General features: G+C 52.6%; 53 protein-coding genes (1 of these 53 cut by a window edge). 22 read left to right on the forward strand and 31 right to left on the reverse strand.

Features of this window, described 5'->3' with window-relative positions; genetic code table 11:
* Positions 1 to 76 precede the first annotated feature (76 nt).
* The 3 genes from JTI98_RS16975 to ycgZ form a co-directional block, all read right to left on the reverse strand.
* On the reverse strand, positions 77 to 343 hold the full coding sequence (locus tag JTI98_RS16975; protein ID WP_043001947.1) for a biofilm development regulator YmgB/AriR family protein: 267 nt from the start codon (positions 341 to 343) through the stop codon (positions 77 to 79).
* A gap of 41 nt (positions 344 to 384) precedes the next feature.
* On the reverse strand, positions 385 to 690 hold the full coding sequence (locus JTI98_RS16980; RefSeq protein WP_051642342.1) for a hypothetical protein: 306 nt from the start codon (positions 688 to 690) through the stop codon (positions 385 to 387).
* A 70-nt stretch (positions 691 to 760) separates the two neighbouring features.
* Positions 761 to 1,000, reverse strand: coding sequence for a regulatory protein YcgZ (gene ycgZ, locus JTI98_RS16985; protein WP_043000940.1), 240 nt, complete (start codon positions 998 to 1,000; stop codon positions 761 to 763).
* 324 nt (positions 1,001 to 1,324) lie between these two features.
* Here ycgZ and JTI98_RS16990 point away from each other — a divergent pair, with 324 nt between their 5' ends.
* Positions 1,325 to 2,545, forward strand: a complete 1,221-nt coding sequence (locus tag JTI98_RS16990; RefSeq protein WP_043000941.1) for a diguanylate phosphodiesterase — start codon at positions 1,325 to 1,327, stop codon at positions 2,543 to 2,545.
* 221 nt (positions 2,546 to 2,766) lie between these two features.
* The gene (locus JTI98_RS16995; RefSeq protein ID WP_044327680.1) at positions 2,767 to 3,498 is read left to right on the forward strand and encodes a MerR family transcriptional regulator; all 732 of its coding nucleotides are present in this window, start codon (positions 2,767 to 2,769) and stop codon (positions 3,496 to 3,498) included.
* Positions 3,499 to 3,870: 372 nt separating this feature from the next.
* Here JTI98_RS16995 and icd read toward each other — a convergent pair whose 3' ends face one another.
* Positions 3,871 to 5,121, reverse strand: a complete 1,251-nt coding sequence (gene icd / locus JTI98_RS17000) for an NADP-dependent isocitrate dehydrogenase (protein WP_043000943.1) — start codon at positions 5,119 to 5,121, stop codon at positions 3,871 to 3,873.
* A gap of 171 nt (positions 5,122 to 5,292) precedes the next feature.
* On the opposite strand from icd, the gene rluE reads away from it, so the two are divergent.
* The 5 genes from rluE to purB are packed head-to-tail and all read left to right on the forward strand — an operon-like array spanning position 5,293 to position 9,636.
* Positions 5,293 to 5,958, forward strand: a complete 666-nt coding sequence (rluE, locus tag JTI98_RS17005; RefSeq protein ID WP_216081572.1) for a 23S rRNA pseudouridine(2457) synthase RluE — start codon at positions 5,293 to 5,295, stop codon at positions 5,956 to 5,958.
* 3 nt (positions 5,959 to 5,961) lie between these two features.
* Entirely contained in the window at positions 5,962 to 6,423 is a 462-nt protein-coding gene (locus JTI98_RS17010) for an NUDIX hydrolase (RefSeq protein WP_216081573.1), read from the forward strand.
* A gap of 54 nt (positions 6,424 to 6,477) precedes the next feature.
* Positions 6,478 to 7,584, forward strand: coding sequence for a tRNA 2-thiouridine(34) synthase MnmA (gene mnmA, locus JTI98_RS17015; protein WP_044254911.1), 1,107 nt, complete (start codon positions 6,478 to 6,480; stop codon positions 7,582 to 7,584).
* 36 nt (positions 7,585 to 7,620) lie between these two features.
* A complete protein-coding gene (gene hflD / locus JTI98_RS17020) occupies positions 7,621 to 8,262 on the forward strand; it encodes a high frequency lysogenization protein HflD (RefSeq protein WP_042320078.1) in 642 nt (213 codons plus the stop codon).
* A gap of 3 nt (positions 8,263 to 8,265) precedes the next feature.
* On the forward strand, positions 8,266 to 9,636 hold the full coding sequence (purB, locus tag JTI98_RS17025) for an adenylosuccinate lyase (RefSeq protein ID WP_044327682.1): 1,371 nt from the start codon (positions 8,266 to 8,268) through the stop codon (positions 9,634 to 9,636).
* A 295-nt stretch (positions 9,637 to 9,931) separates the two neighbouring features.
* Here purB and JTI98_RS17030 read toward each other — a convergent pair whose 3' ends face one another.
* Positions 9,932 to 11,242 (reverse strand): AppA family phytase/histidine-type acid phosphatase, encoded by a 1,311-nt coding sequence (locus JTI98_RS17030; RefSeq protein ID WP_216081574.1) that lies wholly within the window; start codon positions 11,240 to 11,242, stop codon positions 9,932 to 9,934.
* A gap of 609 nt (positions 11,243 to 11,851) precedes the next feature.
* Here JTI98_RS17030 and iraM point away from each other — a divergent pair.
* The 5 genes from iraM (at position 11,852) to roxA (ending at position 18,134) form a co-directional block, all read left to right on the forward strand.
* The gene (gene iraM / locus JTI98_RS17035) at positions 11,852 to 12,181 is read left to right on the forward strand and encodes an anti-adapter protein IraM (protein ID WP_216081575.1); all 330 of its coding nucleotides are present in this window, start codon (positions 11,852 to 11,854) and stop codon (positions 12,179 to 12,181) included.
* Between the two features lie 580 nt (positions 12,182 to 12,761).
* Positions 12,762 to 13,721 carry a lipid A deacylase LpxR family protein gene (locus JTI98_RS17040; RefSeq protein ID WP_044328724.1) on the forward strand — a complete coding sequence of 320 codons (960 nt, stop codon included), beginning with the start codon at positions 12,762 to 12,764 and terminating at the stop codon, positions 13,719 to 13,721.
* Positions 13,722 to 14,781: 1,060 nt separating this feature from the next.
* A complete protein-coding gene (gene phoP / locus JTI98_RS17045; protein ID WP_043000951.1) occupies positions 14,782 to 15,453 on the forward strand; it encodes a two-component system response regulator PhoP in 672 nt (223 codons plus the stop codon).
* Positions 15,453 to 16,916 carry a two-component system sensor histidine kinase PhoQ gene (gene phoQ / locus JTI98_RS17050; protein WP_044328723.1) on the forward strand — a complete coding sequence of 488 codons (1,464 nt, stop codon included), beginning with the start codon at positions 15,453 to 15,455 and terminating at the stop codon, positions 16,914 to 16,916. The genes phoP and phoQ overlap by 1 nt, the downstream gene beginning before the upstream one ends.
* A 96-nt stretch (positions 16,917 to 17,012) precedes the next feature.
* Entirely contained in the window at positions 17,013 to 18,134 is a 1,122-nt protein-coding gene (gene roxA, locus JTI98_RS17055) for a [50S ribosomal protein L16]-arginine 3-hydroxylase (RefSeq protein WP_058587938.1), read from the forward strand.
* A 103-nt stretch (positions 18,135 to 18,237) separates the two neighbouring features.
* Here roxA and pepT read toward each other — a convergent pair whose 3' ends face one another.
* Positions 18,238 to 19,464, reverse strand: coding sequence for a peptidase T (gene pepT / locus JTI98_RS17060; RefSeq protein WP_043000954.1), 1,227 nt, complete (start codon positions 19,462 to 19,464; stop codon positions 18,238 to 18,240).
* A 372-nt stretch (positions 19,465 to 19,836) separates the two neighbouring features.
* Here pepT and potA point away from each other — a divergent pair, with 372 nt between their 5' ends.
* The 4 genes from potA to potD are packed head-to-tail and all read left to right on the forward strand — an operon-like array spanning position 19,837 to position 23,645.
* Positions 19,837 to 20,973, forward strand: coding sequence for a spermidine/putrescine ABC transporter ATP-binding protein PotA (potA, locus tag JTI98_RS17065; protein ID WP_043000955.1), 1,137 nt, complete (start codon positions 19,837 to 19,839; stop codon positions 20,971 to 20,973).
* The gene (gene potB / locus JTI98_RS17070; RefSeq protein WP_043000956.1) at positions 20,957 to 21,814 is read left to right on the forward strand and encodes a spermidine/putrescine ABC transporter permease PotB; all 858 of its coding nucleotides are present in this window, start codon (positions 20,957 to 20,959) and stop codon (positions 21,812 to 21,814) included. The genes potA and potB overlap by 17 nt, the downstream gene beginning before the upstream one ends.
* Positions 21,811 to 22,602, forward strand: coding sequence for a spermidine/putrescine ABC transporter permease PotC (potC, locus tag JTI98_RS17075; RefSeq protein ID WP_054176609.1), 792 nt, complete (start codon positions 21,811 to 21,813; stop codon positions 22,600 to 22,602). Before potB ends, potC begins: the two co-directional genes overlap by 4 nt.
* Positions 22,599 to 23,645 (forward strand): spermidine/putrescine ABC transporter substrate-binding protein PotD, encoded by a 1,047-nt coding sequence (gene potD / locus JTI98_RS17080; protein WP_044254924.1) that lies wholly within the window; start codon positions 22,599 to 22,601, stop codon positions 23,643 to 23,645. The genes potC and potD overlap by 4 nt, the downstream gene beginning before the upstream one ends.
* A 36-nt stretch (positions 23,646 to 23,681) precedes the next feature.
* Here potD and cobB read toward each other — a convergent pair whose 3' ends face one another.
* The 5 genes from cobB to lolC all read right to left on the reverse strand — a co-directional run bounded on the left by cobB (position 23,682) and on the right by lolC (position 28,657).
* Positions 23,682 to 24,503 carry a Sir2 family NAD+-dependent deacetylase gene (gene cobB, locus JTI98_RS17085; protein WP_043000959.1) on the reverse strand — a complete coding sequence of 274 codons (822 nt, stop codon included), beginning with the start codon at positions 24,501 to 24,503 and terminating at the stop codon, positions 23,682 to 23,684.
* A 15-nt stretch (positions 24,504 to 24,518) separates the two neighbouring features.
* Positions 24,519 to 25,430: an N-acetylglucosamine kinase gene (nagK, locus tag JTI98_RS17090; RefSeq protein ID WP_044266473.1), complete on the reverse strand. Its 912-nt coding sequence runs from the start codon at positions 25,428 to 25,430 to the stop codon at positions 24,519 to 24,521.
* Between the two features lie 89 nt (positions 25,431 to 25,519).
* Entirely contained in the window at positions 25,520 to 26,764 is a 1,245-nt protein-coding gene (lolE, locus tag JTI98_RS17095; protein WP_043000961.1) for a lipoprotein-releasing ABC transporter permease subunit LolE, read from the reverse strand.
* A complete protein-coding gene (gene lolD / locus JTI98_RS17100) occupies positions 26,764 to 27,465 on the reverse strand; it encodes a lipoprotein-releasing ABC transporter ATP-binding protein LolD (RefSeq protein WP_216081576.1) in 702 nt (233 codons plus the stop codon). Before lolD ends, lolE begins: the two co-directional genes overlap by 1 nt.
* Positions 27,458 to 28,657 (reverse strand): lipoprotein-releasing ABC transporter permease subunit LolC, encoded by a 1,200-nt coding sequence (gene lolC / locus JTI98_RS17105; RefSeq protein WP_216081577.1) that lies wholly within the window; start codon positions 28,655 to 28,657, stop codon positions 27,458 to 27,460. The genes lolD and lolC overlap by 8 nt, the downstream gene beginning before the upstream one ends.
* 252 nt (positions 28,658 to 28,909) lie before the next feature.
* Between lolC and JTI98_RS17110 the strand changes: the two genes are divergently transcribed.
* The 3 genes from JTI98_RS17110 (at position 28,910) to JTI98_RS17120 (ending at position 34,704) form a co-directional block, all read left to right on the forward strand.
* On the forward strand, positions 28,910 to 29,983 hold the full coding sequence (locus JTI98_RS17110) for an acyltransferase family protein (RefSeq protein WP_043000964.1): 1,074 nt from the start codon (positions 28,910 to 28,912) through the stop codon (positions 29,981 to 29,983).
* Positions 29,984 to 30,092: 109 nt separating this feature from the next.
* A complete protein-coding gene (gene mfd / locus JTI98_RS17115; RefSeq protein WP_044327004.1) occupies positions 30,093 to 33,539 on the forward strand; it encodes a transcription-repair coupling factor in 3,447 nt (1,148 codons plus the stop codon).
* A gap of 199 nt (positions 33,540 to 33,738) precedes the next feature.
* The gene (locus JTI98_RS17120; protein WP_044327009.1) at positions 33,739 to 34,704 is read left to right on the forward strand and encodes a L,D-transpeptidase family protein; all 966 of its coding nucleotides are present in this window, start codon (positions 33,739 to 33,741) and stop codon (positions 34,702 to 34,704) included.
* Positions 34,705 to 34,799: 95 nt separating this feature from the next.
* Here the strand turns inward: JTI98_RS17120 and bhsA are convergent, their stop codons facing one another.
* Positions 34,800 to 35,057 (reverse strand): multiple stress resistance protein BhsA, encoded by a 258-nt coding sequence (gene bhsA / locus JTI98_RS17125; RefSeq protein WP_043001950.1) that lies wholly within the window; start codon positions 35,055 to 35,057, stop codon positions 34,800 to 34,802.
* A 243-nt stretch (positions 35,058 to 35,300) separates the two neighbouring features.
* Here bhsA and comR point away from each other — a divergent pair, with 243 nt between their 5' ends.
* Both comR and JTI98_RS17135 read left to right on the forward strand, forming a co-directional pair.
* Complete coding sequence (gene comR, locus JTI98_RS17130; protein ID WP_044257979.1) at positions 35,301 to 35,936, forward strand: TetR family copper-responsive transcriptional repressor ComR; 636 nt, start codon at positions 35,301 to 35,303, stop codon at positions 35,934 to 35,936.
* 230 nt (positions 35,937 to 36,166) lie between these two features.
* Positions 36,167 to 38,353: a TonB-dependent siderophore receptor gene (locus tag JTI98_RS17135; protein WP_216081578.1), complete on the forward strand. Its 2,187-nt coding sequence runs from the start codon at positions 36,167 to 36,169 to the stop codon at positions 38,351 to 38,353.
* 57 nt (positions 38,354 to 38,410) lie between these two features.
* Here JTI98_RS17135 and JTI98_RS17140 read toward each other — a convergent pair whose 3' ends face one another.
* The 8 genes from JTI98_RS17140 to hinT form a co-directional block, all read right to left on the reverse strand.
* Positions 38,411 to 38,950, reverse strand: coding sequence for a glycine zipper 2TM domain-containing protein (locus tag JTI98_RS17140; RefSeq protein ID WP_043000968.1), 540 nt, complete (start codon positions 38,948 to 38,950; stop codon positions 38,411 to 38,413).
* 185 nt (positions 38,951 to 39,135) lie between these two features.
* Entirely contained in the window at positions 39,136 to 40,440 is a 1,305-nt protein-coding gene (ndh, locus tag JTI98_RS17145; RefSeq protein WP_044267520.1) for an NADH-quinone dehydrogenase, read from the reverse strand.
* A gap of 245 nt (positions 40,441 to 40,685) precedes the next feature.
* Positions 40,686 to 41,228 carry an alpha/beta hydrolase YcfP gene (gene ycfP, locus JTI98_RS17150; protein ID WP_043000970.1) on the reverse strand — a complete coding sequence of 181 codons (543 nt, stop codon included), beginning with the start codon at positions 41,226 to 41,228 and terminating at the stop codon, positions 40,686 to 40,688.
* Positions 41,229 to 41,249: 21 nt separating this feature from the next.
* Positions 41,250 to 42,275 (reverse strand): beta-N-acetylhexosaminidase, encoded by a 1,026-nt coding sequence (nagZ, locus tag JTI98_RS17155; protein ID WP_043000971.1) that lies wholly within the window; start codon positions 42,273 to 42,275, stop codon positions 41,250 to 41,252.
* Positions 42,276 to 42,285: 10 nt separating this feature from the next.
* Positions 42,286 to 43,110, reverse strand: coding sequence for a thiamine kinase (thiK, locus tag JTI98_RS17160; RefSeq protein WP_216081579.1), 825 nt, complete (start codon positions 43,108 to 43,110; stop codon positions 42,286 to 42,288).
* Positions 43,091 to 43,723 (reverse strand): penicillin-binding protein activator LpoB, encoded by a 633-nt coding sequence (lpoB, locus tag JTI98_RS17165; RefSeq protein ID WP_044327000.1) that lies wholly within the window; start codon positions 43,721 to 43,723, stop codon positions 43,091 to 43,093. The genes thiK and lpoB overlap by 20 nt, the downstream gene beginning before the upstream one ends.
* A gap of 22 nt (positions 43,724 to 43,745) precedes the next feature.
* Complete coding sequence (locus JTI98_RS17170) at positions 43,746 to 44,120, reverse strand: YcfL family protein (protein ID WP_043000974.1); 375 nt, start codon at positions 44,118 to 44,120, stop codon at positions 43,746 to 43,748.
* Positions 44,120 to 44,482, reverse strand: coding sequence for a purine nucleoside phosphoramidase (hinT, locus tag JTI98_RS17175; protein ID WP_043000975.1), 363 nt, complete (start codon positions 44,480 to 44,482; stop codon positions 44,120 to 44,122). Before hinT ends, JTI98_RS17170 begins: the two co-directional genes overlap by 1 nt.
* Positions 44,483 to 44,833: 351 nt before the next feature.
* Between hinT and fhuE the strand changes: the two genes are divergently transcribed.
* Complete coding sequence (fhuE, locus tag JTI98_RS17180) at positions 44,834 to 47,029, forward strand: ferric-rhodotorulic acid/ferric-coprogen receptor FhuE (protein WP_216081580.1); 2,196 nt, start codon at positions 44,834 to 44,836, stop codon at positions 47,027 to 47,029.
* A 60-nt stretch (positions 47,030 to 47,089) separates the two neighbouring features.
* Here the strand turns inward: fhuE and ptsG are convergent, their stop codons facing one another.
* From ptsG to fabH, 11 genes are all read right to left on the reverse strand, one after another.
* The gene (ptsG, locus tag JTI98_RS17185) at positions 47,090 to 48,523 is read right to left on the reverse strand and encodes a PTS glucose transporter subunit IIBC (protein WP_043000977.1); all 1,434 of its coding nucleotides are present in this window, start codon (positions 48,521 to 48,523) and stop codon (positions 47,090 to 47,092) included.
* Between the two features lie 265 nt (positions 48,524 to 48,788).
* On the reverse strand, positions 48,789 to 49,613 hold the full coding sequence (locus JTI98_RS17190) for a metal-dependent hydrolase (protein WP_043000978.1): 825 nt from the start codon (positions 49,611 to 49,613) through the stop codon (positions 48,789 to 48,791).
* A 10-nt stretch (positions 49,614 to 49,623) separates the two neighbouring features.
* Positions 49,624 to 50,628 (reverse strand): DNA polymerase III subunit delta', encoded by a 1,005-nt coding sequence (gene holB / locus JTI98_RS17195; RefSeq protein WP_216081581.1) that lies wholly within the window; start codon positions 50,626 to 50,628, stop codon positions 49,624 to 49,626.
* Positions 50,625 to 51,266 (reverse strand): dTMP kinase, encoded by a 642-nt coding sequence (tmk, locus tag JTI98_RS17200; RefSeq protein ID WP_043000980.1) that lies wholly within the window; start codon positions 51,264 to 51,266, stop codon positions 50,625 to 50,627. Before tmk ends, holB begins: the two co-directional genes overlap by 4 nt.
* Positions 51,256 to 52,278, reverse strand: coding sequence for a cell division protein YceG (gene yceG / locus JTI98_RS17205; RefSeq protein ID WP_044257997.1), 1,023 nt, complete (start codon positions 52,276 to 52,278; stop codon positions 51,256 to 51,258). Before yceG ends, tmk begins: the two co-directional genes overlap by 11 nt.
* 2 nt (positions 52,279 to 52,280) lie before the next feature.
* Entirely contained in the window at positions 52,281 to 53,090 is an 810-nt protein-coding gene (gene pabC, locus JTI98_RS17210; protein WP_216081582.1) for an aminodeoxychorismate lyase, read from the reverse strand.
* A 119-nt stretch (positions 53,091 to 53,209) separates the two neighbouring features.
* Entirely contained in the window at positions 53,210 to 54,451 is a 1,242-nt protein-coding gene (gene fabF / locus JTI98_RS17215; RefSeq protein ID WP_043000983.1) for a beta-ketoacyl-ACP synthase II, read from the reverse strand.
* A gap of 86 nt (positions 54,452 to 54,537) precedes the next feature.
* Positions 54,538 to 54,774, reverse strand: a complete 237-nt coding sequence (gene acpP, locus JTI98_RS17220; protein ID WP_000103754.1) for an acyl carrier protein — start codon at positions 54,772 to 54,774, stop codon at positions 54,538 to 54,540.
* Between the two features lie 277 nt (positions 54,775 to 55,051).
* Complete coding sequence (gene fabG, locus JTI98_RS17225; protein WP_042319622.1) at positions 55,052 to 55,786, reverse strand: 3-oxoacyl-ACP reductase FabG; 735 nt, start codon at positions 55,784 to 55,786, stop codon at positions 55,052 to 55,054.
* A gap of 12 nt (positions 55,787 to 55,798) precedes the next feature.
* On the reverse strand, positions 55,799 to 56,728 hold the full coding sequence (gene fabD / locus JTI98_RS17230; RefSeq protein ID WP_043000984.1) for an ACP S-malonyltransferase: 930 nt from the start codon (positions 56,726 to 56,728) through the stop codon (positions 55,799 to 55,801).
* Between the two features lie 15 nt (positions 56,729 to 56,743).
* Positions 56,744 to 57,671, reverse strand: partial view of a beta-ketoacyl-ACP synthase III gene (gene fabH / locus JTI98_RS17235; RefSeq protein WP_043000985.1) — the 3' portion only. 26 nt of this gene lie beyond the right edge of the window; 928 of the gene's 954 nt are visible here — the last part of the coding sequence; its start codon lies beyond the right edge, outside the window; it ends in the stop codon at positions 56,744 to 56,746.

The raw sequence follows: 57,671 nt of genomic DNA on the forward strand, positions 1-57,671 counted from the left end.
AAGGTCGGCAATAATCGACTGACCCAACGCTGAGCATTTAAATAGAGCAGAAAATTGACTCCCCCCGTTAAATACATCAAATATCGTCTATAGTATGTCCGACAACTATTTCCAGGGTTTTTCTTATCACATCTGCATGTACGATGTCATCCGTGACTTCCAGCGTTTGTATCAGAGATAAAATGATATTTTTGTTATTAATATGCTCACCCTTTATAAGAATATGGCGTATAGCTGCGCCCAAAACCATTGCTTCTTCAGCAAGGGCGTCGCCGGCATGACGAAAATAATCTGAAAGGACGTGATCAGGCAAAGCACTATAAATATCAGGTTGTTGTGTGATTGCTGTGTTCATCATTTCCACCATCATTAAAAGTTAAGCGTTTAGTGAATTTTTCCTTTTCCTGGCTTCAGGGTTGTCCCTGAAAGTGAGCGGACGGTGTCCATTTGACCGCTATGTCTGGATGTCGGTGTTGACGTTGCTTTATCAGCTATCACCGCTTCAATGTAAGAAATAATTAGCGGAAATACCTCTCGACGACGGGCGTCCATTTCAGTTTCCTGCATAACGCGGAGTTGAGTGACCAGGGCCATTGAATTCACCGCCGCTTTACGTTTCAGCAGCGTCAACACTGCCTGGCCGATAAGTTCGTCTGTGAGTTGTTCAATGTCACTTCTGTTCATCATCATTCTCTCTTCTGCCGTGTTGCCAAGGACAGGAACACAGCATCATGTTGATTCACGATTTTAATACAAGGGCTCAGCGCTCAAAAAGCAAACCAATCAGCGCGTTATAATGACCCTCCTCTTCTACACAGGTCGCTTTTTCCAGACGACCAAGTAATTTTGTACACAGTGTCTTGCGATTCAGATTGCGCCCGTCCATTAGAATTTCCACCACAATCTGCCCCAATGTTTCCTGCTGAGTCGGCAAATTGGCCTTACTGAAATACTGCGCAATGGCGTTAGCTGTATCTGAAATGTAACCATTTTGCTGCATGAGTCTCTCCTGTGCGAATCAGTAAAAGGTTAATGCTGCGTTATTCAAAGTTAGAAAAATTGTACACAAAACCTGTACAAATGCATGATTTCATTTTTGACAAAAAGTGCTAATGATTTATTTTCAATTAGTTATAACTTATATATAGGTATTGTTCTGATAGTTATCTGTACACTACTTTGAGGCTCATTTTTTGGTGATGCCATCGTTATCCTCCACTTCCAACCCCACCCGCCACTCTTAAGTAAAACTTTCGTTAATTTAATGTGTTATATCTCCTCCGTTCTGTTAGGGTTAAACATCATTCCTCAATGCCGGAAAATCATGCTCACTACCATTATCTACCGCAGTCATCTCTGTGATGACGTCCCGGTGAAGGCGCTCGAAAGTATGGTCGCCGCCGCTAACCTTACAAATGGGCGTGCTGACGTGACAGGCATTTTGCTGTTTAACGGCACACATTTTTTTCAGCTGCTTGAAGGCCCTGATGAAAACGTAAGGGCTATTTATCAGGCGATTTGTGAAGACAAGCGCCACTATAATGTTGTCGAACTGCTGTGCGATCACGGTCCCTCCCGCCGCTTTGGGAAAGTGGGAATGGAGCTATTTGATTTACGGGAACATGATCGGGAGGAGGTATTACAGACCATTCTCGATAAGGGCACATCCCGATACCAACTTACCTACAACGACCGTGCGCTGCAGTTTTTCCGCACCTTCGTGGAAGCCACTGAAAAAGAGAACTATTTTGAGATCCCTCCCTCTGACACGTGGGATTTTATTGCGACCGAATCCGCTCGCACGATTCCCCTGACGTCAGTCAGTGAGGAGGCCAATTGCAGCTTTGCTTTTCAGCCCATCATCGATCCTTTTGCTCAGGAAATTGTCTCCCTGGAAGCGCTGCTGCGAACCCGTTCGGGTGATTCGCCACAGCGCTATTTTGACAATATTAAGGGCGACGATATTTATCTGGCCGACCTGGAAAGTAAGAAAGTCGCTTTTACACTGGCGACCTCACTGGGTCTGCGCGATCAGGTTTTGTCCGTGAATCTGTTGCCCATGACGTTGGTGAAGGTGCCGGATGCAGCCAGCTATTTGCTCAATGCCATTGCTGACAGTGGTCTTGTTCCGGAACAGATCATCGTTGAGTTCACTGAACGCGAGGTTATCTCCGAGTTTGAAGCCTTTACGGAGACGGTGAGAACCCTGAAATCCTCTGGGATCAGTATCGCCCTCGATCACTTTGGTGCCGGTTTTGGCGGTCTGCGGCTGCTGGCGCAGTTCCAACCCGATCGCATCAAAATTAATCGCGACCTCATTTGCGATGTTCATAAAAGCGGCCCACGACAGGCCATCATCCAGGCCATGATTAAGTGCTGTGCGTCTCTGGAAATTGCGATATCAGCCGTCGGGGTTGAAAAGCCCGAAGAGTGGATGTGGCTGGAATCGGCGGGTATTTCTCAGTTCCAGGGGCATCTTTTTGCCGCGCCTTGCTTCTGTGGAATTCCACCGGTTGCATGGCCTGAGAAAAAAACACCGCTGTAATCCTCTTATTTCGCCTGCTGTATTCATGGCGGCAGGTGAACCTCGCTACACCATCAGGGGATGCTGTACACGTTTCCTGTCTCATCAGTCTTGTTTACCTGACGTTCATTATTTTTAGCTAGGCTTAGTACGAGGCTGTTGTACAATAAATAATAAATTGTACAAACACGGCTGATTCGTTAGTTTGTAAGGAACGATTCGGTCCACGTATGAGGGACACTATGGGATTTTACAGCATAGGCGATGTCGCTGAACGATGCGGTATCAACCCCGTTACCCTGCGCGCCTGGCAACGGCGCTATGGATTGTTAAAGCCCCGGCGCAGCGAAGGCGGCCATCGTCAGTTTGATGAAGAAGATATCCAGCGCATTGAAGAGATCAAGCGATGGATTAAAAGCGGTGTGCCGGTAAGCAAGGTCAAAGTGTTGCTGGAACAAAGCATTGTGGCAACCCATAATGACTGGACCACTTTGCAGGAAGAAATGATGGGCGTGCTGCGTTTTGCTCATCCGGACAGGTTACGGGCCAAAATCGGTGCTCTTGCCCGTGAGCATACTTCAGACGATCTTATCGATCACATTTTCGTTCCCGTACGCCAACGCCTTAGCCTCGACCATAATACGGCCCGCATCATGTGCAGCTTGCTTGATGGCGTGCTGATTGAATTTGTGACCGCCTGTATGTCCGAAGCCCGCAAAAAAGCAGGCAAAGATGCGTTGTTGATTGGCTGGGATACCGAAGACCGCGCACGTCTGTGGCTGGAAGCCTGGCGTTTGTCTCAGCAAGGCTGGCACATCGCCGTACTGGCTGAACCGCTGGATTCTCCACGTCCGGAACTCTTTCCTGGACAACAGTTGTTTGTCTGGACCGGCATCGAACCGACCCGCCGCCAGCAGGAATTGCTTCAGCATTGGCACGAGCAGGGTTATTCGCTGGTCTTTCACCATCCCTGATGCCATCACCGTTCGTCCATGATCTCACCCTGAGTGGCGGTGTTCATACTCTAATCTCTTTAATGTGGGAGAGATGAGCAGGATTGTTCCTTATGAGCGAAAAACGGCCTAAAGATGTTGTTTCAAACATGCGAATAAGACGCCCGCTCCTGGCACAGAACGGACCAAACTATTAACGAGCATCCACCACCAAAACTGAGAAATGCCTAATGGGAACCGGGCAGTGGAGCTGTCATCTGATCGACCAGCCTCCCCCAGACTACCAGGGGGTTTTGATAACTTGTTTTGATAAAATTTTGATAACCGTTAGCAGCCTAACAAAAAACAACGGGAGCGTTACGCTCCCGTTAATAGATTTAACAATTATCGCTATTACATATTCGCGATGATTGCGTCACCAAACTCTGAACATTTCAGCAGCTTAGCGCCTTCCATCAGACGTTCGAAGTCATAGGTCACGGTCTTCGCGGCAATCGCGCCTTCCATCCCTTTAACAATCAGGTCTGCGGCTTCGAACCACTGCATGTGGCGCAGCATCATCTCAGCGGACAGGATGATAGAGCCCGGGTTCACTTTGTCCTGGCCGGCATATTTCGGCGCCGTACCGTGCGTTGCTTCAAACAGCGCACACTCGTCACCGATGTTAGCGCCAGGGGCGATACCAATACCGCCTACCTGTGCTGCCAGGGCGTCAGAAATGTAGTCACCGTTCAGGTTCATACAGGCAATCACATCGTATTCCGCCGGGCGCAGCAGGATCTGTTGCAGGAACGCATCAGCGATCACATCTTTGACCACAATCTCTTTGCCAGTATTTGGATTCTTGATTTTCATCCACGGGCCGCCATCGATCAGTTCAGCGCCGAATTCGTCACGCGCTAACTGGTAACCCCAGTCTTTGAACGCGCCTTCGGTGAACTTCATGATGTTGCCTTTATGCACCAGGGTCAGAGAGTCACGGTCGTTAGTGATTGCATATTCGATCGCCGCGCGAACCAGACGCTTGGTCCCTTCTTCGGAGCATGGTTTGATACCGATACCGCAGTGTTCAGGGAAGCGAATTTTCTTCACGCCCATCTCTTCACGCAGAAATTTGATCACTTTTTCCGCATCTGCAGAATCCGCTTTCCACTCAATACCGGCGTAAATGTCTTCTGAGTTTTCACGGAAGATAACCATATCGGTCAGTTCCGGATGTTTAACCGGGCTTGGAGTGCCCTGATAGTAACGAACAGGACGCAGGCAGACGTACAGGTCAAGTTCCTGACGCAGCGCAACGTTCAGAGAGCGAATACCGCCACCGACTGGGGTAGTCAGCGGGCCTTTAATCGCCACGCGGTAGTCACGAATCAGATCCAGAGTTTCAGCTGGCAGCCAGACGTCCTGGCCGTATACCTGGGTAGATTTCTCACCGGTGTAAATTTCCATCCAGGAGATTTTACGCTCGCCTTTATAGGCTTTCTCGACAGCGGCATCGACCACTTTCAGCATGGCAGGGGTTACGTCAACACCGATACCGTCGCCTTCGATAAACGGGATAATCGGATTCTCAGGAACGTTGAGTTTGCCGTTTTGCAGGGTGATCTTCTTACCTTCCGCCGGAACAACTACTTTGCTTTCCATTCACCTCTCCTTCGAGCGCTTCTGGTTTGCTCGTCTGTCATCGCGCTGCATGTGCCTTTGCGTCCTGCTGCACGACTGCGTTAGAGCAATTTTTTGTTAATGTTTTGTAATGAGCATGTCAATACTACCCTAATGTTCGCTGCCATGAAAGACACTCGTTATTAGGCTATAATGCGGCAATTGATAAGATCTGAAAATACCATGCAAAAAACTTCTTTTAGAAATCACCGGGTTGAGCGATTCAGCCAACTACAAGTCACTAAGCCCCGGAAAGAAAACCAGCCAAAACGCGTGGTTTTGTTCAATAAACCTTACGATGTTTTGCCACAATTTACCGACGAGGCCGGACGCCGCACGTTAAAAGATTTTATCCCTGTGCAGGGCGTGTATGCCGCAGGTCGTCTCGACAGAGACAGCGAAGGGTTGCTGGTGCTCACCAATGATGGCGCATTGCAGGCGCGTCTGACACAACCCGGCAAGCGCACCGGGAAAATTTACTACGTACAAGTGGAAGGCGAACCGACAGCGGAAGCGCTGGAAGCGTTACGCAATGGCGTGACGCTGAACGATGGTCCTACCCTGCCCGCAGGAGTTGAGATCGTCGAGGAACCTGAATGGCTGTGGCCGCGCAATCCGCCGATTCGCGAACGTAAAAGCATCCCCACCGCCTGGCTGAAAGTGACCTTATATGAAGGACGTAACCGCCAGGTGCGGAGAATGACCGCGCATGTTGGCTTCCCCACGCTGCGCCTGATCCGCTATGCGATGGGTGATTACACCCTGGGAAACCTGAGCAACGGTGAATGGCGGGATGTCACTGATCAAAAGAAAGGATAAATCATGTTCAAACCGCACGTCACGGTCGCCTGCATCGTCCATGCAGAGGATAAGTTTTTAATCGTTGAAGAGACCATCAACGGTAAAGCGCTGTGGAACCAGCCCGCCGGACATCTGGAAGCCGACGAAACGTTAGTCCAGGCCGCCACGCGTGAACTGTGGGAAGAGACCGGCATCCAGGCGCAGCCTCAGCACTTCATTCGCATGCATCAGTGGATTGCGCCGGACAATACGCCGTTTTTGCGTTTCCTGTTTTCGATTGAACTTGCCAATATGTGCGACACCGAACCCCATGACAGCGATATCGACTGCTGCCGGTGGGTGAGCGCCGACACCATCCTTACCGCCCCAAACCTGCGTTCTCCGCTGGTTGCCGAAAGTGTTCGTTGCTATCAAAAAGGCGTGCGTTACCCACTGGAGACGATCGGCGCATTTAACTGGCCGTTTACAGAGGGTGTCAACTAAAAGGGGTGCGTGATAGAATACGCCGCCTTGAAGTTCAATGTCGTGAGTATTCCAATGTCAGAAAGCCCAAAAAAAGTGATCGTCGGCATGTCCGGCGGTGTCGATTCCTCCGTTTCCGCCTGGCTGTTGCAACAACAGGGTTATCAGGTAGAAGGCCTGTTCATGAAGAACTGGGAAGAGGACGACGGTGAGGAATATTGCACTGCGGCCGCCGATCTGGCTGACGCTCAGGCCGTTTGCGACAAGCTCGGCATTGAACTGCATACCGTAAACTTTGCCGCAGAATACTGGGATAACGTCTTTGAGCTCTTTCTTGAAGAGTACAAAGCTGGCCGTACGCCGAATCCGGATATTCTGTGCAATAAAGAGATCAAATTTAAAGCCTTCCTGGAGTTCGCCGCAGAAGATCTGGGCGCTGATTATATCGCTACCGGGCATTATGTCCGCCGGGCGGATGTCGACGGCAAAAGTCGCCTGCTTCGCGGCTTAGATAGCAATAAAGATCAGAGCTACTTCCTCTACACGCTGGGCCATGAGCAGATCGCACAAAGTCTGTTCCCGGTCGGCGAACTGGAAAAACCGCAGGTGCGCAAAATTGCCGAAGACCTGGGACTGGTTACCGCAAAGAAAAAAGATTCTACCGGCATTTGTTTCATCGGCGAACGCAAGTTCCGCGAATTTCTGGGCCGTTATCTGCCAGCGCAGCCGGGTAAAATCATTACCGTGGACGGCGAAGAGATTGGTCAGCATCAGGGGCTGATGTACCACACGTTGGGTCAGCGTAAAGGTCTGGGCATCGGTGGCACCAAAGAAGGCACGGAAGATCCGTGGTACGTGGTGGATAAAGACGTTGAGAACAACATTCTGGTGGTCGCTCAGGGTCATGAGCATCCGCGTCTGATGTCCGTCGGCCTGATTGCGCAGCAACTACACTGGGTTGATCGCCTGCCGTTCACCGGCACAATGCGTTGCACAGTGAAAACCCGCTACCGCCAGACTGATATTCCGTGCACCGTCAAAGCGCTGGACGCCGAACGCGTAGAAGTGATGTTTGACGAGCCGGTTGCCGCCGTCACGCCGGGCCAGTCAGCGGTCTTCTATAACGGCGAAGTGTGCCTCGGCGGCGGTATTATCGAGCAGCGACTGCCCCTGCCGGTATAATTATTCTTAACAGACTGATACAAGGAAGCAGTGACCGTGGCAAAGAATTATTATGACATCACCCTCGCACTGGCTGGGATCTGCCAGTCTGCACGCCTGGTGCAACAACTGGCGCACCAGGGACATTGTGATGCCGATGCGCTCCACGTCTCACTGAACAGCGTTATCGATATGAACCCCAGCTCAACGCTGGGCGTGTTCGGCGGCAGCGAGGCGAATCTGCGTCTCGGCCTGGAAACCCTGCTCGGCGTACTGAATGCCAGCAGCCGTCAGGGGCTGAACGCGGAATTGACCCGCTACACGCTAAGTCTGATGGTACTCGAGCGTAAACTCACCGCCGCCAAAGGTGCTCTGGATACACTGGGCGAGCGGATCAACGGCCTGCAACGCCAGCTCGATCACTTTGATCTGCAATCCGAAACGCTGATGAGCGCGATGGCCGGAATTTATGTCGATGTCATCAGCCCGCTCGGTCCGCGCATTCAGGTGACCGGTTCCCCTGCTGTATTGCAGAGCCCGCAGGTACAGGCCAAGGTTCGCGCCTCACTTCTGGCGGGCATTCGCGCTGCCGTGCTCTGGCACCAGGTTGGCGGTGGACGTCTGCAGCTCATGTTTTCTCGTAATCGCCTGACCACTCAGGCAAAACAAATTCTTGCTCATTTAACCCCGGAGTTGTGATCTATGGAATTATCCTCACTGACCGCCGTTTCCCCTGTCGATGGACGCTACGGCGATAAAGTCAGCGCGCTGCGCGGGATTTTCAGCGAATACGGTTTGCTGAAATACCGCGTACAGGTAGAAGTACGCTGGCTGCAAAAACTGGCCGCGCACGCAGCGATCAAGGAAGTTCCTGCTTTTGCTGCCGACGCAATCGGTTTCCTCGACGCTATCGTCGCGAACTTCAATGAAGAAGATGCCGCGCGTATTAAAACTATCGAGCGCACCACCAACCACGACGTCAAGGCGGTTGAGTATTTTCTGAAAGAAAAAGTGGCGAATGTGCCGGAACTGCATGCAGTATCCGAATTCATTCACTTTGCGTGCACCTCGGAAGACATCAATAACCTGTCTCACGCGCTGATGCTGAAAACCGCCCGCGATGAAGTGGTGCTGCCTTACTGGCGTCAACTGATCGACGCGGTCAAAGATCTGTCCGTACAGTATCGCGACATTCCCCTGCTCTCCCGTACCCACGGCCAACCGGCTACGCCGTCAACGCTGGGCAAAGAGATGGCTAACGTCGCTTATCGTATGGAGCGTCAGTTCCGCCAGCTTAATCAGGTGGAAATTCTCGGTAAAATCAACGGTGCCGTCGGCAACTATAATGCCCACATCGCCGCTTACCCGGAAGTAGACTGGCATCAATTCAGTGAAGAGTTCGTCACCTCGCTGGGTATTCAGTGGAACCCGTACACCACGCAGATCGAGCCGCACGACTACATTGCCGAACTGTTTGACTGCATCGCCCGCTTTAACACCATTTTGATCGATTTCGATCGTGACGTCTGGGGCTACATCGCGCTGAACCACTTCAAACAGAAAACCATTGCCGGTGAGATTGGTTCTTCCACCATGCCGCACAAAGTGAACCCAATCGACTTCGAAAACTCCGAGGGCAACCTGGGTCTGTCTAATGCGGTATTGCAACATCTGGCGAGCAAACTGCCGGTTTCCCGCTGGCAGCGCGATCTGACGGACTCCACCGTTCTGCGTAACCTGGGTGTGGGTATCGGCTATGCACTGATCGCCTACCAGTCCACGTTGAAAGGGGTGAGCAAGCTGGAAGTGAACCGCGACCATCTGCTGGACGAACTGGATCATAACTGGGAAGTACTGGCAGAACCGATCCAGACCGTGATGCGTCGTTACGGTATTGAAAAACCGTACGAAAAGCTGAAAGAGTTAACCCGTGGTAAACGTGTCGACGCGGAAGGCATGAAGCAATTCATCGACAGCCTGCCGCTGCCGGATGACGAGAAAACCCGCCTGAAAGCCATGACTCCGGCCAATTATATTGGTCGAGCCATCGCCATGGTGGATGAGCTGAAATAATCACTTGCCCGGTGACACGACGTCACCGGGCCGACTTTCGCGCATGGCTCGCGCCGCCCCCGGCACGTCCCTTCCCCGGTTTACGAAATATTGATCCCCACAACACCATCATCAGCATAAACTACGCAGACAAAAAACAGCATCAAAACATTATAATAATATCGAAATATTAAAGAGGGATTTGCTTCCAAATCCTGCCCCAAAATGCGCACCTGAAATTCCCAAAACTTCGCTTTTAAACGTTCACCTGTTTGTCACTACCGTTCTTAATCTCCCTATTCTCTACGAATTATATTTAACGGTTTACATCAGCCATCACTGCACATTGTGTAATACGTGCTGTCTGCACAATGTCAATAAAATGCTTTAATGGACACATACCCTCAGGATTTTTATCCTGACAAGAGGGCAACGTAAGCACAATCTTGTTTGGGAGAGACGAAGATGAAAAAGGTTTAAACTCACGCATTTGTTGGAGAGTCTGATAAACAAACGAAATTTGAATCCAGTCAGTGTTATCACTCACTCGCGTCCATCTTTCGAAAACCAGCTCCCCGCCAGGAGGTGTATTATCTGGCTGCCCAGGTAGAGACCAGTTAAGATCAAATACCCCACTGAGATTTGCAAGATTGGTATCATGACCAGCAATAAACAATAATGAGACGGGTAATTTAATTCCGTAATGATTTTCTGTTGACCCATTACTCACTAATGCTTCGCTGATCAAATCGAGTAATGGTGTTGCTCTGCTGCGGGCAACTTCGGGAGTTCTTTGCAAAAGATCAAACTGAGCATTATGCAGACTTAATAACGCTGTCCATTCTTTCTCCCCATGAATTCGCCCCCACGCAACCTCTGGCATTCCCTGCGCCTCTTGCAATAGAAATATTTCCGTCAGCATGGAAGAAAGACTCCACGCGCCAGATAAGGAAACGGTATCCGCAGAAACCCTGAGTTCTGAAGGTAAGGTTCCTGGTAGCGTACAACCAGACTGGCTGGTTGATCGGCATGCTGCTGACCGGGAGAAATTGAGAACCTGTTCCAGAGTACGGAATGCAGAGTCATAACGCTGAGTGTACCGTTCAATGTTTCCTTCGGCACGTGTCAGAATCGCTTCCTGAGTTTTTAGTACATTAAAAGCACACACCCCCATTTTTACTGGATTAAAAAGAGGATCTTTTTTATCGTGCTCTTTTTGATAATGAACCTTATTTTTACATCCCGGCGCAAATCCAGCCAGAAATGCCTCACCGGTTTTACGAGTGCGCTGATCGGTATCAGCAATAACTGCCACCTGTTCTTGTGACGGACATACGTTACTTTCCAGAACGCCGTTATCGATTAATACTTTTTGTTGATATCGTCCCATTTCGGTGACAAGCTCACCACCCCGAGCCGTCAACCAGCCCAGCGGAACATCCCATTGCGGCCAATGGTAAGGTGTGATTTCCTGCATCAATGGGGTGAACTTTGTTGGTGCTCTTACACCGTGGCGACTTACTATCACAACTCGTTCAAGCTTCATGTCATCTGGCACTTCCGCCTGTAATGGGAAAGAACCAAACATGAATATAAACATTATTAATCGAAAAAGTAGCGTATTCATTGCCAGCCAACCTTATAGTTAATGAACCATAAATAGTTAACATAGGGATTACTGTATAATCATCTTATCACATAAACATTCATCCCACGCCACTATTCCAATGAACCTCATCGCATAAGAAAGAGAGACCACTACCAGGCCGACGCCGTTATTTTTCACTACGCGAAAGCCTTCTTCCATTAGCGCCCACAAGAGACATAACCACGACTTAACGTGATAACTGGCCTCCCAGGTGCAACATAATTTGTACTAGTCATAAGAATCGACCTTCAACATACAGACTGTATCACCATCGCTAAAGAAAAGGATAAGGCATGTCACTATGCACAATGACAAATAGGGGTATCACAGATTAAATAATTCCCTCTCACCCTGAAAAAATCCATGTTTATAATTTGACCACTAATTTTATAAAGACTTATAAAAAAGAAATACAAATATTAAAAAAGTGAAACAAAAAGATTCAACAAAAGATCGTTATAATAATAAAATCAATCACTCACGAACAAAAACACAATCAAAAAAATGATCTTTTTCAATGAGTTATCAAAAAACAACTACACTTTTCATCTATGAAAAATTGTCATTAGTAATGTTAAGGTCTCTAATATGGAATGGTTAGTTGTTGACACTATTGTCTGTTCTTCGAGTGGAATTTCATTTTCAATCCTCTGGTGTAAAATAAAGCTTATTATTTGGTATGAATCTGATGTTTTCCTTCCTCCAGGTTCCAGTGTCTCGCAGACTGACTCAGGGATTTACATTGACGGGAAATTTTTTCCATTGACAATTTATAACGTCACTCCCTTTAACAAGACCTTCTGGAAAATAATCGAGTGCAGCAATGAATGTCCTGGAAGGCAAAGCATTAAAGGAGCCCATTGTACAAGTGCTCTACACTGCAGAATAGCCATTTGTCCGTACGGATTGATAAAATAGTGTGTTCTCATAGCCATGTTACACTCTATCATCACGCAAAAAAGAAACAAAATGATAATAATATGCAAAGTTCAGCATAATTAGCCTATGACACATTGAATAAACCTTCGCTATTTATTACAGTGTTCTTGCGAAATTCAGATGTGTTTAATATTCTTCCCAATGGTTTACCGCATAGCAATATGCGGTTTTTTTTGCATAAAAAAGCATAACCAAATTGAACATATTCATTGCAGTAGAGTCGATGACATGCATTATATCCTGTTCTTCAGGACAGGAATAACACTTATTTATCTTTTTGTTTTACAGAAAAAAAACAATATCCCCCCGTAAAAACGCACAACTCCATCAAGAATATCCCCTATATGCAATAAATACTGAAGAGTTTTTCAAAAGTGCATGACTGTTCATACCCATCCCTCCTGAAAAAACTTTTACCACACATCAGCCATATAAAGCGATAAAAAAATAACACATTAAGAACATTTTATTGCAGAAAGCAGGATGTTTATTTTATGTTAATTTATGAACAAAGTAATACCTGGCCGATTAAAAAAGGGAAATTCTCAGGAGGCTGCTTATGAATAAGTCATTAACCCGCATTGCGTTATTCACACTGTTTTTCATGACACCTGTTGTTCAGGCTGATAGCATCGCATTATCATTGTCAAATGATGACGCAGGTATCTTTCAGCCTGCGCTTAACAAAATTTATAGTCATAAAGATGAAGCTCGCGATGATTATACACAAGGTCTCTTCCTGGGTTATAGCCATGATGTTACAGACTCAAGCCAGTTATCGTTTCATATCGCACAAGATATCTACTCACCATCAGGAGACAACAAGCGGTTACCGACAGCAATAACCGGAGACAGAGCTTTTAGTGCCTTTCTGTACACGGGTGTTGAATGGAATTCTGTAGCAAATAGCTGGTTTCGCTATCGCCTGGGGACAGACGTCGGCGTGATTGGACCAGATGCTGGCGGTCAACAAGTCCAGAATAAAGCTCATCAAATGATTAATGCTGAAAAATATCAAGCATGGGATGATCAAATCGAAAATCGCTATGGGTATACGGTTAAAGGAATGCTATCGCTGACTCCTGATGTGGATATCCTGGGAACGAATGTTGGTATTTATCCAGAAATATCCGCGGTAAGCGGAAATCTTTTTGAATATGTAGGATACGGTGCAACGCTTGCCATAGGCAATGACAAAACCCTGAACTCAGATAACGGGTATGGTCTGCTTGCTACTCGTGGGTTAATGCATACATCAAAAAATGATGGTTTAATATACAAGATATTTGCCGGGATGGAACGTCGGGAAGTTGACCGTAACTATACATTACAAGGAAAAACGCTTCAGACCCGAAATGAAACCGTCTCCCTTAATCATACCGTTGATGAATATCGCATCGGAGCCACTTTAGGTTATTCTCCGGTCGCTTTCACCTTATCTTTTAATCGTGTATCACCGGAGTTTAAAACTGGAAAAGATTATTCATTTGTCAATGGTTCTGTGACCTTCCTCTTTTAATCATCCGCCAAAACATAACGATAAGTATCTGCGGGGCTGTCGCTGATAAGTGGCAGTCCGCACACTTTTATATGCTTTCCACCCTCACCGCGACCTATAATACCTAGAGATACAGATGAGGTTTCCCGATAAGTTTCACTCCCTCAGTTATCTGTGAGAAAGATTAAGTGACCGCGAATACTATAACCTGACCGTACATTTCCCCTGACAGTCCTGCCCATCATGCCTGTCCGTCTGCATGGCAATATAGGGTAACCCTGCAATGCCAGAATTCATCAAAAAAGGTCGCTCCCCTTCAACAGTAATTAAACAAATGGCAGTTTTATCGTAAATGCTGAAGCTTGCGAACAGAAGTCAGTCTATATTACATGCACCTTATGAGGGGGTATCGAGGCTCCAGCTCGTTAAAGCAGATCCCGATCCACTTTTACTTCATGAGTATCAGGCGCTGATCTTGGCACTTCCCCACAAACTTGCCTTCATCATTATAGTGGCAACACACACGGGGATAAGACCAGGGGAAATATGTGCGCTGGCCTGGGAGGATGTAGACCTGAAAAAGGTGAGATCCATGTATCCAGAAACCAGACGAATAAACATTTGTGTGTTCCGCCCAAAACGGTTGCTGGAATAAGAACGTCGCGTTGTCTTTATCCCCGGATCGGGTTCATATACTAAAGAAGGTTTCTTTCCCAAATACTCGATTTCCTGTGGCGGGAAACGTGGTACTAAACTTTCAGGTATCAGGGAGAGAAATGCCTGTCAGTCACGGCATACTTATGCTGGCTGGATGCTGATAGCCGTAGCGAATCCTTCATTCATTGCCCGCCAGATGGGGCATGAAGATGCTCGCATGGTGTGTGAGGTTTATTCTACGTGGATTGGTGACATGACCCAGGACCAGGTCAGCCTGCGGAATAATCAAATGCCAACAGCATTGCTCCAGGGATTCTCCCAAGGGCGGGGCCTGATAAAAAAGTCATTTAATTTCATTGCGCTGGTTTCAACTTTCATAATCAGCGTTAAACTATTCATACCGTAAATAGAGTGAGAAAAGATGATGCGTGTACTGGTTGTTGAGGATAATGCGTTATTACGTCATCACCTGAAAGTTCAGCTTCAGGATGCCGGACATCAGGTTGACGATGCCGAAGATGCCAAAGAGGCCGATTATTACCTTAACGAACACTTGCCTGACATCGCTATCGTCGATTTGGGTCTTCCGGATGAAGATGGACTTTCACTGATCCGCCGCTGGCGGAGCAATGACGTATCTCTCCCGGTTCTCGTCCTCACCGCCCGTGAAAGCTGGCAGGACAAAGTGGAAGTGCTGAGCGCAGGTGCAGATGACTACGTCACCAAGCCGTTCCATATTGAGGAAGTCGCCGCGCGGATGCAGGCGCTGATGCGCCGTAACAGCGGCCACGCTTCGCAGATTATCTCTATTCCGCCTTTTCAGGTTGATCTCTCGCGCCGCGAACTCTCGGTCAATGATGAAGTGATCAAACTGACCGCGTTTGAGTACACCATCATGGAAACGCTGATCCGCAATAATGGCAAAGTGGTCAGCAAAGACTCGCTGATGTTGCAGCTGTATCCGGACGCCGAGCTACGTGAAAGCCACACTATCGACGTGCTGATGGGCCGCCTGCGTAAAAAAATACAGGCGCAGTATCCGGATGAAGTCATTACCACTGTGCGGGGTCAGGGATATCTTTTTGAATTGCGCTGATGAATAAACTGTTGCGTCATCTTTTTCCGTTGTCACTGCGCCTGCGTTTTCTGCTGGCCACCGCAGGCGTAGTGCTGGTGCTTTCTCTGGCCTATGGCATGGTTGCGCTGATCGGCTACAGCGTGAGTTTCGATAAGACCACGTTTCGTCTGCTGCGCGGCGAAAGTAATCTCTTTTATACGCTTGCAAAATGGGAAGGTAATAAGATCCACGTCGAACTTCCCGAGCACCTCGACATGCAGAGTCCCACGATGTCGTTGATCTATGATGAGAACGGCAAACTGCTGTGGGCCCAGCGTAACGTCCCCTGGCTGGTCAGACTGATTCAGCCCGACTGGCTGAAAAGCAATGGTTTTCATGAAATAGAAGCCGACATCAGCGCCAGCAGCTCGCTGCTCAATGACGATCACTCCGTTCAGGAACGATTGAAAGAGGTTCGGGAAGATGACGACGACGCCGAAATGACCCACTCGGTGGCGGTTAACGTCTACCCGGCTACCGCGCGCATGCCACAACTGACGATTGTGGTGGTAGACACCATTCCGATTGAGCTTAAACGCTCGTATATGGTCTGGAGTTGGTTTATTTATGTGCTGGCTGCCAACCTGTTGTTGGTCATTCCCCTGCTCTGGGTGGCGGCCTGGTGGAGTTTGCGCCCCATTGAGGCACTGGCTCGTGAGGTGCGCGAACTGGAAGAACACCACCGCGAACAGCTTAACCCTGCAACGACGCGGGAGTTGACCAGCCTGGTGCGTAACCTGAACCGCCTATTGAAAAGCGAGCGCGAGCGTTATGACAAATACCGCACCACGCTGACCGATCTCACCCACAGCCTGAAGACGCCGCTCGCCGTGCTGCAAAGTACGTTGCGTTCGATGCGTAGCGATAAGATGAGCGTCAGCGAGGCAGAACCGGTAATGCTCGAACAGATCAGCCGGATTTCACAGCAAATCGGCTACTATCTGCATCGCGCCAGTATGCGCGGCGGGGGTGTCCTGCTGAGCCGCGAGCTGCATCCGGTCGCACCGCTACTGGATAATCTCACCTCGGCGCTGAACAAAGTGTATCAGCGTAAAGGCGTGAACATTAGCCTCGATATCTCACCGGAAATCAGCTTTGTCGGCGAGCAGAACGATTTTGTCGAGGTGATGGGCAACGTGCTGGATAATGCCTGCAAGTACTGTCTCGAGTTTGTTGAGATTTCTGCCCGCCAGACCGACGATCATCTGTACATCGTGGTGGAAGATGACGGTCCAGGGATCCCACTCAGCAAGCGCGATCTGGTCTTTGACCGCGGTCAACGCGTGGATACGATGCGTCCGGGGCAAGGCGTAGGACTGGCGGTGGCGCGAGAAATTACCGAGCAATACGACGGCAAAATCGTTGCCAGCGACAGCCTGCTCGGCGGTGCACGTATGGAAGTCATTTTTGGACATCAACAGCCGGGGCCGAAAGACGACTAAACCGAAATGTAATAAATATGAGCCAACTGCACGCATCTGGTTAAGCATCCGTTATAATCGGTGACAGATACCCGCCCCAGCCTGTGGAAGCTCAATATGGAATACCAATTAACACTCAACTGGCCCGAATTTCTTGAACGTCACTGGCAAAAGCGCCCAGTGGTGTTAAAACGCGGCTTTAATAACTTCATCGATCCCCTCTCCCCTGACGAACTGGCAGGGCTGGCGATGGAAAGTGAAGTCGATAGCCGCCTGGTAAGCCATCAGGATGGCAAATGGCAGGTAAGCCATGGTCCGTTCGAAAGCTATGACCATCTCGGCGAGAATAACTGGTCGTTACTGGTGCAGGCGGTGAACCACTGGCATGAGCCAACCGCCGCGCTGATGCGCCCCTTCCGCGCCCTGCCTGACTGGCGTATCGACGATCTGATGATCTCATTCTCGGTCCCTGGCGGCGGCGTAGGTCCCCATCTCGATCAGTATGATGTGTTTATCATTCAGGGAACCGGTCGTCGTCGCTGGCGCGTGGGTGAAAAGTTGCAGATGAAGCAGCACTGCCCGCATCCGGACCTGCTGCAGGTCGATCCTTTTGAAGCCATCATTGATGAAGAACTGGAGCCGGGCGATATTCTCTACATTCCGCCAGGATTCCCGCATGAAGGCTATGCGCTGGAAAACGCGATGAACTATTCCGTCGGTTTCCGCGCGCCAAACACCCGTGAACTGATCAGCGGGTTTGCCGACTACGTCCTGCAACGTGAGCTGGGCAGTACTTATTACTGCGACCCGGATATGCCGTCGCGTGAGCATCCTGCTGACGTCCTGCCGCAGGAGATGGACAAACTACGCACTATGATGCTGGATCTGATTAATCAGCCAGAGCATTTTAAACAGTGGTTTGGCGAGTTTATCTCCCAGTCGCGTCATGAACTGGATATTGCGCCACCGGAGCCGCCATATCAGCCTGATGAAATCTACGATGCCCTGAAACAAGGCGATGTGCTGGTGCGTCTGGGGGGGTTACGGGTACTGCGTGTGGGTGATGACGTTTATGCCAACGGCGAGAGAATTGATTCTCCGCACCGTCCGGCGCTGGAAGCCCTTGCCAGCCATATCGTGCTGACTGCAGAGAACTTTGGTGACGCGCTGGAAGATCCATCGTTCCTCGCAATGCTGGCAGCCCTGGTTAACAGCGGGTACTGGTTCTTCGAAGGGTAACATTGAAACGATGCCGGATGGCGGCGCTAACGCGTCTTATCCGGCCTACGGTTCACATGTCCTGTAGGCCAGATAAGCGTCGCGTTAGCCGGCATCAACCACGCTACGACCGCTTCGCCGTTAATTCGGCAATCCGCACAATCACCTGCACCGCTTTTTCCATCCCTTCCAACGTCACAAACTCATGCTTGCCATGATAGTTGTAGCCGCCGGTGAACAGATTCGGGCACGGTAATCCCATGAAAGAGAGCTGTGCGCCGTCGGTACCGCCGCGAATCGGCTTCATATCTGGTTGAATATCGCAGTCACGCATCGCCTGCTGTGCGATATCCAGAACATGCGGATGCTCAACCACTTTTTCGCGCATATTGTAATAACTGTCTTCAATCACCAGTTCAATATAGCAATCCGGATGCAGCCCCTTCCCGACCTTCCTGGCAATCTCCATCATCTTACGTTTGCGCGCTTCAAACTGTTTGCGGTCGAAGTCGCGAATGATGTAGTGCATATCGGCGCGATCCACGGTGCCTTTCATGCTCGCCAGATGGTAGAAGCCCTCATATCCTTCGGTCATTTCCGGGCTTTCATCCGCAGGAACCTCGGCGTGAATGCGCGCCGCCAGCGATAATGCGTTGACCATCACGCCTTTTGCCGTCCCCGGATGCACGTTATTGCCGACGATTTTGATATTCACCGAAGCGGCATTGAAGTTCTCAAACTCAAGTTCACCCACGCCGCCGCCGTCGACGGTATAGGCCCATTTGGCGTCAAAGGCTGCTACATCAAAGTGTTTCGCCCCTTTGCCCACCTCTTCGTCCGGTGTAAAAGCGACGCGAATATCGCCATGTGGAATATTTTTATGCTTCAGTACCGCCAGCGCGGTCATGATTTCCGCCACACCCGCTTTGTCGTCCGCCCCCAGCAGCGTTTTGCCGTCGGTGGTGATCAGCGTTTGACCAAGCAACTGATGCAGCACCGGGAACATCACCGGCGACAACACTTCATCGCCAATGCCCAGCGCGATATCACCGCCGCGATAGTTCTCCACGATCTGCGGATTCACGTGCTTACCGCTGAAATCCGGTGAGGTATCCACATGGGAAATGAAGCCAATAGCAGGGATATCGCCAGGGACATTCGCCGGCAACGTTGCCATCAGCGTCCCTTTGTCACTTAATGTCACATTGACCAGCTCCATCTCTTCGAGCTGCTGTTTGAGCAAATTTAATAACTTCCACTGTCCCTCGGTACTGGGAACCTGTCTCACACCCGCTTTCGATTGGGTATCCAATGAAACGTAGTGTAAAAAACGCTCAAGTAGTTTATCCATGCAGTCACCCTCACTATTTGTGACAACATTATCAGTAAGCCACAAAAGACAAATATTGCGTCAGGTCACTTTTATCCCCGCAAACGAGAATATTTCGCTTCCGGACCCCTTTATTCAGGAAATATATCCACAAAAGCGTACAGGATGCATCGCGGCGGCAAGCGCATGAAGCCCCCAGGCGCGAACAAACCGTACGTGACTGGAGTATGTGAGTGCAGCCTACAAACAGGCAGTCTGAAGGATGAAGTGTAGAGTAATTAGCAACAAACATTGGCGATGACAACGGTTTGCCGTAGAATTACGGCCCTCATTAAGAGTCACCAAGGTGGTCAACCACAAACCCCGCATCGGTCAGCCATCCGTTGCGTCTACATGGGACAGAGTAAAAAATTGAATAAACAACCGCGTTCGCTTTCACCGCTGGTTCTTTTGTCAGGTATCAGCAAAAGCTTCGATGGAAAAGAGGTCATTTCTGAACTGGATTTGACAATCAATAATGGCGAGTTCCTCACGCTGCTTGGCCCTTCTGGCTGCGGTAAAACAACCGTTTTGCGCCTGATTGCCGGTCTGGAAACCGTAGATTCCGGGCACATCATGCTCGATAACGAGGATATCACTCACGTACCGGCAGAAAACCGTTATGTGAATACCGTCTTTCAAAGCTATGCGCTATTCCCCCACATGACTGTTTTTGAAAATGTGGCCTTCGGTTTGCGTATGCAGAAAACCCCTGCAGCCGACATCACGCCACGCGTACTGGAAGCCCTGCGGATGGTGCAACTGGAAGAGTTTGCCCAGCGTAAACCACATCAACTTTCCGGCGGCCAACAGCAGCGCGTAGCGATTGCCCGTGCGGTGGTCAATAAACCCCGCCTGTTGCTGCTGGATGAATCCCTCTCCGCGCTGGACTATAAGCTGCGAAAGCAGATGCAGAACGAACTGAAAGCCTTGCAGCGTAAGCTCGGCATCACGTTCGTGTTCGTGACGCACGATCAGGAAGAAGCCCTGACCATGTCCGATCGCATCGTCGTGATGCGCGATGGGCGCATCGAACAAGACGGCACGCCGCGTGAAATTTACGAAGAGCCGAAAAACCTGTTCGTCGCCGGATTCATTGGCGAAATCAATATGTTTAACGCCACGGTGATCGAGCGTCTGGACGAACAGCGCGTTCGTGCTAACGTCGAAGGCCGTGAATGCAATATCTACGTCAACTTCGCCGTTGAGCCAGGACAGAAACTGCACGTTCTGTTACGCCCGGAAGATTTGCGCGTGGATGAAATCAATGATGACAACCACATTGACGGCCTGATCGGCTATGTCCGTGAACGTAACTATAAAGGTATGACGCTGGAGTCGGTGGTTGAACTGGAAAATGGCAAGATGGTGATGGTCAGCGAATTCTTCAACGAAGATGACCCGGACTTTGACCACTCTCTCGACCAGAAAATGGCTATTAACTGGGTAGAAAGCTGGGAGGTCGTACTGGCTGATGAAGAACACAAGTAAATTCCAGAATGTGGTGATTGTCACTATCGTCGGTTGGCTTGTGTTGTTTGTCTTTCTGCCCAACCTGATGATCATTGGCACCAGCTTTTTGACCCGCGACGATGCCAGCTTCGTCAAAATGGTCTTTACGCTGGACAACTACGCGCGCCTGCTCGATCCGCTCTATTTTGAAGTGCTGTTGCACTCGTTGAATATGGCGCTGATCGCCACCCTCGCCTGCCTCGTGCTCGGCTATCCATTTGCCTGGTTTCTGGCGCGACTGCCAGAGAAAGTCCGCCCACTGCTGCTGTTTCTGCTGATTGTTCCCTTCTGGACCAACTCGCTGATCCGCATCTACGGGCTGAAAATTTTCCTTAGCACCAAGGGCTATCTGAACGAGTTTCTGCTTTGGCTTGGGGTGATCGATACGCCGATGCGCATTATGTTTACCCCGAGCGCAGTCATTATTGGTCTTGTGTATATCCTGCTGCCGTTTATGGTGATGCCACTGTATTCCAGCATTGAAAAACTCGACAGACCGTTGCTGGAAGCGGCAAAAGATCTGGGTGCCAGTAAATTGCAGACCTTTATTCGGATCATCATTCCGCTGACCATGCCAGGGATTATTGCGGGCTGCCTGCTGGTAATGCTGCCCGCGATGGGACTGTTCTACGTCTCCGATCTGATGGGCGGCGCGAAAAACCTGCTGATCGGTAACGTGATTAAAGTTCAGTTTCTCAATATCCGCGACTGGCCGTTTGGTGCCGCAACCAGCATTACCCTGACGATTGTGATGGGCCTGATGCTGCTGGTTTACTGGCGCGCCTCCCGATTGCTGAACAAAAAGGGAGAACTCGAATGATCGGTCGTCTGCTTCGCGGCGGTTTTATGACCGCCATCTACGCGTACCTGTATATTCCGATCATTATTTTGATTGTGAACTCCTTTAACAGCTCGCGCTTTGGCATTAACTGGCAGGGCTTTACCACCAAATGGTATGGCCTGCTGATGAACAACGATAGCCTGCTGCAGGCGGCGCAACATTCGCTGACGATGGCTATTTTTTCCGCAACGTTCGCCACCGCTATCGGGTCGTTAACGGCCGTGGCGCTGTATCGCTACCGTTTTCGCGGCAAGCCGTTCGTCAGCGGGATGCTGTTTGTGGTCATGATGTCGCCGGATATCGTGATGGCGATTTCACTGCTGGTGCTGTTTATGCTGCTGGGCATTCAGTTGGGCTTCTGGTCACTACTGTTTTCACATATCACCTTCTGCCTGCCTTTCGTGGTTGTGACGGTCTATTCGCGGCTGAAGGGGTTTGACGTGCGGATGCTGGAAGCAGCAAAAGATCTGGGTGCCAGCGAAATGACTATCCTGCGTAAAATCATTCTGCCATTAGCGATGCCAGCAGTCGCCGCTGGCTGGTTGTTGAGCTTTACCCTGTCGATGGACGATGTGGTGGTTTCGTCGTTCGTCACCGGGCCGGGTTATGAAATTCTACCGTTGAAGATCTACTCAATGGTGAAAGTCGGCGTTTCACCGGAGGTGAATGCGCTGGCGACCATTCTGTTGGTGTTATCGCTGGTTCTGGTGATCGCCAGCCAACTTATTGCTCGTGATAAAACTAAAGTTCAGGGGACGTTAAAATGAAAAAATGGTCACGCCACCTGCTCGCGGCAGGCGCTCTCGTCATGGGAATCAGCGCTGCGCACGCGGACGACAGTAAAACACTCTATTTCTACAACTGGACCGAGTATGTTCCGCCAGGACTGCTGGAACAGTTCACTAAAGAGACCGGCATCAAGGTTATTTACTCGACCTACGAGTCGAATGAAACCATGTACGCCAAGCTCAAAACGTACAAAGACGGCGCATATGACCTGGTCGTGCCATCGACTTACTATGTCGATAAAATGCGTAAAGAAGGCATGATTCAGAAGATTGATAAGTCGAAGTTATCCAACTTCAACAATCTCGATCCAGAGATGCTGAACAAGCCGTTCGATCCCAACAACGACTACTCCATTCCGTACATCTGGGGCGCGACGGCCATTGGCGTGAACAGCGACAGCATCGATCCGAAAACCGTCACCCGTTGGGCTGACCTGTGGAAACCGGAATACAAAGGCAGTCTGCTGCTGACCGACGATGCGCGCGAAGTGTTCCAGATGGCGCTGCGTAAACTGGGCTATTCCGGCAACACCACCGATCCTAAAGAGATTGAAGCAGCCTATAACGAGCTGAAAAAGCTGATGCCTAACGTTGCCGCGTTTAACTCTGACAACCCGGCGAATCCATATATGGAAGGCGAAGTGAATCTGGGGATGGTGTGGAACGGCTCTGCCTTCGTCGCCCGTCAGGCCGGTACGCCGCTGGAAGTGGTCTGGCCGAAAGAAGGCGGGATCTTCTGGATGGACAGCCTTTCGATTCCGGCAAACGCCAAAAACAAAGAAGGCGCGCTGAAGTTGATCAACTTCCTGCTGCGCCCGGACGTGGCGAAGGAAGTGGCGGAAACCATCGGCTATCCGACGCCAAACCTGGCGGCACGTAAGCTGTTAAGCCCGGAAATCGCCAACGATAAATCACTCTATCCGGATGCAGAAACCATCAGTAAAGGCGAATGGCAGAACGATGTAGGCTCCGCCAGCACAATTTACGAAGAGTATTATCAGAAGCTAAAAGCAGGACGCTAATCCAGCAAAAAGGCCCGGAAAATCCGGGCCTTTTTATTACAAACCTTTCAATAACTTCTCCACAAACTCAGGTACAACCTGGCTTGCCGGACCGTAATATTTCTCTTCAAACTCACTGCCGACCTGGCTTGGTTCCAGATTCAGCTCAACCGTATGCGCGCCATGCAGCTTTGCTTCGTGGACAAAACCAGCCGCCGGATAAACGTGTCCGGAGGTGCCGATGGCGATAAAAACGTCCGCCATGGCCAGCGCCATATAGATTTCATCCATCCCGAGCGGCATCTCACCAAACCACACCACGTGCGGACGCAGCGGCGCAGGAAACTGGCAGCAGTGACATTTATCTTCCGGCGTCACATCGCCCGTCCACTCCAGAATTTGTCCGCTCTGCGAGCAGTGCACTTTCAACAGCTCGCCATGCATATGGATGATGTTCTGGTTACCCGCCCGCTCATGCAAGTTATCGATATTCTGTGTCACCAGCAAAAAGCGGTCGCCCAATGCCTCTTCCAGCTTTGCCAGCGCGATGTGCGCCGGATTAGGCTGGATTTCAGGCTGCTGCAATTGCCGACGGCGGGCATTATAGAATGACTGCACCAGCGCGGGATTACGGGCAAAGCCTTCCGGCGTCGCCACATCTTCAACCCGGTGTTCTTCCCACAGTCCATCAGCGGCGCGGAAGGTACGAATACCAGACTCCGCGGAGATCCCTGCCCCTGTAAGCACCAAAACTCTTGGTTTTTCCATCACTTCCGGTACCACTCTGTCTCTGAAAAAGATCCGTTGACGAAGGCGTTCGCGCAGATGGCGTTTGTTTTTCCGAAATCGACTTAACCGATGACCCCGACGCGACAGCATAGCAACCTCTTTTGATTAATCGGTAAGATGTAAGAAGGCAGCACCACGCATCCCACCGGCATCACCATGTCGTGCTCGCTCAATGCGGGGCACTCGTGCCACGGGAAGCAGATGACGCGGTAGTCTGTCCGCCAGATCGGTGGTAATGGCGGTAAAATTCGACAATCCGCCGCCGATGACGACCAGATCCGGATCGACAATAGTCAGGATATTTCCCAGACACACCGCCAGCAAATCCAGATAACGCTCAACATGCGCCCGCGCCTGTTCATCGCCTTGCTCCCACAGTGAAATGATTTCAGGCGCCTGTAACGGTTGATGATAATAATGCTGATACAACCAGGCAAACCCTCGCCCGGACAGATAATTTTCAATACAACCGAGTTGACCGCAGCCACAGCGGCGCAACGGGAAATCGAGCCCCATCAGGGTGAGCGCATCGACCGGCAGACGCATATGACCAAACTCGCCAGTAATGTAACTGCGCCCGGTAATCGGTTTTCCGTTGAGGATTAAACCGCCTCCCACCCCGGTGCCCAGAATCAGGCCCATCACCAGCGGATAGCGGGTGAATTCATCATCCCAGGCTTCAGACAGGGCAAAACAGTTTGCATCGTTGTCGAGACGAACGTCGCGATCAAGGCGCGCGCTAAGATCGGCGCGCAGGGGTTTGCCACTGGCAGCAGGGACATTCGCGGCATACAGCGTGCCATCGTCGGTTTCCGGCATTCCGGGGATACCAATGCCCACCGAACCTTTCACGCCAAAACGCTGGTCGGCTTCCGCCACCAGCCCGCAAACGGCCTCTAAAAAAGCGTCATAGCTTTCGCGCGGCGTGGGAACTCGCTTTTCCCACTGTAATTTCCGCTCGTTGTCAAAGACGCCTAGCGCAATTTTTGTCCCACCAATATCAAACCCGTAATACATTGCCGCTCCTTGTTTTATACACTTCATCCTTCAGGTGGCCGCTGTTCTGGTCACAGGGAGGTTGTTGTGTATCTCTCACGCAATTATGGTTACTGGCCGCTAAGTACTCTTGCAGGATCGATGTTACTGGCGCGCCGCGCCGGATACCAACTCGCCAACAAACTCAGCAACAGTGCGGTGACCAGCACATAAATCACATCCAGCCAGTGCAATTCGGATGGCAGGAAGTCGATAAAATAGATATCCCCGGAAAGGAACTGATGGCCGATCAGCGTTTCGATGCCGTTAATGATTGGCGTCAGCTGTAGCGAAACCACCACACCAATGACCACGCCGATCAGGCTGCCGAACAGTCCTGCCAGCAAACCGTACCAGACAAAAATGGCGCGGATCAGACCATCTTTCGCCCCCAGCGTTCTTAATACCGCAATATCGCCACTCTTGTCTTTTACCGCCATCACTAATGTTGAGACAATGTTAAAACAGGCGACACCGATCACCAGCACCATCGCCAGATACATAATGGCGCGAATCATCTGGATATCGCGGTACATATAGCCATAGGTGCCAATCCAGCTCTTGATGTAAACATAGCTGTTGGTCACTTCACCAGCATCACGCACCAGTTTGTTAGCGTTGAAAACGTCGTTGACCTTCAGCGCAATGCCGGAAACCGTGTTGTTCATCTCCAGATACTGCTGGGCATCGGCCATCGGGATCATCGCGAAGCTGTGATCCAGTTGACCGCTTAACTGCAAAATGCCAGCAACGTGTAGCCGCACGCGTTTCGGCTGCATCAGCTTATGATCGGCATTTGAATTGGGGATCATGATGGAGACCCAGTCCCCCTGCTTCACCTTCAGCGCGTCTGCAACGCCCTTACCGATAATGATTTGTTGTTCACCAGCTTTAAAATCAGCCCAGGCGTTATTCTGCACAAACGAGGGCAGCGCGCTCAAACGCTGTTCCTGCTGCGGATCCACGCCTTTTACCTGAATAGCGCGCAAATTCGCCCCGCTCTCCACCAGTCCGGTAAAGTTGATGTACGGCGCCGCGGCGGTAATACCCGGCACCTTTTGTACCTTCTCCAGCGCGTCGCGCCAGTTGGTCCACGGTTGATTAACCGCCTCAATCTCGCCGTGCGGCACCACAGCCAGAATACGGTTGTTCAGCTCACGCTCGAAGCCGTTCATCGCGCTCAGGCCGACGATCAGAACCGCCACCCCCAGCGCGATACCGATAGTCGAGATCACCGAAATCAGCGATACCATACCGCTGCGCCGCCGTCCCCGGCTAAAGCGCAGACCGATTAATAACGATAAAGGCGAGGCCATTACTCCGCCCCCATCAGGCTCAGTTCTGCCGTCAGGCGTCCGTCACGCATTTCCAGTTGGCGACTCATGCGCTTCGCCAGTTGCAGATCGTGGGTGACGACCAGAAACGCGGTGCCCTGCGAGCGGTTCAATTCGCCCAGAAGCTGGAAGATGCTGTCGGCGTTGCGCGCATCCAGATTACCGGTTGGTTCATCCGCCAGCACCAGTCGCGGGTTGTTGACCAGCGCGCGGGCAATCGCCACACGCTGACGCTCACCGCCGGAGAGTTCAGACGGACGATGGCTGGCACGATGATCCAGCCCTACTGCTTTCAGCATTTCACGCGCTCGTGCGTTAATTTCAGCCGGTTTGTGTTTGCCAATCAGCAGCGGCATCGCCACGTTTTCCAGCGCGGTGAAATCCGGCAGCAGGTGGTGGAACTGATAAATAAAGCCGAGCTTCTGATTACGCAGCTCCGCTTTCGCCGCCGACGACAGTTTACTCATCGGCTGACCGCTAAAAATGACATCGCCGGAGGTCGGGGTATCCAGCCCGCCCAGCAGGTGCAACAACGTACTTTTGCCGGAGCCGGAGCTGCCGACAATCGCCATCATTTCGCCTTCGCCCACGCTGAAGCTGACATCGTGCAACACGTCGGTTTGCACGGAACCTTCCTGATAGCGTTTGCACAGTTTGACGCATTGCAACAGGATCTTATTCATAACGTAAAGCCTCAGCGGGTTGAGTGGCGGCAGCGCGCCAGGAAGGATAAAGCGTAGAAAGTAGCGCGATGGCCATTGCCACCAGCGCAATGACGATGACCTGCAGCGGCTCGATCGCCACCGGCAGCGCCGCACCGTCCAGCAGGATACCGATCACCGGCATCAGGGTATTGAGCTGACTGGCCAACAGCGCACCCAGCGCGGCACCCAGCAGTGCGCCAATAATCCCGGCGCTGGCCCCCTGCACCATAAAGACCATCATGATCTGTCGCGGCGTCAGCCCCTGCGTTTGCAAAATAGCCACTTCTCCCTGCTTCTCCATCACCATCAGACCCAACGAGGTAATAATATTGAACGCGGCAACCGCTACGATCAGGCTCAACAGCAGCCCCATCATGTTCTTTTCCATCCGCACGGCCTGGAACAGCTCGCCTTTACGCTCGCGCCAGTCCTGCCATTTCGTCCCTTCCGGCAACGTCTGCTGACTGAGCGAGTCCACCTTCAGCGGCTCATTCAGCCACAAACGCCAACCGGTGATATTCCCGGCCGGGTAGCGCATGATGCGCGAGGCGTCCTGAATATTGGTCAACATCTGGTAACTATCGACTTCGCTGTTCGCTGCAAAGGTGCCGATCACGGTAAACAGACGCTGGCTTGGCAGACGGCCCATCGGCGTGAACTGACTGGCAGACGGCACCATCACGCGGATCTGATCGCCACGATTGACCCCCAACTGGCCTGCGAGCTGCTCACCAAGGATGACATTATACTTGCCTGGCTGCAGATCGGTTTGCTTCACATTGACCAGATACGGCGTAAGCGGATCTTTTTGTGCCGGGTCGATACCCAACATCACCCCGACCGCCACGCTGCGCGCGCTTTGCAGCACGACATCGCCGGTTGTCAGCGGCGCAATACGATTGACACCGTTCAGTTTTACAGCGCTTTCCGGCAGTTGCTGTGGATTCAGAGAGCCTTGTTCCGCAGAAAGGATGGCCTGGGGCATCAACCCCAGGATGTTATTTTGCAGTTCACGTTCAAAACCGTTCATCACTGACAAAACCGTGACCAACGCCATCACCCCAAGGGTAATGCCGATGGTGGAAAGCCAGGAGACAAAGCGACCGAAGCGATCTGCTGCACGCCCGCGCATGTAACGCAGGCCGATGAATAGAGCGACAGGTTGGTACATGAAATCCGTCTGGTTGCTGTTAGCAAAGTCACGAGTATATAAGCGAAAGCCGCATGGGTAAACGCCTGAACCGTAAGTGTTCGTCAGTACACAGATGAAAGGGATCCACCGCGTGACAAGCGCAGGATACCGTCCTCGCTGACCCTGATCCTTTTCTTAAAAAAAACAAAAAACAGAATGTTACGCATTACAGCACCAGAGTCACCCCGCAGGATCACAGGCTATGTTGAATAACGCGAGCGTGCTGTCCTGATGAAAAAGAAAGAACTATGGATTAATCAAATCAAAGGGTTATGTATCTGTCTGGTCGTCATCTATCACTCAGTCATCACCTTTTACCCGCATCTGACCCACTTCCAGTTGCCCCTTTCACAGCTGCTGTCGAAATGCTGGGTTTACTTTAATCTCTATCTCGCCCCGTTTCGCATGCCGGTATTTTTCTTTATCTCGGGCTTTTTGATTCGCCGCTACATCGACAGCGTGAGCTGGAAAGAAAGCGTTAATAAGCGAATCTGGAGTATTTTCTGGGTGCTGGCGCTGTGGGGTGTGGTCCAGTGGCTGGCGCTCAACGCCCTGAACAACTGGCTGGCACCGTCACGCGATCTGCTTCATGCGTCCAACGCCGCTTACGCCAGTTCCGTTAGCCAGTTCCTTCACGGCATGCTGACTGCCAGCACCAGCCTGTGGTATCTGTATGCGCTCATTGTCTATTTCATAGTCTGTAAAGTGTTCAGCCGCTGGGCCGTGCCGCTGTTCGCCCTGTTTGTTGTACTGAGCGTGACGGTCAACTTTGCTGCCACCCCGTGGTGGGGAATGAACAGTGTGATCCGCAACCTGCCGTATTACAGCCTTGGCGCCTGGTTTGGCGTCCCGCTGATGGCAGGGATTAAAGAAGTGCCGTTGCGCCGATATGCGCTGCCCTGCGCAGCTGCCTTCGTGCTGGCTATCGCCGCATGGCTGTTTAACGTCTCATTGCTGCTGTCGTTGGTCTCTATTGTGCTGATCATGAAGCTGTTTTATCAGTATGAGCAGCGCTTCGGTATGCGTGAATCCAGTCTGCTTAACGTGATCGGTTCGAATACTATCGCGATTTATACTACGCATCGCATTCTGGTCGAGGCGTTCAGCCTGCTGCTGATCCCGCAAATCAATGCCGCCGTCTGGTCCCCCGAACTGGAACTGGCCCTGTTGTTGGTCTATCCGTTTGCCAGTCTGTTGGTGTGCACGCTGTTGGGTCTTGCCATGCGTAAAGTGTCGCAGGACCTGTTCGGCGATATCCTCTTCTCTCCCCCTTCTCGCCCGCAAACCGTTAGCTATTCCCGCTAAACTTTTCGCCCTCCGGTGAGGGCGATTCAATTTGCTAATGAGGAGCGATCACGGATAATAAAGGGCATTGCTTATCAGACGACTACCTAAAAGAGATTCTGACAACCGAATGCCTGAACAACAACGTTACACGCTGCCCGTGAAAGCGGGCGATCAGCGCCTGTTAGGTGAACTGACCGGGGCTGCCTGCGCCACACTGGTGGCGGAAATTGCCGAACGTCATGATGGTCCCGTCGTGCTCGTGGCGCCCGATATGCAAAACGCGCTGCGCCTGCATGATGAAATCCGTCAGTTTACCGATCAGATGGTCATGAGCCTCGCGGACTGGGAAACACTGCCCTACGACAGTTTCTCCCCGCATCAGGAAATTATCTCCTCACGTCTCTCCACGCTGTATCAGTTACCGTCGATGCAGCGAGGCGTGCTGATCGTCCCGGTCAATACCCTGATGCAGCGCGTCTGCCCGCACAGCTATCTGCACGGTCATGCGCTGGTGATGAAAAAAGGCCAGCGTTTATCGCGCGATGCCCTGCGTTTACAGCTCGACAGCGCTGGTTACCGGCATGTTGATCAGGTCATGGAACATGGCGAATACGCTACCCGCGGCGCGCTGCTGGATCTGTACCCCATGGGTAGCGAACAGCCCTATCGTCTGGATTTCTTCGACGATGAAATTGACAGTCTGCGCCTGTTTGACGCGGACACCCAGCGCACGCTGGAAGAAGTCGACGCCATCAATCTGCTGCCCGCCCACGAGTTCCCAACCGACAAAACGGCTATCGAACTGTTTCGCAGCCAGTGGCGCGATACCTTCGAGGTGAAGCGCGACGCAGAGCATATTTATCAACAGGTCAGCAAAGGCACTTTGCCGGCGGGGATCGAATACTGGCAGCCGCTGTTTTTCAGCGAGCCGCTGCCGCCGCTGTTTAGCTATTTCCCGGCCAATACGCTGGTGGTCAATACTGGCGATTTAGAAAACAGCGCCGAGCGTTTCCAGGCCGATACGCTGGCGCGTTTCGAAAACCGTGGCGTGGATCCGATGCGTCCGCTGCTGCCACCGGAGTCCCTCTGGTTGCGTGTCGATGAGCTCTTTTCTGAACTCAAACGCTGGCCGCGCGTGCAGCTCAAAACCGACCACCTTCCCGCCAAGGCGGCAAATACCAACTTAGGCTTCCAGTCGCTGCCGGACCTCGCGGTTCAGGCGCAGCAAAAATCACCGCTGGATGCGCTGCGCAAATTCCTCGAATCCTTCAACGGGCCGGTGATTTTCTCAGTTGAGAGTGAAGGCCGCCGCGAATCTCTGGGTGAACTGCTCGCCAGAATCAAAGTCGCGCCGAAGCGCATTATGCGTCTGGATGACGCGACGGAGGCAGGACGCTACCTGATGATTGGCGCCGCCGAGCACGGGTTTATCGATACGACGCGCAATCTGGCACTCATTTGTGAAAGCGACCTGCTGGGCGAGCGCGTGGCGCGCCGTCGTCAGGATTCGCGCCGCACGATTAACCCGGATACGCTGATCCGCAACCTGGCAGAGTTGCATCCGGGTCAGCCCGTGGTGCATCTGGAGCATGGCGTTGGACGCTATGCCGGGATGACCACGCTGGAAGCGGGCGGGATCAAAGGTGAATATCTGATGCTCACCTACGCTAATGACGCCAAACTGTACGTCCCGGTCTCCTCTTTGCATCTGATCAGCCGTTACGCCGGAGGCGCGGAAGAGAACGCGCCGCTGCATAAACTCGGCGGCGACGCCTGGTCACGCGCGCGACAAAAAGCGGCAGAGAAAGTGCGCGACGTGGCAGCCGAGCTGCTGGACATCTACGCTCAACGCGCGGCAAAAGAGGGTTTCGCCTTCAAACACGATCGCGAGCAGTATCAACTGTTCTGCGACGGTTTCCCCTTTGAAACCACTCCCGACCAGGCGCAGGCGATTAACGCTGTACTTAGCGATATGTGTCAGCCGCTGGCGATGGACCGCCTGGTGTGTGGTGACGTTGGATTTGGTAAAACCGAAGTGGCGATGCGCGCCGCGTTTCTCGCGGTCGAAAACCACAAGCAGGTGGCGGTGCTGGTGCCGACCACTCTGCTCGCCCAGCAACACTTTGATAATTTCCGCGACCGTTTTGCCAACTGGCCGGTGCGCATCGAAATGCTTTCCCGCTTCCGTAGCGCCAAAGAACAGGCGCAGATCCTGGAACAGGTTGCCGAAGGGAAAATTGATATTCTGATCGGTACGCATAAACTGCTGCAAAGCGATGTGAAACTGAAAGATCTGGGGCTACTGATCGTCGATGAAGAGCACCGCTTCGGCGTGCGCCATAAAGAGCGCATCAAAGCGATGCGCGCCGATGTGGACATTCTGACGCTGACCGCCACGCCAATCCCGCGTACGCTGAACATGGCCATGAGCGGCATGCGCGATCTGTCGATTATCGCCACGCCGCCAGCGCGGCGTCTGGCGGTGAAAACGTTTGTTCGCGAGTACGATGCGCTGGTGGTCCGTGAGGCAATTCTGCGTGAAGTGCTGCGCGGCGGGCAGGTCTACTATCTTTATAATGATGTCGAGAACATCCAGAAAGCCGCCGACAGGCTGGCGGAGCTGGTGCCGGAAGCGCGAATTGCCATTGGTCATGGGCAGATGCGCGAACGCGAACTGGAACGCGTGATGAACGACTTCCACCATCAGCGTTTTAACGTGCTGGTCTGTACCACCATTATCGAAACCGGGATTGATATCCCGACCGCCAACACGATTATTATCGAGCGTGCGGATCACTTCGGTCTGGCACAGTTACACCAGTTGCGCGGCCGCGTAGGACGTTCACACCATCAGGCGTATGCCTGGCTGCTGACGCCGCATCCCAAAGCGATGACCACCGACGCGCAAAAACGCCTGGAAGCGATTGCCTCGCTGGAAGACCTGGGGGCGGGCTTTGCGCTGGCGACTCACGATCTGGAGATCCGCGGCGCAGGTGAACTGCTCGGGGAAGAACAGAGCGGTTCGATGGAAACCATCGGCTTTTCGCTGTATATGGAGCTGCTGGAAAACGCCGTCGATGCCCTGAAGGCCGGACGCGAGCCATCGCTGGAAGATCTCACCAGCCAGCAAACTGAAGTCGAACTGCGTATGCCGTCGCTGCTGCCGGACGATTACATCCCGGACGTGAATACCCGCCTGTCGTTCTACAAGCGTATCGCCAGCGCGAAGAGCGAGAATGAACTGGAAGAGATCAAAGTGGAGCTGATAGACCGCTTCGGTCTGCTGCCCGATCCGGCGCGTACCCTGCTGGATATCGCCCGCTTGCGTCAACAGGCGCAGAAGCTGGGTATCCGCAAACTGGAAGGCAATGAGAAAGGCGGCACTATCGAATTCGCCGAGAAGAACCATGTTAACCCAGGCTGGCTGATTGGACTGCTACAAAAACAGCCGCAGCACTTCCGTCTTGACGGGCCGACACGACTGAAGTTCATCCAGGATCTGACCGAGCGGAAAACGCGGATGGACTGGGTGCGCCAGTTTATGCAGCAACTGGAAGAAAACGCCGTAGCGTGATTGAGTGGTGCCGGATGGCGGTTGCGCCTTATCCGGCCTACACATCGATTCCAGGCCGTAGGCCTGATAAGCGCCGCGCTATCAGGCAAGGTTCCGCGATCTTTACAACTCTTTGCACTTCCCTTGCATTTAAAGACACGCCGCCCCGCCATAATTATTATTGGACTCTTCTGGCATAATAACCCTTTGATTTGTGATGATAATGAACAAGATGCGACTTTCCCGCTGGCTGGCCTTTTTTGCGCTCGCCGCCAGCATAGTGCTTGCGCTTCCCGCACAGGCGAATACCTGGCCTCTTCCTCCGCCTGGCAGCAAACTGGTCGGGGAAAATAAGTACCACGTTGTTGAAAATAACGGAGGTTCGCTGGAAGCCATCGCGAAAAAATATAACGTCGGTTTTCTCGCGCTGTTGCAGGCGAATCCCGGCGTGGATCCCTACGTTCCCCGCGCGGGCAGCGTGCTGACCATCCCCTTGCAGACGCTGCTACCGGATGCTCCGCGTGAAGGCATTGTTATCAACCTGGCTGAACTGCGTCTCTACTACTACCATCCGGGGAAAAATTCGGTCACCGTCTACCCTATCGGCATTGGCCAGTTGGGCGGTGATACCCTGACCCCGACGATGGTCACAACCGTCTCCGACAAGCGCGCCAACCCAACCTGGACGCCGACGGCGAATATCCGTGCCCGCTATAAAGCGCAAGGAATTATCCTTCCGGCGGTGGTGCCTGCCGGACCGGATAACCCGATGGGACACCATGCTATTCGCTTAGCGGCGTATGGTGGCGTCTATCTGCTGCATGGCACCAACGCTGATTTCGGTATCGGCATGCGCGTCAGTTCTGGCTGTATCCGCCTGCGTGATGGCGATATTGAGACCTTGTTCAGACAGGTTACACCGGGCACCAAAGTGAATATCATCAATACCCCGATCAAAGCCTCGGTTGAGCCGGACGGGACGCGGCTGGTCGAAGTCCACCAGCCGCTGTCGAAAAATATAGATGATGACCCGCAGGTTCTGCCTATTGTCTTAAACAGCACTCTGCAATCGTTTAAAGATTCCGCGCAGACGGACGCGGCGGTGATGCAGCATGTGATGGACGTTCGTTCCGGGATGCCGGTCGATGTCCGACGCCATCGCGAGGTGGATCAGCAGTCGATGTAACGATTCCGGACATGAAAAAGCCCCGCTGAATACATTCAGCGGGGCTTTTTTTATCACGTTATCTTGCAGCAGCAGGCATCAATGAGGGTTAATGCTTATTTATAAATTACCGCGGTACCGTGCAGGTTGTTTGGACCCGTTACAGAAGTAATGCGGAATGATTTCGCCCCCATAGCATCCGCTTTCTGCGCCAGTTCGTCCTGCAATGAACTCAGATTAGTCCCTGCATTTGCAGAGATGGTGCCGACTTTTTGCTGACCGGCAGGCGTGGACTGAACTTCTACAGCCGCGAAGCTTGCGAATGACAGTGAACTCAGAACAGCAGCAGCGATGAGGGTTTTTACGTTTTTCATAATAGTGACCTTTTGCAGATGATTGGGCGTCGTAAGCATTTACTTAACGATCGATAGATAAATGATAGATGTGATCCAGGTCACACGTCAACCCATTTTTTATAACGATCGTTATATAAAAACAAAAGCACTTATCTTTCATACAACTAAGCTGAAAAACTTTTTCTCACGAATGCGCTGGAGCCTGTGCGGGTTTATTTTTATAATGGTTGCTCACTAAGCCCATTAAGGTACAACGGCATCATGACAACTGAATCGACAGGTTGTGTTAAAAAAAGCCGTGGCCGACCAAAAGTGTTCGACAGGGAAGCCGCGCTTGATAAGGCCATGACACTCTTCTGGCAGCACGGTTATGAAGCAACATCGCTTTCTGACCTTGTTGAAGCGACGGGTGCGAAAGCGCCAACGCTGTATGCGGAATTCACCAATAAAGAGGGTCTGTTCCGCGCGGTGCTGGACAGATACATCGCCCGCTTCGCGGCAAAACATGAAGCGCAGTTATTCTGCGAAGAGAAAAGCGTTGAAGCGGCACTGGAGGATTACTTCACCGCAGTGGCAACCTGTTTCACCAGCAAAGACACCCCCGCTGGCTGCTTTATGATTAATACCTCCGCGACGCTTGCCGCCGCGTCACGCGACATTGCGCATACGGTGAAATCACGTCACGCCATGCAGGAACAAACCCTGACGCAATTTCTTCGTCAACGGCAGGAACGCGGCGAGATCCCGGCGCACTGCGATGTGCAACATCTTGCCGAGTATCTGAGCTGCATTTTGCAAGGGATGTCCATCAGCGCCCGGGAAGGCGCCAGTTTCGACAAGCTGCAGCAAATCACCCACACTACCCTACGCCTGTGGCCTGAACTGCTGAAGACCTGATCGCTTTGTTGACCGGGAAACGTCATTTCCCGGTCCTTCCACACCATGATTCCCGCATAATAACTAATGTTATCACTGAGTTAGGTTCACTTTTTTGTAAAAAAACATTGATAATAACAATTATTATCAGCAATATTCGCATTTGATTTTGTATCTGTTTCACAATGTAACAGCCGGCTACGACCGGTGAAAACCTTCACCTGCACAGATATTTTCAGAAAGGAATGCGAATGAATAAGCGTCTTTGGGTTCTCAACCCTGTCCTGTTAGCCCTGACTCTGCCCGCTGCGGCGGCGCAAACAGAAGAAGAAAACCTCATCGTCAGCGCTAACCGTAGCCAGAAAACCGTCGCCGAGATGGCACAGACCACCTGGGTCATTGAAGGCCAGGAGATTGAGCAACAGGTTCAGGGCGGCAAAGAGTTCAAAGACGTGCTGGCGCAACTGATTCCGGGCATCGATGTCAGCAGCCAGGGACGTACCAACTACGGAATGAACATGCGTGGTCGTGCGATTGTCGTGCTGATCGACGGCGTACGCCTGAATTCTTCACGTACCGACAGTCGTCAGCTGGATTCTATCGATCCCTTTAACATCGCCCACATTGAGGTCATTTCAGGCGCAACCTCGCTATATGGCGGCGGCAGTACCGGCGGCTTAATCAACGTTGTGACCAAAAAAGGCCAGCCGGGCCGCCAGGTTGACCTTGAACTGGGCAGCAAATCGGGTTTTAACAACAGCAACGATCACGACGAGCGCGTTGCCGCCGCGGTCAGCGGTGGAACGGATCGCGCGTCTGGTCGACTGTCCGTAGCCTATCAGCGCTTTGGCGGTTGGTATGACGGTAACGGTGATGCCCTGATGCTCGACAACACGCAAACCGGCCTGCAGCACTCCGATCGTCTGGACGTAATGGGGACCGGCACCCTCGATATCGATGACAACCGCCAGATACAGTTGGTCACCCAGTACTACAAGAGTCAGGGCGATGAAGATTACGGGTTATACCTGGGCGAAAACATGTCCGCCGTTACCGGTAGCGGCACCGCCAGCACACGCAGCGGACTGAGTTCAGACCGTATTCCGGGGACGGAGCGCCATCTGATCAGCCTGCAATACTCTGACGCGGACTTCTTCGGCCAGAATCTGGTCAGCCAAATCTATTACCGCGACGAGTCGCTAAAGTTCTACCCCTTCCCGACGCTCAGCAAAGGTCAGGTGACCAGCTTCTCGGCGTCGCAGCAGGATACCGACCAGTTCGGCGCCAAAATCACTCTCAACAGTCAGTTGATGGACAACTGGGAGCTGACGTGGGGCGTCGATGCGGATCATGAAACCTTCGACTCCAACCAGAAGTTCTTCGATCTGGCCTGGTCTGTGCCGTCAGGCGGGATGGACAATCGCACGGCCTACACGACCGGACGTTATCCCGGTTACAGCATCACCAACTTCGCTCCGTTCCTGCAAAGCAGTTACGACATTAACGACATCTTCACTCTGAGCGGTGGTGTGCGCTATCAATGGACAGAAAACCGCGTTGATGATTTCGTGGGTTACGCGCAACAACAGGGGATTGCCAACGGTTTAGCAAGTTCTGCCGATGTCATCCCTGGCGGCAAAACCGATTACGACAACTTCTTGTTCAATGCCGGGCTGTTGGCGCATCTCACCGAACGCCAGCAGACTTGGTTTAACTTCTCCCAGGGCGTTGAGCTACCGGATCCCGGGAAATACTACGGCAACGGCACTTACCAGTTGGTGGGCGATCATTATCAGCTCCAGCGCAGCGTGAACGTGGCGGATTCGCGTCTTGAAGGGATCAAGGTCAATTCGTATGAGCTGGGCTGGCGTTATACCGGCGATAATCTGCGTACCCAACTGGCGGCGTACTATTCGACGTCCGATAAGTCGATTGTGATTAACCGCAGCGATATGACGATCCGCGTGGAACCTGACGATCGCCGGATTTACGGTGTGGAAGGCGCGGCGGATTACTTCATCCCTGACACTGACTGGAGTCTCGGTGCGAACTTTAACGTCCTGAAATCTGAAGTGAAAAAGAACGGAAAATGGGAAAAATGGGACGTAACGCTCGCGTCGCCATCCAAAGCCACCGCCTGGGTCGGCTGGGCGCCCGAGCCGTGGTCGCTGCGGGTTCAGACCCAACAGTCGTTTGATCTCACCGATGCCAGCGGCAACAAGCTGGATGGCTATAACACCGTGGACTTTATTGGCAGCTATCAACTCCCGCTGGGCAAACTGACCTTCAGCATTGAAAACCTGCTGGATGAAGATTACACCACCCTGTGGGGACAGCGCGCGCCATTGCTGTACAGCCCAACCTATGGCAGTCCATCGCTGTACGAATATAAGGGCCGGGGTCGCACCTTTGGTCTGAACTACGCCTTAACTTTCTGATAAAAAAAGCCCCTCAGCCTGAGCGAATGAGGGGCTAACTTACAGAGTACCGCTTTTTTACGCGTTGTTATTCAGAATCAGCTGGCCGTTATTATCCAGCGGGATCTGTGTGCCGGGATCTTTATCCATGCGAATCTTGCCCTGCTGGTCGCCAATCTTATAGGTGACATCGTAACCGAGCATTTTTTCCGACTTGTCATAGACGGTTTTGCAGCGCTGCTGCGTGGACGTATAGGTGTCGTTTTCCTGCATCGAGCCCTGGATCTGGTTACCGGCGTAACCGCCCCCCAACGCCCCGACCACCGTTGCCACATCCTTACCTCGTCCGCCGCCGAACTGATGACCAATCACGCCACCGGCAACCGCGCCCAGCACTGAACCGGTAATGCGGTTCTCATCCTGGACAGGCTTGCGATGCGTCACCGTCACGTTGCGACACTCCTGCCGCGGCGTCTTAATCGTCTCTTTGATAGGTGTTGCAGAAACCACCTGAGCATACTGTGGGCCACGATCAAACACGTTAAGACTGGCAACCGCCGCCACACCCAGCGCAGCAGCTACGCCAATCCCTATACCCGCCAACATCGATTTATTCACGGGAGATCCTCCTTCTTTGCTATTGGTTACAATTTTGCAACCAATGCAATAAGAAGCCCATCAGACTGCGGATGAAAATATCGTTGGTCGTCGTTAAAACAAGACGATTCAGAGAACTCTGAAGGAAGAGGCAGAACGGAGAAGGCACTCAGCACCGCCAACGGGCGATGCTGAGTCAGGCGGGATTAATGCAGTTTCAGACGCGGGCGGATCACACGGTTAATGCTGCCCACCAGCATCATCAGACCGGTTTTAAAATAGCCGTGCAGTGCGATCTGGTGCATACGGTACAGTGAGATGTAGACGAAACGAGCAATACGCCCTTCCACCATCATCGACCCTTTGGTCAGATTGCCCATCAGACTGCCGACGGTCGAGAAGTTGGAGAGCGACACCAGCGAGCCGTGGTCTTTGTACTGATACGCTTTCAGCGGCTTACCGTTCATCTGCGCCAGAATATTGTTCATCGCACAGGTCGCCATCTGATGCGCAGCCTGAGCACGTGGCGGCACAAAGCCCCCTTCCGGACGCGCACAGGAAGCACAGTCGCCAATCGCGTAAACATCAGGATCGCGGGTGGTTTGCAGCGTCGGTTCGACCACCAGTTGGTTAATCCGGTTGGTCTCCAGACCGCCAATCTCTTTCATAAAGTCCGGCGCTTTGATGCCCGCCGCCCAGACCATCAGATCGGCCTCAATATATTCACCGTCTTTAGTGTGCAGGCCGCCCGCATCCGCGCTGGTCACCATCGTCTGGGTCAGTACGCGAACGCCGAGTTTCGTTAATTCGTTATGCGCCGCCGAAGAAATACGCGGTGGCAGTGCAGGCAGAATACGTTCACCGGCTTCCACCAGCGTCACGTTCAGCGCATCGTTGGTCAGTCCTTTGTAGCCGTAGCTGTGCAGCTGTTTCACTGCGTTATGCAGTTCCGCCGACAGTTCTACGCCCGTCGCGCCACCACCGACAATCGCAATATTCACCTTACCGTTCGCGCCCAGATTGGCGGAATACTTCAGGAACAGGTTCAGCATTTCCTGGTGGAAACGACGCGCCTGATGCGGGTTATCAAGGAAGATACAGTGTTCTTTCACGCCCGGCGTGTTGAAGTCGTTGGAGGTGCTACCCAGCGCCATCACCAGCGTGTCATAGGCAATTTTGCGTTCAGGCACCAGCAGCTCACCTTTCTCATCGCGCAGTTCTGCGATAGTGATGGTTTTCGCTTCGCGATCGATGTTCATCACCGAGCCCAACTGGAACTGGAAGCCATGGTTACGGGCATGCGCCAGATAGCTCAGCGCGTCCACGCCTTCATCCAGCGAACCGGTCGCCACTTCGTGCAGCAAGGGTTTCCACAGGTGGCTGTGGTTTCTGTCAACCAGCGTAATTTTCGCTTTTTTCTTGCGACCCAGCTTGTGTCCCAACTGCGTCGCCATTTCCAGCCCGCCAGCTCCCCCGCCGACAATCACGATCTTTTTCAATGGTGTAGTCAACGTGACCCCCTTAAAATGATTAACCAATTGTTAATTAAACGTTATAAACATAGCCTTTAATTAACAACAAGTTACGACAATGAAAATGTCCTTCGAGAGTGAGAATAACACATGCGGTGCATTGGTCATACCAAAATTGATGTGTATCAAGTTTTGCTGCTGAAAAGATAGACAACGCCAGAAAAACAGGCAAAAAAAACCAGCCCGAAGGCTGGCTTGATTCGACAATTCTGACAGACAAGGGGTCAACCCAGGGTCTTAAACGCTTTGATGCGCTGCAAGTGCGGCGAAATATTCTTAAACTTATGTGTCTGCTCTTCATCCCACACGATCTCATAGAAATGGTGGAGCTCTTCTGACGACCGTTGGCTGTTCAGGGCTTCGTCATGACGCGAGAGAATAACCAGGCAACGATCGCGATTCTTCTCGCGGAAGTTGGTCACGCACTTAGTGGCGATATCGGCATACTCTTCCGGACGATCGATCTTGCCTTCCATGTTCTCATACGGGAACAGGTTCGGATTAAACACCACCTGGCGAACATCGCAGAGAAAACCAATGCGTTCTGCCCAGTAGCCGCCGAGGCCAACGCCGCAAATCAACGGTCGCTCATCAACATTAAGCTGCAACATTTTGTCCACTTCTTTCAGCAGATGCTGCATGTCATGTTTCGGATGACGCGTGCTGTAGCTTATCAGTCTGACGTCCGGGTCGATAAACTGCAGCTGCAAGACTTTTTCGTGGTTTCCCGGACTGTTAGAGTCGAAACCGTGTAAATAGATAATCATCGCATCCTCACCAAACGTGCGTTAATGACCTGCTTTCTCTTCCTGCCAGCGTTCATGTAACTGGTTGAGCTGCGCGCTGACGGTTTTCCAGCGTGCCGAGTCCATCAGTTCCTGACGCGAAAATGAACCTTTATGATACAAACGTGTAACACGCTCTGCATTGATCGGCGACAGATTATCTAACACACTGACCGCCCCTTTACGATTATTGCAGACCAGAATCATATCACAACCCGCATCCAGCGATGCCTGCCCACGCTCAGCATAGCTGCCCATGATCGCGGCCCCTTCCATCGACAGATCATCAGAGAAAATGACGCCGTCAAAACCTAACTCCTGACGCAGAACTGTTTTCAGCCAGTGCGGAGAGCCGCTCGCCGGACGCGGATCAACGTCGCTGTAAATGACGTGCGCCGGCATGATAGCGTCCAGCTTGTTTTCGGTAATCAGCGTGCGGAACACGGACATATCTTTCGCCCGAATTTCCGCTTCCGGACGCGGATCGGTCGGCGTCTCTTTATGCGAATCGGCGGTTACCGCGCCATGACCGGGGAAATGTTTGCCGGTGGTTTTCATTCCTGCCGCGTGCATACCGTCAATAAAACGGGTCGCCATCGCCAGCGCTTTGATCGGGTCAGCATGATAGGAACGTTCGCCAATCGCAGCGCTGATATGCCCGACATCCAGTACCGGCGCAAAGCTGATATCAATATCCATCGCGATCATTTCACTGGCCATCAGCCATCCGGCCTCTTCCGCCAGTTTACCGCCTGTTTCCAGCCCGTGCAGCGCCGCAAAAGACTGTGCGGCGGGCAGTCGGGTGAATCCTTCCCGGAAACGCTGTACGCGCCCGCCTTCTTGATCGACGGCCACTACCAGATGGTTGCGCGACGCCGCACGGATCTGGCGCACCAGTTCACGTAACTGTTCCGGGTCGTGGTAATTGCGCGTAAACAGAATCAAACCGCCCACCAGCGGATGGGCCAGAATCTCACGCTCTTCCGCATCCAGCTCAAACCCTTCGACATTCAACATTACTGGACCCACACTGCTCTCCTTAATCCTTCGTTGCCAGCTGCCGCCAGGTTGCATCGGCCAGACTGATAAATTGTCGTTCGCCGGTCTGTTGCCAGCGGTATTCAAACCAACCGGCCTTCAGCATCAGTATCCACGGATACCAGCGTCTGACCTGTTGCCATAATTTGTGCCCGTCTATGCGTGCGCTAACGGCATACGCGTCGACCAGTTGCCGGTGTTGCTCAACATCGTCCACCCACACCGCCGCCAGTTCAAGAGCGATATCACCGTCTCCGGCATATTCCCAGTCGATCAGCCGTAGCCCTGCCGGGCCATGAACGATGTTAGCGGCGTGGACATCCATATGCAGCGGCGCGAGGCGTAGCGGACGAGGCTCCCCTCGCTTGCGCAGACGTTTTAACTCTCTTAACCAGCGTGGTGTTCGCCGTGCCGGATCGCTTCCCTGCCAGTATTGTCCCAGCAGCGGTAGCAGACAGATACGCCAGCCAAAACAGGGCTGCTGATGAAGATAATACAGTAAGCTCGCCAGTTCGTCGGCTCCCGGCAGTCCGGATTTTATCTCACCCGGAACATAGTCCACCGCCATCCAGCCGTTCAGGTAAAAACGCGGCTTCGGCGCAAGGCTTTCAGGCAGCCGCGATAAAGCATGATACTGGCGTAAAAAATGCGCTTGCGGCGCATCGGGATCGTGATGGCGGCGAAGAACCAGCCGCTGGGTTGGACTTTCAATAATCACACTCCCACCGCTAAGACCGCTCTGGCCTTCAGCGACGGGACGATAGTGCGGAAAGTAGCGCGACAACACCGCGTCGCGCTCTGGGATATTATTGCTGCTGAACGGCACCTTTACCTGACCAGATTATCTCGCCAGTTTGTACCAGCATTAGTTGCATTTGCAGTGATGGCGCGTTGACGTTACCCGATGCGCTGGAATAAAGCACGTAGTGCGCGCCAACGTTACGGGCAATACCAATCGCTTTGCTACGCGTTCCCAGACTGTCCTGCGGCGACAGCCCTAACTGCTGTTTTGCCATCGACAACTGTTGCGCAGAGACCAGGGTAAATTTGCCATTGTTCGCCAACGCATTGCGCAGCGTTTCAGTGGCTTCACCCGCGTTCAGCGAACCGTTAGTACGGTTATTCACGCTATCGACCAGCAGTACGCTCCCCGCCGTCACGCCGTCGGCTTGCAACATTTTGCCCACCATCGGCTGCATCGCGCTATTCCAGTCGTAATGACGTATGCGCGGCGCCGGTGCCGCAGTCTGATCTTCATGTTCAATAGGCCCCGGCTGTCCCGGGATCGTAGGCACCGAAGGGACCCCAGGAGCAGGTTCTTGCGGCTGTGCGGGCTGTTCCGGCGTGGGTTTCACCTCATCAACCGGAGCGGGTTCACGTTGCACCACACAACCGGACAGGAACATCGCCAGCGCGGCTATCAATGCGTAGCGACTCATTTTTGTCTTCAAGATTCACCCCTTACAAATAAAGATAAAGTCTGACTTTGTGCGCCCCCAGATAATTGGCGCTGCCATACAGCGTGACCGACGAATGCGCCGGAATCGTCACACTGCGCGGCGCTTCCAGAGGATGCATTTCTAACCCCCTGGCGTCATACCAGTAAAAGCGATAATGAACGGTAACGGGTTTTTGCCTTTCGTTATACAGCGTTGAGGATGCAGAGGGCTGAATATCAGACGTGGTCAATGTCGGCGCTTGCGCGGTGATCCCCGCTGCCAGCAGCGTCGACTCCATCACCAGCGACTGTTCATCGCTTACCGGGATCTCAGGATGAGAACGGCACCCGGCAAGTAAGAGCAGACCCAGTGACAGCGCAATGCATCCTCTGGTCATCATGACAGGCCTTTGTGCGCGAGCATAGGACCGAGCGCACGACCGCCCAGCAGATGCATATGGATGTGATACACCTCCTGACCGCCATGACGATTGGTATTCATGATCAGGCGGTAGCCATCTTCGGCAATGCCTTCCTGCTCGGCAATTTTTGCCGCCACGGTAATCATCCGTCCCAGCGCCTGCTCATGCTCTGCGCTGACGTCATTGACCGTCGGGATCAGAACGTTGGGAATGATCAGGATGTGTGTAGGCGCCTGGGGTGAAATATCCCGGAATGCCGTCACCAGGTCATCCTGGTAAACGATATCGGAAGGGATTTCACGACGAATAATCTTGCTGAATATAGTCTCTTCTGCCACGACGTTTTCCTTTTCTAAAAATTGCCATGCGTGATGTCATGCTACGCTGAGCCACATTGCGAGTATAGAGTATGATCGACTTAAACCTGCTCTTTCAACCTTAACCCACGATTTCTTAAGCAAAAAACCATCACAATGGCGCTCTTATAACCATTTATCCCCTCTCCTGTGCCAAAAAGTAATGAAACAAGATTTCAGAAAGCAAGTTACATCTGTTTACAGAGTTAATATGAATGCGTATATTTCGCATTTGCATTTACATGCGCATTAAATGGTTAGAAAAATAAAAAGGGGCTCATCGCCACCTTATATGGCCTGAGCCAGAGTTCGTTCACTATTAAGGGCTTTCTGATGTCTTTCACAACACACAACAGGGATGAACAATGCCAGGCTGGCGCAACACCCTCGTTGCTGGCAGCCTGCATCGCGATGGCATTGATGCCATCCATGAGTTTTGCGGCGACCACACCGGAAGAGACCGTCATTGTTGACGGTTCTGCGCCAGCAACCTCTGCGGACAACGACGAACAGGATTACAGCGTCAAATCCACCACCGCCGGAACCAAAATGATGATGACCCAACGCGATATTCCGCAGTCGGTAAGCATCGTCAGCGAACAACGTATGGAAGACCAGCAGTTGCAAACGCTGGGCGACGTGATGGACAGTACGCTGGGGATCAGCAAAAGCCAGGCGGATTCTGACCGCGTCAGTTACTTCTCCCGTGGTTTCCAGATTGATAACTATATGGTTGATGGTATTCCGACCTGGTTCGAATCCCGCTGGAACCTGGGTGACGCCCTCACCGATATGGCGCTCTATGAGCGCGTGGAAGTGGTACGCGGTGCAAACGGTCTGATGACCGGCACCGGCAACCCGTCAGCCTCCATCAATATGATCCGCAAACACGCCACCAGCCGCGAGTTCAAAGGCAACGTCTCGGCGGAATATGGCAGCTGGAATAAACAGCGCTACGTGATGGATCTGCAAAGCCCGCTCACCGATGACGGTAATGTACGCGGCCGCATAGTGGCGGGTTATCAGGACAACGACTCCTGGCTCGATCGCTATCACAACGAGAAAAACTTCTTCTCTGGCATCATTGATGCTGACCTGGGTGAAACCACCAGCCTGGCCGCCGGGTATGAGTACCAAAAAATCAGAGTGGATAGCCCAACCTGGGGTGGCCTGCCACGCTGGAACACCGACGGCAGCAAAAACAGCTATGACCGCGCCCGTAGCACCGCGCCAGACTGGGCGTATAACGATAAAGAGATCAATAAAGTCTTTGTCACGTTCAAACAGCGTTTTGCCGACACCTGGCAGGCGACGATGAATGCCACTCACTCGGAAATCAAGTTCGACAGTAAAACGATGTATGTCGATGCGTATGTGAATAAGGCAGATGGCATGCTGGTCGGTCCTTACAGCAACTATGGACCGGGGTTCGATTACGTGGGTGGTACGGGCTGGAACAGCGGCAAACGTAAAGTCGATGCGCTGGATCTTTTTGCTGACGGCAGCTATGACCTGTTCGGTCGCCAGCATAACCTGATGTTCGGCGGCAGCTACAGCAAACAGAACAACCGCTATTACAGCTCCTGGGCTAACGTCTTCCCGGATGAGATCGGCAGTTTCAATAACTTCAATGGCAATTTCCCGGAAACCGACTGGGCACCGCAATCACTGGCCCAGGACGACACCACGCACATGAAGTCGTTGTACGCCGCAACGCGCGTTTCACTGGCTGATCCGCTGCACTTGATCCTCGGCGCACGCTATACCAACTGGCGTATTGATACCCTGAGCTACAGCATGGAAAAAAACCACACTACGCCCTATGCCGGTCTGGTTTATGACATCAATGATAACTGGTCTACTTACGCCAGTTATACCTCCATCTTCCAGCCTCAGAATAAACGCGATAGCGGCGGAAAATACCTTACGCCCATCACCGGTAACAACTATGAGGTTGGCCTCAAGTCTGACTGGATGAACAGCCGACTGACCACCACCCTCGCCGTGTTCCGCATTGAGCAGGATAACGTTGCCCAGTCGACCGGTTCACCGATTCCGGGTAGCAATGGCGAAATCGCCTATAAAACCGCGAATGGGACCGTCAGTAAAGGGGTTGAGTTCGAAGTTAACGGCGCGATTACCGATAACTGGCAGATGACCTTTGGCGCGACGCGTTACGTCGCAGAAGACAATGAAGGCAACGCCGTTAATCCGAATCTGCCACGTACCAGCGTCAAGCTTTTCACCCGCTACCGTCTGCCGGTGATACCTGATTTGACCGTCGGCGGTGGCGTGAACTGGCAGAACCGCGTCTACACCGATACCGCGACGCCGTACGGTACCTTCCGTGCTGAGCAAGGCAGTTACGCGCTGGTGGATTTGTTCACCCGCTATCAGGTAACCAAAAACTTCTCCGTGCAGGGTAACGTCAATAACCTGTTCGATAAAACCTACGATACCAACGTTGAAGGGTCGATTGTTTATGGTGAGCCACGCAATGTGAGCATCACCGCAAACTATCAGTTCTGATTGTAGCCCGTAAAAAAGGCAGCCATTCGGCTGCCTTAGTTCTCCCCAACTTCTTAGGTCTTAGCTGTTACGGATGTATTCATCCATCTCAGTTTTCAGGTTATCGGATTTCGTACCGAAAATTGCCTGAACACCGGAACCTGCGACCACCACACCTGCGGCACCCAGTTTCTTCAGGCCAGCCTGATCCACTTTCGCCACGTCAGCCACGCTGACACGCAGACGGGTAATGCACGCATCCAGGTTAGTGATGTTTTCTTTACCACCAAATGCCGTAATCAGCGCAGGAGCCATTTCACTGGTCGCGCCCGCTTTCGCGTCATCGGTATTATCTTCACGACCCGGAGTCTTCAGATCCAGCGCTTTGATCAGCACGCGGAAGATGGTGTAGTAAACAATCGCGTAGCCTGCACCGACAATCGGGAACAGCCACAGCTTGCTGCTGTTACCGGACAGCACGATAAAGTCGATCAGACCGTGTGAGAACGACGTACCGTCACGCATACCCAACAGGATACAGATTGGGAACGCCAGACCCGCCAGAATCGCGTGGATAACGTACAGGATCGGCGCAACGAACATGAAGGAGAATTCGATCGGTTCGGTGATACCGGTCAGGAACGAAGTCAGCGCCGCGGAGATCATGATGCCGCCCACTTTGGCGCGGTTTTCTGGTTTCGCAGAGTGCCAGATAGCGATCGCAGCCGCCGGCAGACCATACATTTTGAACAGGAAGCCGCCAGACAACATGCCCGCTGTCGGATCACCCGCCATGTAGCGAGGGATATCGCCGTGGAAGACCTGACCTGCCGCGTTGGTGTATTCGCCGATCTGCATCTGGAAAGGAACGTTCCAGATATGGTGCAGACCAAACGGTACCAGGCAGCGTTCAATGAAGCCGTAGATACCGAACGCCACAACCGGGTTCTGATATGCAGCCCACTGGGAGAATGTCTGGATTGCCGTACCGATTGGCGGCCAAATGAAGGACAGAACCACACCGGTAAAGATCGCCGCCAGACCAGAGATGATCGGCACGAAACGCTTACCAGCAAAGAAGCCCAGATACTCAGGCAGCTTGATACGGTAGAAGCGGTTAAACATGTACGCTGCAATCGCACCGGAGATAATCCCCCCGAGTACACCCGTATCCGCAAGGTGTTTTGCTGCGATTTCTTCAGCAGGTAAATGTAGAACCAGCGGCGCGACCACGGCCATGGTTTTTACCATGATGCCATAGGCGACAACCGAAGCCAGAGCCGAAACGCCATCGTTGTTGGTAAAGCCAAGCGCGACACCGATAGCGAAAATCAGCGGCATGTTTGCAAAAACAGAACCGCCGGCTTCTGCCATCACGTGCGATACAACGGCTGGCAGCCAGCTGAAGTTTGCGGAACCGACGCCCAGCAGGATACCTGCGATAGGCAATACGGATACCGGCAGCATCAGCGATTTACCGACCTTTTGCAGGTTAGCAAATGCATTCTTAAACATAATTGAGAGTGCTCCTGAGTATTTGTGCTTTCTACGTTCACACGCATTGGCGAGGGGGGAGAACCCCGCCGTGGACAGGGCATCTAAGTGCCCTTTATTTATTACACAGAGTAAAATAAATCGGCGAAATATAGTTTGACGGCTATCACGTTTCAACTCTGGACAGCGCGTTAAGTTGCACATTTTGACAAAAAAGGTATCAGAATGTGTCAGTTCGCTCATTCACCGCCCACTTTGTGGCGGTGAACTTTACTCGCTTTAGTTATTAATTACGAGCTTTAAAAAAACTCAACGACGAGGCTGACTGCAGGCGGGAAGCGTTGATATGGAACAGGCGGGCAAAGTTATCGGTGGTGATCTGCGCCAATTCTTCAACCGCCACACCTTTCAATACGGCCATGTATTCCGCCACGTCGCGGACCATCGCTGGCTGATTCTCTTTACCCCGATGCGGTACCGGCGCGAGATACGGGGAATCCGTCTCCACCAGCAGTCGATCCAACGGCACATATCGCGCAGCGTCACGTAATTGTTCAGCATTACGGAAGGTCACAATGCCGGAAAAGGAGATATAAAAACCCAAATCCAGGAGTTTACCCGCCGTTTCTCTGTCTTCTGTAAAACAGTGTAGTACGCCGCCACAATCCGTCACGTTTTCATGACGAAGAATCGCCAGCGTATCGGCGCGGGCATCGCGCGTGTGGACGATCACCGGTTTGTTCAGTTCACGGCCGATCTGGATATGATGAATGAACGACGCCTGCTGGCGTACTTTTGTTTCGGGGGTATAAAAGTAGTCCAGTCCCGTCTCACCCATCGCCACCACGTCGTCATCAGCCGCCAGATGACGCAGTTCTTCCACGTCATACGGTTCGTCCTGATTGAGTGGATGTACGCCGCACGAGAAAACGACGTTATCGCGCTGGCCGACCAGTTCCCGCATTCCGCGGTACCCTGGCAGCGTTGTCGCCACCGCCAGACAGAATTTCACATCGCGCGCAGCGGCTTTCGCCAGCACGTCATCCACATCCTTATGCAGAGATTGATAATCCAGGCCATCGAGATGGCAGTGCGAGTCGACTAAAAACATAATGTCTCTCTTACAGGTGGGGAACAGGCAACACAGTGCCTGGTTGCAGGTAATGCTCGATTTGCAGAAGAAGATCGGTTAACACCAGTTCACGGTTTATTCCGGTCACGTTAAGCAGTTGTTCGCGGCAGTGGCAGATGGCATTGAGGATTGCCTGAATACGCGTCTGAGAAAGCTGACCGGCAATCGTGGCGATCAGTTGCCCGGCATCCGCGTTGGTCATCACACTGGCCCCGTGCTGACGTTTAAGCGCATCCATCATTAACGTCGCCAGCCAGTGCAGTCTGACAGGCGCCTGTTCATGGTTAAGCACCGTCAATAATGAGTACCAGTCACCAGCAGGAATGCTGCTCGCCAGCGCCTGACACAACGCGTCACGTTGGGACCAGCTTTCGGACCCCAGGAGCGTCAGCGCCGCCCCCGGAGAACCGGCACTCAGGCGCAGCGCAGTCAATAACGCATCATGTGACGCTGTCACTTCTCGTGCAAGCCACGATACCGCGTATGATTCACTCGGCGGCGCGAGATGATGTAAACGACACCGGCTGCGCAGCGTTGCCAGTAACCTCGCGGGTTCACGGCTGGCGAGAAAGAACCAGGTTTGCGCGGGCGGTTCTTCCAGCGTTTTGAGCAGCGCATTGGCGGCGGCATCAGTCATCAGCGCCGCATCCGGGATCCAGACCACTTTGGCTCCGCCCAGTCGCGCACGCTCATACAGTTTTTCACTCACTTCACGCACAGCATCAATGCCCAGCGAACTTTTCCCTTTTTCCGGGAACAGTGAATAGTAGTCCGGATGCGTTCCTGCCTGCATCAACTGACAACCACGGCAGTGGCCACAGCTTTTATGTCCATCCGGTTGCTGACAAAGCAGGTAGCGGCTCAACGCATAGATCAATGCATCGTCGCCCATCCCCGGTAGGGCCTGAATCAGTAACGCATGGTGACCCCTTCCCGCCTGATAGCTCGCTACCAGCTTCTCGAAGTCAGGTCGTAACCATGGATACCATTTCATTCTCCCTGCTCCTTCACCCACTCGGTGATGGTGGTACGGATATCGCTCATCACCGTATCCAGCGGCTGCGTCGCATCAATCGTGCGGATACTGGCATCCTGAGCGGCAAGCTCGAGGTAACGAGCGCGAGTACGATTAAAGAAATCAAACGATTCCTGTTCGATGCGGTCCAGTTCGCCACGGGCGCGAGCGCGCTTCAGACCCACCTCTGGCGTGACGTCGAGGTACAGGGTTAAATCCGGGCGGAAATCCCCCAGTACCGCATCACGCAGCGTCGCCAGCATCTGCTGATCGACCCCGCGACCACCACCCTGATACGCCTGCGTGGACAGATCATGACGGTCGCCAATTACCCATTTACCTTCTGCGAGCGCAGGTTTAATGACCGTCTCAACCAACTGCACTCGCGCGGCATAGAACATCAGCACTTCGGCTTTTACGGTAATGGTTTCGTCACCGACCGAACGAATGTCCAGTACCAGGCTACGCAGTTTTTCTGCCAGCTGCGTACCGCCCGGCTCGCGGGTAAAAACCATCTCGCGAATACCGAGTTGTTCAAGCGTCTCAACCACAACATTCTTTGCAGTCGTTTTTCCGGCGCCTTCCAGCCCCTCGATGACGATATACTTACTGCGCATTTTTTTCCTTAAGCACTTTCAGATAGTCCTGCACTGACCGGTTATGGCTGGCAAGATTAGTATTAAAAGTATGACCGCCTTTACCATCGGCCACAAAATAGAGATACGGCGTTTTGGCCGGATGCGCCGCCGCTTTTAGCGAGGCTTCACCCGGCATCGCAATCGGTCCTGGCGGGAGTCCAGTTATCGTGTAGGTATTATAGGCCGTTGGCGTTTCCAGGTCCGCGCGCGAGATCTTGCCATTATAACGCTCCCCCATTCCGTAAATCACCGTTGGATCGGTCTGGAGACGCATCCCGATCCGCAGGCGGTTAATAAAGACAGAGGCGACCTGATCGCGCTCGCTGGCAATGGCCGTCTCTTTTTCAATAATCGAGGCCATCGTCACCAGTTGGTTTTGATCTTTATACGGCAGTCCTTCCGCACGCCCTTCCCAGACGCGCTCAACCGCCTTCACCATTTTCTGATGTGCGCGCTTAAGCAAGGCAACATCCGTGGTATTGGCGGTATACATCCAGGTATCGGGCCAGAACCAACCCTCCAGCCCATCCGTACTTTCAAGGCCCAGCGCTTTTGCAACGGTTTCGTAGCGATCGTCGCTCAGGGTATGCTTGATATACGGCGCATCACGCAGCTGTTTGAGATAGTCGCTTAAGCGCATACCTTCTACCAGCCGCAGTGGGAATTGCGCCTCTTTGCCACTTTCCAGCAGTTGCAGCATCTCGCGGACGCTCATACCCGGCGTTAAACGGTAGGTTCCGGCCTTAAAGTGGGAGAGTTCTGGCTCGACGCGCAGCAACCATTGAAACACGCGCGGGCGGTTAATCACCCGATCCGCATACAGCTGATCGCCCAGGGCCAGACGCCCGGTACCCGGCTTAAGGGTAAAAATGGTCTCTTCTTTGATCAGGATTTTACTGTCCGCCAGATGGCGAACCTTCCACATTCCCGCCCCTGCGGCAATGCCCAATACAACAACCAGTAAAAGGACAACACGAAACATTTTTTTCATGACTAATTCGGATGCTCACACAGTGGGGCCAGAAACTGAAATAATACACGTGAAGACAACGTGTTAGCGCCATAAGCCCGCACAGGTACAATCGGCATCAGCGCATTGCAGACCACCATTTCATCGGCATGTTGCAGCGCTGCTTCGCGGGCATGGGTTTCGACAACCTGAAAAGACGATTGTGCCAGTTTCCGGATACAGAATTGTCGCATAATACCGTTCACTCCCGCCTGATCGAGGCGCGGCGTATAGACCACATTGTCTTTTCGCCAGAATAAATTAGCCGCACAGCATTCCGTAACCCAACCCTCACTGTCAAGAACCAAGGCCTCATCGGCGTCCGTCTGCTCAAGATGAGAACGGATCAGCACTTGTTCGAGCCGGTTCAGGTGCTTGATGCCCGCGAGCAAAGGGTTACGCCCCAGACGAACCGGGCTTAAGGCAAGCGTGATCCCCTGTTCGCGCCAGCGGTCATAATGCTGCGGATAGGCAGAAACAGAGAGAATGCGGGTGCTGTCACGACACTGCGCGCCGCTGTATCCTCGTCCCCCACTTCCACGGCTGATAATCACCTTCAGTACCGCACGTGGATGGCCCGCGGCCAGCACGGTCATTTCGCGCTCAAGCACATCCCAGTCATCAAAGGCAATCAGCAACGTTGCGCAGGCCGCCTGCAAGCGCCGCAAATGCGCCGCCAACAGCGATACGGTGCCGTCGAGAATGCTCGCAGTGGTAAAGCAGCCATCGCCAAACTGGATGGCGCGATCGCTTGCGGGAAGAGATTCCTGTTCACGGCCATTGATCAAGAACATGGTGGCTCCTTATGCATGGCCCGTTAGTGTCGCAGGATGGTTAGCGCAGGACAAGGGAAGAAAACGCAATAAAAAAGGCCCGACAAGCGGACCTTTTAACCAGGAAGGCAGAACGGCGGTCAGACTTTTTTAAAGATCAATGAACCGTTGGTCCCACCGAAACCGAAGGAGTTACACAGCGTGTACTCCATTCCGCTGACCTGACGCGCTTCGTGAGGAACGAAGTCCAGATCGCAACCTTCATCCGGGTTATCCAGGTTGATGGTTGGCGGCACAGCCTGATCGCGCAGCGCCAGGATAGAGTAAATCGACTCTACCGCGCCCGCTGCACCCAACAGGTGACCGGTCATGGACTTGGTGGAACTCACCATCACACGGCTTGCCGCATCGCCAAAGACAGATTTAACAGCCTGCGCTTCAGCTTTATCGCCTGCCGGCGTGGACGTCCCATGGGCGTTAACGTAGCCAATCTGGCCAGGTTCAATCGCCGCATCACGCAATGCATTGACCATCGCCAGGGCAGCACCAGCGCCGTTTTCCGGCGGCGACGTCATGTGGTAAGCGTCACTGCTCATCCCGAAGCCAACGACTTCAGCATAAATTTTTGCGCCGCGCGCTTTAGCATGCTCGTACTCTTCCAGTACCACCATGCCTGCACCGTCGCCCAGAACAAAGCCATCTCGCTCTTTGTCCCACGGGCGGCTTGCCGCTTGCGGGTTATCGTTACGGGTAGACAACGCACGTGCTGCGCCAAAGCCGCCTACGCCCAGTGGCGTACTGGCTTTTTCAGCACCGCCCGCGACCATCGCGTCCGCATCGCCGTATGCAATGATACGCGCGGCATGACCGATGTTATGTACGCCTGAGGTGCAGGCGGTCGCGATAGAGATGCTTGGCCCACGCAGGCCATACATGATGGTCAAGTGACCCGCCACCATGTTAACAATCGTCGACGGAACGAAGAATGGGCTGATTTTACGCGGTCCACCGTTCACCAGAGAACTGTGGTTTTCTTCAATCAGTCCGAGACCGCCGATACCGGAGCCAATAGCGGCGCCAATACGGGATGCGTTCTCTTCCGTTACTTCAAGGCCAGAATCCTGCATGGCCTGAACGCCAGCGACAATTCCATATTGAATGAAGGCATCCATCTTGCGCTGTTCTTTGCGCGAGATAATGTCATCACAGTTAAAATCCTTTACTAAGCCAGCAAATTTCGTTGCATAGGCGCTAGTATCGAAATGGTCGATCAGGCTGATGCCACTCTGACCGGCAAGGAGAGCTTTCCAGGTAGACTCTACGGTATTGCCGACAGGAGACAACATGCCCAGTCCGGTCACAACTACACGACGCTTAGACACGGTTGTCCTCCAGGGAGGGATAATTGATTCAAGTGGGACAAAAAGATAAAACTCAGGCGGTCGAATGACCGCCTGGAGATGTTCACTTACGCCTGGTGGCCGTTGATGTAATCAATGGCAGCCTGAACGGTGGTGATTTTCTCAGCTTCTTCGTCCGGAATCTCAGTATCAAACTCTTCTTCCAGAGCCATTACCAGCTCAACGGTGTCAAGAGAATCTGCGCCCAGGTCTTCAACGAAAGAAGCATTGTTGGTAACTTCTTCCTGCTTAACGCCCAGCTGTTCGCCGATAATTTTCTTAACGCGTTCTTCGATAGTGCTCATACTCTTAAATTTCCTATCAAAACTCGCTTTCGCGATGGTTTTCGTAGTGTATAAAATGTTGAAAAATTTGCAACTAAATCCCGGCAGGTCTTACCACGATTTTACGTTATTTTGAGGCCAAGACCTATAATAACGCAAATATTTTTCTACGCTTTATCCTTCAAATTGTCTCTGTGTTGGCTGCATCCTCAAACTCTGGTCACATAGTCATCTATGCTCGCCGGCTTTTCGGTCTTGCCGCCTTGATACAATTTGGATGATTTTGCGTATCTCGTGGTTAAACCATATACATCCCGCCGTTGACGTGCAAAGTCTCACCCGTGATGTAACCTGCTTCGTCAGAGGCTAAAAATGCAACCGCACTGGCGATCTCTTTCGGATCGCCAAGACGACCTGCAGGAACTGCCGCCAACGTACCCGCACGCTGCTCATCAGTCAGCGCACGCGTCATGTCCGTTTCAATAAAGCCCGGAGCAACAACGTTCACTGTAATACCGCGGGACGCAACTTCGCGTGCCAGCGATTTACTGAAGCCGATCAGACCCGCTTTCGCCGCAGCGTAGTTTGTCTGACCCGCATTTCCCATGGTACCAACCACAGAACCGACAGTGATAATACGTCCATGACGCTTTTTCATCATAGCGCGCATTACCGCTTTTGACAGGCGGAAAACAGATGAAAGATTGGTTTCGAGAATATCGTTCCACTCATCATCTTTCATTCGCATCAGCAGGTTATCACGTGTGATACCGGCATTATTGACCAGGATATCCACTTCACCAAATTCTGCGCGAATTTTTTCCAGAACAGATTCGATAGATGCTGGATCAGTCACATTCAACATCAGACCTTTACCTTTAGCACCTAAGTAATCGCTGATGGCCTGAGCGCCACTTTCGCTGGTCGCGGTACCGATAACGGTCGCGCCACGGGCAACAAGCGTCTCTGCAATTGCGCGGCCAATGCCACGACTTGCACCGGTAACCAGCGCGATTTTTCCTTCAAAACTCATGGTGTTCCTCTTTTATTGCGCAAGTGCCGCCGACATTGCCGCCGGTTCGTTCAGAGCCGAGGCAGTCAGGGTATCAACAATACGTTTCGTCAGGCCCGTAAGCACTTTACCTGGTCCCACTTCATACAGGTGCTCGACACCCTGAGACGCCATTAATTCAACGCTCTTCGTCCACTGTACCGGACTGTACAACTGGCGCACCAACGCATCGCGAATGGCGTCTGCGTCAGTTTCACATTTCACGTCCACGTTGTTGATAACCGGTACAGATGGCGCGTTAAAGGTAATTTTCGCTAATTCCGCTGCCAGTTTTTCCGCTGCTGGCTTCATCAGCGCACAGTGAGACGGTACGCTCACCGGTAACGGCAGCGCACGTTTTGCACCGGCGGCTTTACAGGCGGCACCAGCACGCTCAACGGCTTCTTTATGCCCGGCGATAACGACCTGTCCCGGTGAGTTATAGTTCACCGGCGAGACCACCTGGCCTTCTGCGGCTTCTTCGCACGCTTTTGCGATGGACGCATCATCGAGACCGATGATAGCAGACATACCGCCTGTGCCTTCCGGAACGGCTTCCTGCATGAATTTACCACGCAGCTCAACCAGACGCACTGCGTCAGCAAAATTAATGACACCGGCGCAAACCAGCGCAGAGTATTCACCCAGGCTATGACCCGCCATCAGCACAGGCGCTTTACCGCCCTGCTGTTGCCAGACGCGATACAGCGCAACGGACGCGGCTAACAGCGCAGGCTGCGTCTGCCAGGTCTTGTTCAGTTCTTCAGCCGGCCCCTGTTGAGTCAGCGCCCACAGGTCATAGCCCAGCGCCGCAGAAGCGTCGGCAAACGTCTCTTCGACGATGGGATAGCTTGCCGCCATATCGGCTAACATCCCAACGGTCTGGGAACCCTGTCCAGGGAACACAAATGCGAATTGCGTCATGTTTAAATCCTTATACTAGAAACGAACCAGCGCGGAGCCCCAGGTGAATCCACCGCCAAAGGCTTCAAGCAACACAAGCTGACCTTCTTTGATACGTCCGTCACGCACGGCTTCATCCAGCGCGCAAGGAACGGAGGCCGCAGACGTGTTGCCGTGTCTGTCCAGTGTCACCACCACATTGTCCATCGACATGCCCAGTTTTTTGGCCGTCGCGCTGATGATACGCAGGTTAGCCTGGTGCGGAACCAGCCAGTCGAGTTCTGAACGATCCAGGTTATTGGCCGCCAGCGTCTCGTCGACGATGTGTGCAAGTTCGGTAACGGCCACTTTGAACACTTCGTTGCCTGCCATCGTCAAATGAATCGAATTTTCCGGATTCACGCGATCGGCATTCGGCAGCGTCAGCAGTTCGCCATAGCGGCCATCCGCATGCAGATGGGTAGAGATGATGCCCGGCTTGTCGGAGGCGCTCAGCACCACGGCACCAGCACCATCGCCAAAAATAATGATTGTGCCACGATCGGTTGGATCGCAAGTACGGGCCAGAACATCGGAACCGACCACCAGCGCGTATTTGACCGCACCCGTTTTAACGTACATGTCGGCGACGCTTAATGCGTAAGTAAAGCCGGCACAGGCTGCGGCGACGTCAAACGCCGGGCAGCCTTTGATGCCCAGCATGTTCTGAATCTGGCATGCTGCGCTGGGGAATGCATGTGTCGCTGAGGTGGTCGCTACCACAATCAAGCCAATCTGTTCTTTATCAATGCCCGCCATTTCCAGCGCGCGTTGAGCCGCCGTAAACCCCATCGTTGAGACGGTTTCATTCGGCGCAGCAATATGGCGTTCACGAATACCTGTACGGGTGACAATCCACTCGTCAGACGTATCGACCATTTTTTCCAGATCGGCGTTAGTCCGCACCTGCTCAGGCAGATAGCTG

It is taken from the genome of Citrobacter sp. MGH 55 (genome assembly GCF_016906145.1).
Classification (GTDB): Bacteria; Pseudomonadota; Gammaproteobacteria; order Enterobacterales; family Enterobacteriaceae; genus Citrobacter_A; species Citrobacter_A amalonaticus.

Bases quoted from the DNA above. Each gene is read 5' to 3' on its own strand.
- JTI98_RS16980 (WP_051642342.1), bottom strand. From the start codon at position 690: ATGATGATGAACAGAAGTGACATTGAACAACTCACAGACGAACTTATC.
- ycgZ (WP_043000940.1), bottom strand. From the start codon at position 1,000: ATGCAGCAAAATGGTTACATTTCAGATACAGCTAACGCCATTGCGCAG.
- JTI98_RS16990 (WP_043000941.1), top strand. From the start codon at position 1,325: ATGCTCACTACCATTATCTACCGCAGTCATCTCTGTGATGACGTCCCG.
- JTI98_RS16995 (WP_044327680.1), top strand. From the start codon at position 2,767: ATGGGATTTTACAGCATAGGCGATGTCGCTGAACGATGCGGTATCAAC.
- icd (WP_043000943.1), bottom strand. From the start codon at position 5,121: ATGGAAAGCAAAGTAGTTGTTCCGGCGGAAGGTAAGAAGATCACCCTG.
- rluE (WP_216081572.1), top strand. From the start codon at position 5,293: ATGCGGCAATTGATAAGATCTGAAAATACCATGCAAAAAACTTCTTTT.
- JTI98_RS17010 (WP_216081573.1), top strand. From the start codon at position 5,962: ATGTTCAAACCGCACGTCACGGTCGCCTGCATCGTCCATGCAGAGGAT.
- mnmA (WP_044254911.1), top strand. From the start codon at position 6,478: ATGTCAGAAAGCCCAAAAAAAGTGATCGTCGGCATGTCCGGCGGTGTC.
- purB (WP_044327682.1), top strand. From the start codon at position 8,266: ATGGAATTATCCTCACTGACCGCCGTTTCCCCTGTCGATGGACGCTAC.
- JTI98_RS17030 (WP_216081574.1), bottom strand. From the start codon at position 11,242: ATGAATACGCTACTTTTTCGATTAATAATGTTTATATTCATGTTTGGT.
- iraM (WP_216081575.1), top strand. From the start codon at position 11,852: ATGGAATGGTTAGTTGTTGACACTATTGTCTGTTCTTCGAGTGGAATT.
- JTI98_RS17040 (WP_044328724.1), top strand. From the start codon at position 12,762: ATGAATAAGTCATTAACCCGCATTGCGTTATTCACACTGTTTTTCATG.
- phoP (WP_043000951.1), top strand. From the start codon at position 14,782: ATGCGTGTACTGGTTGTTGAGGATAATGCGTTATTACGTCATCACCTG.
- phoQ (WP_044328723.1), top strand. From the start codon at position 15,453: ATGAATAAACTGTTGCGTCATCTTTTTCCGTTGTCACTGCGCCTGCGT.
- roxA (WP_058587938.1), top strand. From the start codon at position 17,013: ATGGAATACCAATTAACACTCAACTGGCCCGAATTTCTTGAACGTCAC.
- pepT (WP_043000954.1), bottom strand. From the start codon at position 19,464: ATGGATAAACTACTTGAGCGTTTTTTACACTACGTTTCATTGGATACC.
- potA (WP_043000955.1), top strand. From the start codon at position 19,837: ATGGGACAGAGTAAAAAATTGAATAAACAACCGCGTTCGCTTTCACCG.
- potB (WP_043000956.1), top strand. From the start codon at position 20,957: ATGAAGAACACAAGTAAATTCCAGAATGTGGTGATTGTCACTATCGTC.
- potC (WP_054176609.1), top strand. From the start codon at position 21,811: ATGATCGGTCGTCTGCTTCGCGGCGGTTTTATGACCGCCATCTACGCG.
- potD (WP_044254924.1), top strand. From the start codon at position 22,599: ATGAAAAAATGGTCACGCCACCTGCTCGCGGCAGGCGCTCTCGTCATG.
- cobB (WP_043000959.1), bottom strand. From the start codon at position 24,503: ATGCTGTCGCGTCGGGGTCATCGGTTAAGTCGATTTCGGAAAAACAAA.
- nagK (WP_044266473.1), bottom strand. From the start codon at position 25,430: ATGTATTACGGGTTTGATATTGGTGGGACAAAAATTGCGCTAGGCGTC.
- lolE (WP_043000961.1), bottom strand. From the start codon at position 26,764: ATGGCCTCGCCTTTATCGTTATTAATCGGTCTGCGCTTTAGCCGGGGA.
- lolD (WP_216081576.1), bottom strand. From the start codon at position 27,465: ATGAATAAGATCCTGTTGCAATGCGTCAAACTGTGCAAACGCTATCAG.
- lolC (WP_216081577.1), bottom strand. From the start codon at position 28,657: ATGTACCAACCTGTCGCTCTATTCATCGGCCTGCGTTACATGCGCGGG.
- JTI98_RS17110 (WP_043000964.1), top strand. From the start codon at position 28,910: ATGAAAAAGAAAGAACTATGGATTAATCAAATCAAAGGGTTATGTATC.
- mfd (WP_044327004.1), top strand. From the start codon at position 30,093: ATGCCTGAACAACAACGTTACACGCTGCCCGTGAAAGCGGGCGATCAG.
- bhsA (WP_043001950.1), bottom strand. From the start codon at position 35,057: ATGAAAAACGTAAAAACCCTCATCGCTGCTGCTGTTCTGAGTTCACTG.
- comR (WP_044257979.1), top strand. From the start codon at position 35,301: ATGACAACTGAATCGACAGGTTGTGTTAAAAAAAGCCGTGGCCGACCA.
- JTI98_RS17135 (WP_216081578.1), top strand. From the start codon at position 36,167: ATGAATAAGCGTCTTTGGGTTCTCAACCCTGTCCTGTTAGCCCTGACT.
- ycfP (WP_043000970.1), bottom strand. From the start codon at position 41,228: ATGATTATCTATTTACACGGTTTCGACTCTAACAGTCCGGGAAACCAC.
- lpoB (WP_044327000.1), bottom strand. From the start codon at position 43,723: ATGAGTCGCTACGCATTGATAGCCGCGCTGGCGATGTTCCTGTCCGGT.
- JTI98_RS17170 (WP_043000974.1), bottom strand. From the start codon at position 44,120: ATGACCAGAGGATGCATTGCGCTGTCACTGGGTCTGCTCTTACTTGCC.
- fhuE (WP_216081580.1), top strand. From the start codon at position 44,834: ATGTCTTTCACAACACACAACAGGGATGAACAATGCCAGGCTGGCGCA.
- ptsG (WP_043000977.1), bottom strand. From the start codon at position 48,523: ATGTTTAAGAATGCATTTGCTAACCTGCAAAAGGTCGGTAAATCGCTG.
- JTI98_RS17190 (WP_043000978.1), bottom strand. From the start codon at position 49,613: ATGTTTTTAGTCGACTCGCACTGCCATCTCGATGGCCTGGATTATCAA.
- holB (WP_216081581.1), bottom strand. From the start codon at position 50,628: ATGAAATGGTATCCATGGTTACGACCTGACTTCGAGAAGCTGGTAGCG.
- tmk (WP_043000980.1), bottom strand. From the start codon at position 51,266: ATGCGCAGTAAGTATATCGTCATCGAGGGGCTGGAAGGCGCCGGAAAA.
- yceG (WP_044257997.1), bottom strand. From the start codon at position 52,278: ATGAAAAAAATGTTTCGTGTTGTCCTTTTACTGGTTGTTGTATTGGGC.
- pabC (WP_216081582.1), bottom strand. From the start codon at position 53,090: ATGTTCTTGATCAATGGCCGTGAACAGGAATCTCTTCCCGCAAGCGAT.
- acpP (WP_000103754.1), bottom strand. From the start codon at position 54,774: ATGAGCACTATCGAAGAACGCGTTAAGAAAATTATCGGCGAACAGCTG.
- fabG (WP_042319622.1), bottom strand. From the start codon at position 55,786: ATGAGTTTTGAAGGAAAAATCGCGCTGGTTACCGGTGCAAGTCGTGGC.
- fabD (WP_043000984.1), bottom strand. From the start codon at position 56,728: ATGACGCAATTCGCATTTGTGTTCCCTGGACAGGGTTCCCAGACCGTT.